Here is a 57,671-nt window from a genome sequence, read left to right as displayed (position 1 = left end):
CAACTTGAGCCCTTCGATGACGTCACCGTGCTCGTCGGTGGCGCTCTTGACGCTGTCGCCCTTGCCGAGAACCGGGATGTCCTCGTCGGCGGAGCGCAGCTTGTAGCCGTCGTCCTCGAGTTCGTGGATCCGATCCCAGGTCTTCTGGGCGTTGGAAACCGTCTCGAACAGCGCAGGCGTCAGAGACTTCGACACCACCACATTTCTGCCATCGTGAGTGGTGAAGCGAATGACATCGTCACGTGCATCTTTTTGCCAACTGAAGTTCTTGAAATCATTGAACTCGGGCACTTCGGTATCGGCGCCGGCAACGGTGGCGCCATCGTCGACCGAACCCTCGATGGCATCCTGGTGCTCGGCGTTGCCGGTCAACGTCGCGTGCTGTTCGCTGAGATAATCGTAGCGTTCCGGATTATCGCTGCGCGCGACGACGAACTTCTCGCCGTCATGCTCGTAGCGAATCACCTCCGGCCCCATTTCACCGGGCGCGCCGACCTCGGTGTTGTAGTAGGGCGGTGGGGTGGCATCGCCACCGACGCGCTGGTAGCCGTCAGCCTCGCTTTCATTGATGCCGATCAGGCTCTGGTAATCCTTCTTGATGGCAGCGTAGAGCTCCGGGGCGGCGCGTTCGGCGACCACGACCCGGGTGCCGTCCTGCATCTCGTAGCGGATGATGCCCTTGGCAACTTCGTCGGGCGGAGCGATGAAGCGATAGTCGCTCAGCTTGCCGGGCGGCTCTGCATCGGGCGGCAACACGCCATAGCCGTCCTCTCCGCTCTGGTTGAGGCCATTGATCTGGTCGAAATCCTGCTTGACCGTCTCGAACAGCGCCGGGGTGGCGTGCCGGTCGACCTCGACGGCCTTGCCGCCCTTGGTCTCGTAGCGAATCAGATCGTCGCCGATCGTCACGATCTGATTGTAATCGTTCAGATTTCTGGGCGCCTCGGTGTCGGCATCGGCGCGCTTTCCGGGCTTGGATTTGTCGTCACCGGGAAGGGTGGATTTCTGGCTCAGGTTCAAGGTATTCGACAGCGCCGATCGCCAGCGACCGGTGCTGCGACTGTCGACACTCGGCTCGCCAGCCTCCGGGGCGGGGGTCGAAGCAATCTCGCGCGTGATTTCCTGAGCCATGGCAAAGGTCTCCCGTTCGGTTTATTAAATACTCGTTCAACATCCACCCGAATTCAGGGCCGAATCGATAAAAGACGTGTCACTCTGTCGTAAAGTCGTCAGTCGTCGTCACGGCTCGTAACATGAGGGTCGGGGATTTGCGCCGACGGCCCGGCGAACCGGTTCATCGATATCGCATCCGATCGCCGATTCGACCTCGACGGATATCAGGCTCCAACAGCAAGCACTTCCTTGTGTGGCGGATACCGCAAAAAAATGTTGGCTTGTGTTGCCGGCACGTTTCTTCTCCGTTGTAAGACGTTACGCAACCCGACGCCGGACATTGCTATAAAGGCGGGGGGTAAAGGGAGTGCCAACGGAGCGAGACACGCGATGCCGGGATTCGTGGATGAGGTCAGCCAGGACATCGTCAGAGGCTGGTATGTCGCCGAAGACCAGTGGGCTCCAGGGCGAGGCGTGGTCATATCGGTCAATGGCGAAGACCGTTACTGCGACCTTTGCCAGCATGCGCGCCGCGATGTGCTTGAAGCCGGTATCACCCCTCGAGCCGAAGTCGGCTTTCTGGCGTTTCTCGAACTTCAGGTCGGGGATCTCGTCCGGGTCAAGGCGGGGGACACCGGGCGACTGCTCGGTGGTGGCGTCAGCGTCGTGATGCCGGCAGACGCGTCGGACGGCTTTCTGAACGCGCAAGCCTGCGCCGATCTTCCCGCCTTTCGAGACATCATCGGGCCGCTGCGGGCGTCTCTGGAGATTCTGGCGTTCCGGCCGCTGTTTGGTCACCGGGGCAAGTTGTCAGCACTCTGTGTCGAAACGCCGGCGGGAAAACGTGTCGTTCATTGTCAGCGGCCACGTCTCAATGCGGCGTGGCTGGAGCGGCTCCACCGCCAGGTGCTGATGCCCGGCGCTATCGATGCGCCGTCGCTGGAAGCCGTCATCGTCCATGGCGAGACCGCCAGTCTGGTGGTCGAGCATATCGATGGTCAGGTACTGGGTTCGTTCCCCGAGACGTCTATCGAGGCGTCAACCAATGATCGCGAGCAGGCGTATCGTGCCACTCTCGCCTCGGTTCTGCGGTTATCGACTGCCAGTTGGCCCGATGACATGCGCAGTAAACTGGGCTTCGATAGCTTCAGCTCTGAGACAGCCAACGCTGACATGCCCGCAGTTGAGGCGGATGGCGTTGAGACGACTGGCGCTGGCAAAAAAGCAGACCGGCGAGGGCGCCACGCACTGAACCGGATGATCAGAGAGGTCTGTCTGTCAGCGTTGCAGCGCGGGCGGTGGCGAGAGCTCGGGCTGTTATTGCGAATGACGCGAACCCTCTATCGCTTGCCACGCGTATTCGCCCACGGTGATCTTCACCCCCACAACGTGTTGATCGAAACGCGCACGGGCAGGCCGGTGTTCATCGACTGGGATCATGCCGGCATGCTGCCGCCGGGCGTCGATCTTTCACGTCTGCTCTTGAGCGTACCGCCGGCCCTGGCGGAGAGCTGGCTCGGTGAGCATCGCGCGCATCGGCTTGGCTGGCTGATTCTGACCTACTTCGCGCAGTCGCAGCGCCAGCCTGACTTCCATGCGACCGAAGCCGGCGCCTATCTGCGTCGGCGCTTTCGCGAGCTCGCCAGGCGTTCGAGGGCCGGGCCCGCGGCGACGTCACCGGTTCGGTAAAACCGTTCTAGAGTGAACATTTTCGATATAAGGTGGCGCAATGTTGCTGCAGTTATAGGCAACATGTCAGCGACGAGAACATGTCCGCGCCCTTTCGCCATGAACAGCGTAATCTGGCCAGGCGCATGACGTTGAAAACGTAAGGTGTTGTGGGCCTGTGGAGGGAGGGGCAGAGGATACCCAAGGCGGCGGCTTAGCATTTGTTGCTAGAATAGCGCAACAGCGTTTGAATTCGGATTTATGAGCAGGTGATAGCCATGCGTGCGATTGAGTTTGAAGTCGATATTCAGGATGGTGTGGTGAGAATCCCGGACGAGTATGCCTACTTGATGAACAAACACGCCAAGATCGTGGTGCTTTATGACGCTTCGGCCGAGGAAGATGTCGTCGCCCGGCAGCGGGAAGGTATCGATTTTTCAGGTGTCATAGCTCCTTCACTGACCGCTCACGACGGGGTCGAGTATCAAAGGAGTCAGAGGGATGAGTGGTAGCTATCTGCTGGATACCAACGTCTTCATCAATGCCATTCGGCATCAGCTTCAGTTACCCGCTGCTCACTACGTTTATTCGGTCATCACGGAGCTCGAGCTCTTGGGTTTCCCAGGTTTGGCTTCTGAAGAAGAACATGCCATCCAAATGGTATTGGGTCAGCTGACGAGAGTTGATCTGGACCCTCAGGTCAGAGCTGAAACGATCAGGGTGCGCCGAAGCTCTCACATGAAGCTTCCGGACAGCATTATCTGTGCCTCTGCCTTGGTAACGGCGGCCACCTTAGTGACTGACGATGCCAGGCTAGCGCAGAAATATGTCGGTGATGTCATTTCACTCGATGCCCTTTTGAATCGTGATTGAAGCCAATATCGGCTTTCTGCGTCCACCCGTCGCTATCGTCCCGCCAGTTCGACCGTCTCATTCGGTCTCGTCATGTCCTTCCTGAAACTAACTGTCGTCTACCTGAGAAAAGCCGCACTGGTAGCCGCTATGGCTGGCGGCTTAAAATGCGACCAACGTGGAAGTCGACGGGGTTGTCGTCGACCGTTTTTCGATTATCGGATTCAGACGCTGTAACTCGGTGCAGCCCAGGCATGGAGTGGGAGGAATATGGGTATCGATGCCTGGCTGAGCGTGGCGACCGTAGTGGCGGTATTGGGTACGCTCGTGGTGACGCGAATTGCGCCGGACGCCATTCTGGTCGGTGCGATGGCGTTTCTGATCTTCACCGATGTGCTCACGCCGCAGGAGGCGCTGGCGGGTTTCGCCAACACCGGCGTGATGACCATTGCGGCGCTCTACGTGGTCGCCGCCGCGCTCAAGGAGACCGGCGCGATCAAGTGGATCGCCGGGCTGCTCCTGGGTCAGCCTTCGACCCTGCGTCGGGCGCAGTGGCGGGTGATGCTGCCAGCGTCCATCTTGAGCGCGTTCATGAACAACACCACCGTCGTGGCGATGTTCATCCCCGCGATTCAGGACTGGTCGAAACGCCTGCGCCTGCCGCCTTCCAAGCTGTTGCTGCCCCTGAGCTACATCTCCATTCTCGGCGGCACCTGCACCTTGATCGGCACCAGTACCAACCTGGTCGTCGACGGCCTGCTGCAGAGCCGGCTGGGCGTCTCGCTGGGCATGTTCGAGCTGACCTGGATCGGGCTGCCGATTCTGCTCGTCGGCGGCGGATTCATCCTGATCTTCGGGAAATGGCTGCTGCCCCAGCGCGACGGCACCAGCGCCCAGCTGGATCAGATCCGCGAATACAGCGTCGAAGTGACCGTCGACCCCAAAGGGCCGCTGGCCGGCAAATCCATCGCCGATGCCGGGCTGCGAAATCTGCAGTTCGGCTACCTGACCGATATCGAGCGGGACGATCGGTTGATGGCGGCGGTACCGCCTGACACCAGACTGATGGGGAACGATACGCTGGTGTTCATCGGAACGCCGGAGTGCGCCCGGGAACTTCGCGAAATTCGCGGGCTGAGCCCCACCAGCGGCAACGTGCAGAAACTCGAGGTGGCGCAGCATCGGCGCTGCCTGGTCGAAGCGGTGGTCAGCCCGGATTTCGTGGGGATCGGGCAGACGGTAAGGGAATCGCGATTTCGTTCGCACTTTCAAGCCGTGATCCTGTCGATCTCCCGTCACGGGCTTCGTCTGAACGACAAGGTCGGCGATGTCGAGTTTCAGGTCGGCGATACCCTGCTGCTGGAAACCGGAGAGGCGTTCGTCGAGCAGTACCGCTACCGCAAGGATTTCCTGCTGGTCAGCCAGTTGAACGACTCCACGCCGCCCAACTTCCAGAAGGCGCCGCTCTCGCTGGGGATCCTCGGGCTCATGGTCGTGCTCAGCGCGACCAACCTGATCTCGATTCTGGAAGCCGCCTTTCTGGCCGCCGGCGCGTTACTGATGACCGGCTGCCTGACCATGGGCAAGGCGCGGCGTTATATCGATCTTTCCGTACTGATCGTGATCGCCGCGTCGTTCTCCCTCGGCGCCGCGATGACCCAATCCGGCGCCGCGCAGACCATCGCCGAAATGGTCGTGGGGCATATCGATTCGCCATGGCTGGCGCTGGCGTTCGTCTACCTGATGACCGTACTGTTCACCGAGATGATCACCAACAATGCCGCGGCGGTGTTGATGTTTCCCATCGCGCTGGCGGTCTCGCAGCAGTTGGGGGTGGATTTCATGCCGTTCGTGATCGCCATCACCATCGCTGCCTCGGCCAGCTTCATGACCGCGCTGGGCTACCAGACCAACCTGATGGTGATGGGGCCGGGCGGCTATCGAATGCACGACTACCTCAGGCTGGGCTTTCCCGTCAGTGTCTTGGTAGGCGCGACCGCGATACTGCTCATACCTCTCGTCTGGCCGTTCTAGTCTCTGGTCGTTTAAGTCTCTGGTCGTTCAGTCTCTGGTCGTTCAGTCCGTGGCGGTTCGAGTCGCTGGCCATTCTCGCTGTACGCTTATCACCCGGGCAGCCTGGCGCTGCCGCCGATCCCGCCCTATCGACGGAGACCCAAGCATGAAGATCGACGAAACCCTCAGGCAGGCGTTGCTGGCCGGCGTGGTCGATGCAGGGGAAAGGGTGCTGGAGATCTACGCCCAGGACTTCAGCGTCGAAACCAAGGCCGACGACAGCCCGCTGACCCAGGCGGACCTCGCCGCCCATCGCTCGCTGAGCGATCTACTGGAACGCCTGACGCCGGAGATACCGATGCTCTCCGAAGAAAGTGAAGAGATCGCCTTCGAGACCCGCCGGCAGTGGTCGCGCTACTGGCTCGTCGATCCGTTGGATGGCACCAAGGAGTTCATCAGGAAAAGCGGTGAATTCACCGTCAACGTGGCGCTGATCGAGGACGGCGTGCCGGTCTTCGGGATCGTCCATGCGCCGGTCCTGGGCGCGACCTGGTGGGGCGATGTCGAGCGGGGCGCGTTCAAGATTACCGCAGAAGGCGAACGCGCGATCCACGTGCGGGAGTTGCCGGCAGCGGGTGAACGACCCTGGCTGATCGTCGCCAGCCGCGCTCACGGGGCGGAACCGGTCGACGTCTTCTGCACCCAACTGCCTGCCCATGAACGCGTCTCCATGGGCAGCTCGCTCAAGCTGTGCCTCGTCGCCGAAGGCGCTGCCGATCTCTACCCGCGCCTGGCGCCGACCTGTGAATGGGACACCGCCGCCGCCCAGGCCGTCGTCACCGCCGCCGGGGGCGAAGTGCTCGACGCCGATACACTCGAGCCGCTGCGCTGCAATCAGCAGCCGAGCACGCTCAATCCATCTTTCATCGTCTGCGGCCAGCGCAGCGTAAAGTGGGAGAGAGCGCTACGCCATAGCCTAGCGCGCCGCACTTGACCTTGGGCCTCCCCGGCATCCCTCCGAAGCGCCTCTGATCCATTGATTTGTAAGCCATTTGCCATGGATGGATGAATAACCCCATGTTTTAATGGTTACGTAAAGTAACGTTCAGGATACGGCCCATCCTAGAGATCCACACTTTTGGTTGTAGGCAAGCTCTTGCTGGCACCCTACAATCACACGGTTATCAGGCCACGGATTGAGCCTACTGATAGCTCGGCATGACCAGCTTGCCGCAAGACCGCATCAGGGACGGTGCCGCAGGTAAAACGCCTGGAACCGCTCTGCTGATCCGCGTGTCGTGCGATGGTAGATCGATCCACCGGCTGCGGCTTCCGAGGAGATGTCCGCATCGCCGGTCTTTCACTGTTTTCGTCCATCAGGTTGAACAGACAACATGCCAAACGTTTTCAACGGGGTTTCTTCTGGCTGTAGCCGAATCGGAAAGTGGTTGGCAGTGGGGGCGCTGTCTATCTCTTTCGCCGGCTGTGCGTCGCAAGGCCATTACGGCGGCGACAATATCGGCACCATGCAGGGTGCCGCCGCTCTCGGCCCCGAGATTTCCAGCTTTCTCGACAATGCCACGCCCGGCAGTATCTCCGCCTTTCCCAAGAGCCCCTGGGGCTCGAACGTTTCCGTCATCGTCCAGGAACGCTACTTCGCCGCGAGTGGCCGGCTCTGTGCCCATCTGGATGTCGCGAGACAAGGTGCGCCCGCGACCGCCGATCGCGCGCAGGTGGCCTGTCTCGTAAAAGACAGTGGCTGGTATACCCAGCGCCTGGTCACGCAGGTGTTGGTCAATCCCAGCACTCCGTAACAAAAATCCCCTGCTTGGGCGTCTGCCTCCGCGTGTATCGTTTTCGAACAGCCAGATCGTTTGTCGAACCGCTGGAAAGCAGGCCTCGAGCCGCGTGAACACAACAGGAAGTTTTGCATGAAACATGCAGCGTCGTTTTTCCGGGCCGGGTGCCTGGTGGCGGTAGCGTGCCTGAACGTGGGTTTGGCTAACGCGCAAACCTTCGGCTCCGGCAGCATCGTGCCGCAGGATCAGCAAGCCCAATCGATGAGCTCCCAGGTACAAGGGTCCGACGGGCAACAGTCCCAGCAACAGTCAGGGCAGCAGGCGGTCGATGACCAGCCTCGGGCCAACTGGAGCAGCGCAAATTATGGCCCGGTCGACCCGAACCAGGGCCCTGTCGATCCGGACATGCTCCCGCCGTTCGGTGCCAACCTGTTTACCGGCGGCTTCCGTGGCGTGATGGCCGACGGCCTCAACCCCGGCTACACCATCAAGCCCGGCGACCAGATCAATCTGCGTGTCTGGGGCGGCACCGAGATGCAGAGCGTGCTGACGGTGGATTCCCAGGGCAACATCTTCCTGCCGGGCATCGGGCCGCTCAACGTGCAGGGCACGACCAACAGCGGGCTCAATTCCCGCGTGACCGCCGCGATCAAGTCGGTCTACCCGGAAAACGTCGAGGTCTACACCAATCTCCAAGGCGTCCAGCCGGTAGGCGTGTTCGTGACCGGTTACGTCAAGAATCCCGGCCGCTACTCCGGTACGCCCAGCGACTCGATGCTCTACTTCCTCGATCAGGCAGGCGGCATCGACCAGGCGCTGGGCAGCTACCGTCAGATCGTGATCAAGCGGGGCGGAAGCACGGTCGACACGATCGATCTCTATGACTTCCTGATCAACGGCAACATGCCGCATCCGCAGTTCCGCGACGGCGACACCATCGTGGTCGAAGAGCGCGGGCCGGCCGTGGCCGTGGTGGGTGACGTCGAACGCCCGTTCCGCTACGAACTGGCGGGGGAAACCCTCACCGGCGGCGACGTGACCAACCTGGCGCGACTGCGTGCCGGCGTCTCTCATGTATTACTGCGCGGCGACCGCCCGGACGGGCCGATGGCGCGTTACCTGACGCTCAACGAATTCCGCACGGCGAACGTCCAGCGCGGCGACGAAGTGCTGTTCAGCGCCGACAAGCGCAGCGAAAGCATCGTGGTGCAGGTCGAAGGCAGCTACTACGGGCCTTCACGCTACGTGTTGCCGCGTAACGCCCATCTGGGCGAGTTCCTGAACGCGATCAGCGTGCCCAGGAACATGACCAGCTACCAGGATGTCTCGATCCGTCGCGAAAGCGTCGCCGAGCAGCAGAAGGAGTCGCTCAACGAGAGCCTGGACCGGCTGGAGCAGACCTACCTGGGCTATCCGGCGCGGACCACCGGAGAAGGCGAGATTCAGGTTCGTCAGGCCGAGCTGATCGCGAAGTTCGTGCAGAAGGCCCGCCAGACCGAGCCCACCGGCCGGCTGGTCGTCGCTCGCGGCGACAACATCGCCGATATCCGGCTGCAGGATGGCGACGTGGTCACCATTCCGGAAAGCTCGGATTCCGTGCTGCTGAGTGGCGAAGTGACGATCCCACAGGCGATGGTCTACACGCCGGGCATGAGCGCCGAAGACTATATCCACCAAGCGGGTGGCATGACGCCGCGTGCGGATGACGACCAGATACTGGTGGTCCATCGTAACGGCGCCGTCATCCATGCCGGCGATACCGACGTTCGCGCCGGCGACGAGATCATGGTGCTGCCGGCCGCGCCGACCAGCAACATCGAACTGGCCACCAGCATCACGCAGATTCTTTACCAGGTGGCTGTCGCGACCAAAGTCGCGCTGGATCTGTAAGCCTCTCTTCAAGTCAAGCATTGCATGAGCGCCTGTCCGGCTGAGTGTCGGCAGGCGCGGGAACGTTAAATGGCGACAAATACGGAACACATTCCGGATTCCACCCGTCATCCCATGCGGGTCACCTGGGATGTCTGGTCGGCGATGTACCTGCGGGAGATGATCGCCAGAACCATGGCGGATCGCATGGCCTGGTTCTGGATGATCTTCGAACCGATCGCGACGATCGGCGTGATGATCTTCATTCGAACCTACATTCGCGGTGGTAGAAATATTACCGGGGCGGAATTCGTCCCCTGGATGATCGTCGGGCTGATGGGCTTCTATCTCTTCAGAGAGGCCATGCTGCGGCCCATGGGGGCCGTCGAGGCCAACCGAGGGCTTTTTACCTATCGTCAGATATTGCCGATAGACCCGGTGCTGATCCGGTGTTTCGTCGAGGGCATGATCCGCAGCTTCATCTTCCTGCTGTTCGTCGTCGTCGGCTCATTATTGAAGATCAACCTGATCCCGGACCACGCGTTCGGCGTGATGATGGATTGGCTCTCGCTCTGGATGCTGGGTGTCGGACTTGGGGTTCTGCTCTCGGTAGCTTCAGGCCTGGTGCCGGAAGTCGGGCGCGTCGTCAGAATCGTCACGCTGCCGCTGTTGCTGATATCCGGTGTCATCTTTCCGGTGACCTACGTGCCCGCGCAGTACCAGCAATATCTGCTGTGGAACCCGATCGTCCATGGTATCGAAAGCATGCGTCTCAGCTTTTTCGACAGCTACCATTCGATCCCCGGTATCGACATGACCTATCTCTGGTTCTGGGCACTTGCCTCTCTCACCCTGGGGCTGGTCATGCACGTCCGCTTCGCGTCGCGCTTGAAGGCAAGGTGATCCGATGATCGAAATCCAGAACCTATACAAGCGTTACCACGGGCCGCACGGCGGTGGCTGGGTGCTGAAAGACATCAACCTCACCATCCCCGATGGCGTCAGTGTCGGGGTGGTGGGGCGCAATGGCGCGGGCAAGTCGACATTGCTGCGCCTGATCGGCGGCATGGATGCGCCAGACCGCGGCAGGGTGATCCGCAAGGGACGCGTCTCCTGGCCGATCGGCCTGGCCGGCGGGTTCAAGGGATCCATGACCGGGCGACAGAACGTCAAGTTCGTCGCTCGGGTTCACGGCATCAAGAAGAGCCTCCACAAGCTGATCCAGGAGGTCCAGGACTTCGCTGAAATCGGCAAGGCCTTCGACGACCCGGTCAATACCTACTCCTCGGGCATGCGGGCGCGCCTCGCGTTCGGTCTTTCGCTGGCGTTCGACTTCGATATCTATATCTCGGATGAAGCCACAGCCGTCGGCGACCGTGCGTTCAAGGCCAAGGCCAGGGAGGCATTCCAGCAGCGGGTGGATCACGCCAGCCTGATCATGGTCTCTCACGGTGAGGGCACGCTGAAGCAAATGTGTCAGGCGGGCATTTTCATCGACCAGGGGCAGGCGCACTGGTTCGATCGTATCGATGACGCCATCGAGGCGTATCATCGGGCGACCGGGCTAATCACCGACGTGGCCGATGAGGATGACGACGACTATGAGGCTCCACTGCCAACCGACCCGAGTTCCATTGACGAGCAGATGAAAGCCCTGCGCCGCGAGAGTGCACAGATCCACAAGCAGCAGATCATCGCGGAATATCGTCAGGAATCGGCAACGGATGAGGCCGTTATCGCCGAGATACAGCGGGAGCGCAAAGAGTTGCGTGACAAACGCCTCAGCGTAAGGCACCGCTTTCGGTCGCTGAAACAGCATAAGCGCGAGATCGAGCAGAAAACGTCCTCGCAATGAGCTAACGAGGCCCGATTTAGCGGGCTTCAACCGAATCAAAGAAGCGAATTTGATGAACTCTTCAGTCAAACAGAAATTATCGCGGCATCTTCATTGGGTCATCTGTGTAGTGGCCATCGTACTTGTCGGTTTTTACTGGGCGGTGTGGGCCAGCGACCGCTACGTATCCCACGCGCATGTGGTGTTGGAAAGCCCACAGCTCTCATCCCCGGAGCTGAGTTTCAGTAGCCTGCTTTCCGGTGGCGGCGGGGCGAACAATGCCGACATGCTGCTGCTGAGAGACTATCTCCGTTCAGTCGACATGCTGCAGTACCTGGTGGAGAACGCCAACTTCCGCGAGCATTACGCGCACGGTGGCGGCGACTTCTTCAGCCGCCTGAGCGACGAGAATGCGCCACTGGAAGAGCTTCACGATTACTATCTCAAGCGCGTCTCGGTGGAGCTCGACGAGTACGCTGGCGTGCTACGCATCGATGTGGAAGCGTTCGACCCCAAGGAAGCACACCTGATCGCCAATCTGCTGCTCGAGCGTGGTGAGCAGCACATGAACGATATGGGACGGCGCCTGGCGGAAGAGCAGGTCAAGTTCCTTCAGCAGCAGGTCGATCAGCTTCAGGCGACGTTCGAACAAACGCGTCAGGCGCTGGTTGACTACCAGAACGAGAATGGGCTGGTTTCGCCGACGGGTACGGTCGAAAGCCTGAGCGGTGTCGTCTCGACGCTGGAAGGCCAGCTGGCCAGTCTCAAGGCGCAGAAAACCGCGCTTAGCAGTTTCCAGAGCGCGAGCTCTCCGGAAGTCGTACGGGTGAAGAGCCAGATCAACGCGCTGGAAGATCAAATCGAGAAAGAAAAGCAGCGGTTGGCGGCCCAATCCGGCAACGCGCTGAACTCGCTCTCCTCGGAATATCAACGTCTTCAGCTGCAGGCAAAATTTGCCCAGGAAAGCTATTCCGGCGCGCTGGCTGCATTGCAAAGCACGCAGGTCGAAGCGGCGCGTAAACTCAAGCAGCTCTCCACGCTGCAGTCCCCGACCATGCCGCAGTATCCGGAACAGCCGGAACGGCTATACAACATCGTCGTGTTTGCCGTCATCGCGCTATTCATCGCCTTGATCGTCAACATGCTGATTCTGATCGTCAAGGATCACCGGGACTGAGACGACCGTCGCTAGTGGCAGGACGGTAGCGTTATGAAACATGGATGAATGGTGAGTCAGCTTGAACAGTACCGTGAAGCAGGACCCTGTCGATGTGGTGATCACGTGGGTGGATGGATCCGACCCCGTGATGCAGGAAAAGCGTAACCGCTATTTAGAGCAGGCCGGGCGAGTACCGACGATCGCCAGCAAGGCGCGCCGGTTCAGCGACAACGGCGAGATCCGGTTTTGCCTGCAGTCTATCGCCACGCACATGCCCTGGGTGAACCGGGTCTATGTCGTCACGGACGGGCAAACCCCGGCGTGCGTGAAAGACATGCCGGCACCCATCGAACCTTTGAAAGACAAGATACGCATCGTCGACCATAGCGAAATTTTTCGTGGGCATGAGGATCTACTGCCAACGTTCAATTCCCTGGCGATCGAGACGTTTCTGTGGCGTATCGAAGGTCTGGCCGAAAAGTTCATCTACATGAACGACGATATCTTTCTGTGCGGCAGCGTCTCTCCAGATGATTTTTTCCGAAGGAAAAAGGCGCTGTTGAGAGGACGTTGGTTGGGTTGGAACGAGGTTGAAAAACTCTCCTTCCACTCACTGAACAACCGCCAGGGTGCGGAGTTCAGCCCATTCAAGGATGACAAGTTCTTCAAGGCGATTCACGTTGCACACCCGATGCGAAAAAGCATCATGGCCAACGCCTATGAAGCCAATCGGGAAGCCTTCATCAAGAACGCTTCCCACCGCTTCCGCAACCGCAGGCAGTTCTGGCCAATTTCTGTCCATAACCATTTGGCTTTCGCCCAAAAACTCGCCAAACGCAAACGCGACGGCAACGATTGGGTGCATTTCTCCGTCGCCTTTTGTCGCGATGCAGAGCCCGAAGCCATACGCCACAAGCTCAACGTGTTGAGCCGGAAGGATAAAAAACTGGGTTGCCTCAACTACTCGGAAGCCGTCGTCGAGAAAGTGCCGGACGCCTTGAAGAAGTTGCAGAAGGTCACGGCGCCCTCACTGTTCCAGAGAATCAAATCAATGACTCACAAGGCAAGTTAAATGGCTAAGACGATTATTACGTATGGCACCTTCGATATGTTTCACGTCGGCCACCTTAACTTGCTCCGCCGGCTCAATGAGATGGCGGATCGAGTGATCGTCGGTGTTTCTACCGACGAGTTCAATATCGGCAAGGGTAAGAAGGTCTTGATCCCCTATGAACAGCGGGCCGATATCGTCAGTGCCATTCAATACGTCGATCTCGTCATCCCGGAAAAAAGCTGGGAGCAGAAGTTATCCGACGTGAAGGAATATCAGGTCGACACCTTCGCCATCGGTAAGGACTGGGAAGGGAAGTTCGACTTCCTGAGCGATCTTTGCGAAGTCGTCTATCTTGATCGAACCGATAGTATCTCGACGACGGATCTCAAACGGTCATTGAAGCGGTTCTTGTCGATTTCGCAGAAAGACCTATCCCAAGCTTTTGAAGTGCTGGAAATGCTGCGCCGGGATCTGTCGTAACTCGCCTGCACAAATCAGGCTCGTGAGGCGTTTTCCATGATCAATACCGCATTTCGAACCAGAGCCGATCAATTGAAATTGATCGACGAGCCCGTGCGCTTGATCGACAAGTGGCGACCGCCCAGTCGCGCGCTGTTGCTGCGCCAGGGAAATCACGACCAACTGAGTGAGCTGTGTCACCAGCAGTTGAACCGTCGTGGACGCGTGAACCTGTGGAACGGCAGGCAGGAAAAAGCGCTGTTTTATCTCGCGTTAAGCCATTACTACCGTGGAGACTACTCAGAGAGCCGCCGCTGGCTGGCGCAGATACAGGAGATTCGCCCCTACGATACCAATGCCCGTTATCTTGCGGCGGATATCGCCCGCGTTCAGGGGCAGCTGGCTGAAGCCTGGGCGCAGCTCGAAATCCTGGTGCCCCGAACCCGACGGCCCAAGACCTGGCTCTACATGGCGCAACTGGTGGATTCCAGCGAAGCGTTGGCGCGCTTGCGCGACAATTACCGCCGTGCTTCGGCTTCCGACTCAGTACCACCATTTCATCCGGCCATCGCGCAGTATCTGGCCGCCGGTTATCAGCGCGCCAGCGAGTACGCCAAGGCCTTCGAGCTTTGGCGAGAGGTGATAGCACACACATCCAGGCGGCCTACGCCCAGTCGTACCAACACCACGGTTGCCAATGCGTTTCGCACCGGCGGTGCCGCCGTGGCGTTGAAGGATATCAATCGTGTGCTTCGCGCCAATGGCATGAAGCCGTTTCTCGTCAGTGGTACGCTGCTGGGCTGCGTGCGGGAAGGCAAGCTGCTGGCGCATGACAACGACATCGATATCGGGTTGATGAGCGATACGGACGAGCAGATCGTGTCCAAGGTATTGGCGGCTTCCGGGCATTTTCATCTGTTGCCTCGTCGCGCTGGCGATTGCCTGCGGGTGAAGCATCTGAACGGAATCGCCATCGATGTCTTTCTCCATTACTCGGAAAACGATGCCGTCTGGCACGGTGGTACCAAGGCGCGATGGTACAACTCCCCGTTTGGGCTAACCGAGACGCTGTTCCTGGGTGAACGTTTCTGGATACCGGAAGCACCGGAAAGATACCTGGAAGAGAACTACGGCGATTGGCGCACGCCGATCGTGAACTTCGATTCCACCCTGGATACGCCCAACGCCGAAATCCGCTCGCAGGACGAGCTAGTCGTTCACGCCTACAAGAAGCTTAACGGCGCTTTGTTGCAGGGCGATGACGAATCGATGACTCGATACCGTAAGTTGCTGGTGACGTTGAACGAGCCGGACCCGCTGCCGACGTCTCGCCAAAGTTCGCGCTAAGGAAATTCATGGATTCCAAGACTTACCGAAAACTGAGAAAGCTGGTTACCAAACCGCGACTCTACTTCGAGGATGCAAGACTCAAGCGACAACACCCCGATCTCGAGAAGTACAATGCGAGACTGAAAGATGCGAAGACGCATTTCAAACGGGCGGAAATAGAAGCAACGGAAGAATGTCTCGCCACTATTCCAGATACGCTGCCCAATAAGTCCGTTTTCTCCGCGACATTGGCGCTATTCACGAAGCGATATGCAGATGCGGAACGCTACGCGCTTAATGTCATGCAGGGGGCTGGACCCAATACCAGTACGTTTCGTGAGGCGTTTTATCTTCATCAGGAATCGCTCCGCTTCCAGGGCCGCTTCGAATCTGCCCTGATCATGCTCAAGGCGATACCTTTCAATGATAATTCCGCACGCTATTTCCGCGCCTGGCGCCTGGCTTCTCTCGGCGCCAAATGCCCGGAAGCCTATGAGAGCGTGATGATTCGCTTTTCGCCCGGCGACCCAGGATGGCTGCGCTCACGGAACCATTACATTCTGCTGCTGAGGGACCTGCAGCTCGGTGAGCGCGCCATCGCCGAAGCGAAACTTCTGATGCACCAGGTCGAGCTGGTGCCCGCTGGGCAACCCAAGACGCCGCCAACGCGAAGTGACGCACAGAAAAGTCGCTGGCAAGAGAAGGCCGGTCTGGCTTTGGCTCAGCTCAAGGAAGATCTAGCGAAGTACGATATCGACTTTTTCCTGGTCAGCGGCACGCTACTAGGTTGCGTTCGTGAAGGTACGATCCTCGGGCACGACACGGATATCGACGTCGGCCTGATGCCGGAAGTCACCATGAAGTCGCTCCGTCAGGCGATCAAGCACTCCAGCCGCTTCAAACTGCAGGAAATCGTCAGCGAGAACACGCTATACGTCATGCACCCCAACGGCGTGAAGATCGATCTGTTTCGGCATTATGAAGAGAATGGAAAACTCTATCATGGTGGTATCAAGTGCCGATGGTGGAACACCCCCTTCGAGCTACAGACGACCCAGTTTCTCGGCAGCGAATATTGGGTGCCACAAAACCACGACCTTTACTTGACCGAAAATTACGGTGATTGGCGTACTCCCGTTATTGAGTTCGAAACATTTTTAGACACGCCAAATATAGAAGTAACGGATGATGTGAATATGTCGCTCTTTTATACATCCCAGTGTATCTCGTCACATCGTGCAGGCCACGAAATCCGTGCAGCAAGATATCGCCAGCTTTTGAACTATTGATTTTATTTCCTCGAATTCAACTGGTATAGAACAGGGATGTTCAGGTGAGAGAAGTGATTGCTAAAGTTTTCAGTGCCCTCAATATCATGCGCAGTAGAAATCCGAGCGCATATAACTCGGGTTTAGTCCAGTTTCGTAATAAAAAATGGCTCGCAGCGGAAAAGCTCTTTCTTGTGGCTATTGATGAAAAGCCAGACCATGCCCCATCATACTTCAAACTGGGTATGAGTGAGTTTCGGCAAAAAAAATATGATCTGGCTTATAACCACATTGCCCTGGCGCTGGAAAAAAATCCCACACAGTCTCAGTGGAGCGTCCAACTATCACAGGCGTTGAATAACGCTGTAAGCAGCTCAAAAAAGCCAAGCTGGGAAAAAGAAAAGCTACTCCGGTCTCATCTGGCTGAGTACCCGGAAAATGATATTGAACTTCGTAAACAGTTGGTCAACTTGCTGAAGAAGCAAGGGAAGTGGTGGCAGGAACAGGAACAGTTGGAAGTTCTTGTGTCTCGAGATGATAGTTCGGCGGATTTATATTTTCGATTGGGTGAGATAAGCGAAGTAAAAGATGCACGGGAAGCTGCATTTAGATATTTCGAAAAAGCTATCCATATCAATGACTCGCAAGGGATAACATCATCAGCCGATTGGTATTATCGAGCTGGGTACTTATTGCAATGCACTGGCGTAAAGTCGCAAGATGACAATGGCCAAAATTTTTATTACGATAAAGCAATCGCTCTGGATGATGCATTAGATGCGAAGCGATACGGGGTTGGTGTATTTCATCAGCAGCGCGCGCTATGGAAAGCGGCTAGGGACGCTTATCTCGATCAGCTTCTAAATCATCCTACGGACGGAGAGCTACATTATTGTGCTGGTCTGGCTTACGATCACTGTAATCAGTGGGAAGAAGCTGCTCGTCATTATCAAATTGGATTAGCCATTTCTGGTGGGCTGCCAAAATGGCATTATAAGCTAGCTTACGTACTCGAAATGCAAGAGAAGTGGGACTCTGCAATCGACGCTTATCGCTATGCCATTTTGATGCACTCAAAACCGCCAGCGCAATGGCGCCACAGGTTAGGTAGTGTTTTAAAGAAAGTCGGTAGATATCAAGAAGCCATCGAAACGCATATTTCGACCCAGGAAAAGCCGGGTATCGATCTTCACGGTGAGTTGGTTGATGGCTCACTGAGGGCTTATAAAAAGTCCGTGAGTGCTTCCGCTGTGCATTTGCTTGAGGAGGAATCACGTAAGCATCCCGATGAAGCATCTTCTTGGTATTCCCTCGGAAAAATATATGAAAAGGCAGAGCAATGGGGTGCAGCGGTTGATGTCTATCAGAAAGCGATTGATAGAAAATCCACCAAATCAGCTGGTTGGTATCAAAGACTAGCCTACTCACTATATTCGAGTGGCCAAACGGAAAAGGCTCTATCAGTTTTTGACACGATTAATGATGATTTGCTTTTATCGACAATACACAAAAAAGAAGTTAATGTGGTGTTGTCGGATTTAGCTTACGCGCAGGGTGTCTATCGGTTCTGGTTCAAGCTGTCTTTTAAACATCCGGTCTTAGCGGTAGATGTCCATTCACTAGTCATCGATCAGCGGGAAGCTTATGCTGAAGCGGCTACTAATTTTAATTTTTTACCAACCATACATTATCAGTCTAAAAATGAAGTCTATTATAGCTTTGATGTTGACTTGCGTGATATAGAATTGGCGTTTCTCTATCACGACTATAGTATATCAATGACGCTATTCGCCGAAAATGGGTGCCGATACGATGTCAAGAGAAAGACCAATACAGTCATCGAAGACGTCAAGGACAAGTTAAGAGAGTACCCGTTGACGTTCTCTTTTTCGCAAGATCAGTACATTGTATATCCTTACCTGACGGCTAGCCAAAAAAGTGTTTCGTTTATCAAACGTCACTATAACCAATTTGATGATGCAAGGTATAGAGAATTAGAGTTGCAAGCTATAGAAGAATATAAAGATAATATGGAGAGCCTGAAAGCTAAGAAAGTATGGCTGATATTTGAAAAGTTTTCTAATACTGCCCAAGATAATGCTTATTACTTTTTCCTCGATATAGTCAAGAAGCGAGACAATGTCTATTATATAATTGATAAGGATTCGCCGGATCGAAAAAATCTTTCCGAATATAAAGACCGCGTTGTCAATTTCATGTCTAAAGAGCACATGCTCTTGCTATTATCCTGTGAGCTCATGATTTCATCGGAGACTCGAGGGCACGCATATGCGTGGCGGCGGGTATTTGGTCCATTCCGCGAAGCGGTCTTTAACAAGCCCTATGTTTTCCTTCAACATGGGGTTACTGCTATGAAGAAAAACGATATCAATCTCGCTAAAACTAGCCATATCTGCGCGGCGGATCGATTTGTCGTTACTTGTGAATTTGAAAGGAACGTTATACTCAGAGATAATTTCGGTTACTTGGCTAGTGAGTTGATTGTAGCACCATTCCCGCGTTGGCATACATTTGTTGATCAATCTGAAAAATTTGATGAAATTTTCCTTATGCCAACCTGGAGAAACTGGCTGGAAGGCCTTGAGGATGAAGAGTTTAGAGCTACCGAGTACTTTAAAGAATACACGAGCCTTCTCTCCTCATTGAAGCTGGCAGAAGTCCTTGATAGGTACAAAGTAAAGTTAAACTTTTATCTGCATCCTAAAATCATAGAGCAGCTAAAACATTTCGAAGTGGTGAGTGATCACGTTAATTTAATTCAATTTGGACAAGCGTCGGTGAGAGATTTGCTGATGCGTGCAAAGCTGTTGATAACAGATTATTCTAGCGTAGCGTGGGATTTTTATTATCTCAAAAAGCCTGTATTGTTTTTCCAGTTTGATGTGGAGAAGTATTTAACTTTTCATGGCTCACATATAGACTTTGATACCGAATTACCCGGTCCTCGCGTTTTTGGGGGCCAATCTCTTATCGCTAGTGTAGACGCAGCTTTGAAAGATTATAGAAGTGAAAAGCATCACGCGGGAGAAATTGGCCAGCGCCTTTTTGGTGCGATGTCTGAAGAAAATGGGTCGGAAATAATATTTAGAAATTTAGAAATTTTTACAAAATCGCTTCACTAATCTCTTTTCTAGTTTCTGTAAGATTTGGCAAATAAAAGGGGGGGGTATGATTGGTTTGGTAGAATCAATGACGGAAAATGAAGCTGCTGGGTGGGTAGCTCTGCCATTTGCTGAAAGTTATGCATATATAAAATTATGTTTCAATGGAAGAGAAATTTTGAGTTTCAGAACTACCCAAGTGATTAATCGGTCGGGGGTTGACGACAAAATTGCATCTTTTTCATTACGTTTTAAAAGCGTTTGGCGATATATGTCGCCAGAGGATGAGTTGTCATTTGAATATTGTGGAGAAAAAATTTTCATTGTAGGGCATGGTTACACTTATAGTCACAGTTTTGATAGGATTACTGACTCAAAGGTCTTGTTTAAAAAGCTTAAGAATGGCTACATTTTTAATCAAAAAGGCTATTTAAGGTTATCTAAAACGTTAGACTACCAATGGCAAAAAAATGTAGTAAGCCTTTACCATAGCGTTAGAAAATTTTTGAAAGAAAGATATGATCTTGATGTTTTTGTCATGTCAGGGACGCTGCTGGGCACCGTGCGGGAAGGAGAGTTTATTGGGCACGATCATGACTTCGATATTGGGCTCATATCAAAAGCAAATTCTGGTTTGGGGGCCAAAGAAGAATCTAAAGTTTTTACTAAAGACTTATGGGATCATGGGTACAAGCTCCAGTTGAAACCTTCTTGCACCTACATAAGCCATCCTGACTATGGCGATGCGCAAGTTGACCTAGTTCGCATGTACTTCGATGAAGATGGTGTGTTGAGATCGGCGTTTGGTTTCGCTACAGAGAAGAATTTGAAAAACGATTGTTATGGTGGGACAGTCAAAGCTATAATTAGCGGTCACGAAGTAGATGTTCCTAAATCCCCCGAGGATTATTTGCAAGTTATATATGGAGATGATTGGCGCGTACCTAATCCCACTTTTAATTGGAGCCGAGAGCTAAAGGTTAGGGATAAATCATCTCGTTTGTCTAGAGCCGAGATTGAAGAACTTGAAAATTATATGAATAATGGCTAATATAAAGTACTAGATTTGATTGTTGAGGTGTTAGTCGATGATAAACTCAAGGCTTCTTTTTCAGGGGTAGTGATGTATTCAATTATTGAAAATCCGTTGTTTGAAAGCTCAGTGGTTTCGAATGGTTCTATTCCCTTTGAAAGAATTGAGATGGAAAAAACCATAGTGGGAATAGTTAGATTTTCTGTGCTTTCAAACTTTAAAAATTATTTTAAAAAAGCCGATGAAATCTCTTTCGAAGACTATGCGGAGATGATATTAGCGGATAAACGTTTGGAGCATCGCTTTAATCTCTTTGAAAATATAACTCTTCCATCGCTGCACGCGCAAGAATACCAGAATTTTCTGATTTACGTAGTATGCTCTTCTCGTCTGCCTGATATCTACCGTAGAAGGCTGCAGGCACTTGGAGAGAAATTTAGTTTTTTGCGTCCAGTTTACTACCCTGAACATGACTTTCGAATGAAGCAGGCATCTGCTGATATATTGTCTGAAATAAACACTAATCAGGCATTCGCTACTTTTAGGCTAGATGACGACGATGCCTTGAGATACGATTTCACACGTCGGTTGTCAAGATTTGTCAAACCAAGAAATCGAAAACTAGCTGTTAGTTTTTGTAAGGGATATATTGTAGATATCATTAACCGAAATGAATGCAAAGTCGAAGAAGTGCTGTATCCAAATACTGGTGCTGGTATAGCAGTTATCGGTTCTGAAAGCTATAAAAAAACTATTTTTGATGTTAGCGAAAAGCATAAAAGAATGCATATAAGACTACCGGTTATAACTGATGGTCGGCAACCAGCCTATGCAATAACGACACATGGTGAGAATGATACTGGTGAAGGAAGAACAGCGCAGTCTGAGTCGGTCACGATGGCTCAAATGCAAGATGTGTTAAGGCAGGCTGGTTTTTTCACAACAATGTCTAATCTATCGTCCATTAATAATGACGAGGAGTCGCTTTAGATTGCAGTGCCCTTGTGCAACAAGATCTATTTTTTATCGCTTTCTCTTTTCTATTCGTTTCCATGTTTACCGGCACGTTGTCTAATGCCTTTCCCAGTCGTAAATAGTGGGTTCGAAAAAAGATATTTTTCCAACGTTAGCATGCGTAAATGGGGGTGGTATGTGTGGCGTAGTCGGTGCGGTCAGCGATAATGATAGTATTCCCTTTCTACTGGAGGGGCTCGCAACACTGGAGTACCGTGGCTATGACTCCGCCGGGCTTGCGATTTTGAATAACGGGCTACATCGCGCCCGTGCCATGGGCCGTGTAGCTGAGTTGGTCGACAAAGTCGCAGCAGAGGGGCTGCGGGGGCGTGTAGGAATTGCCCATACGCGATGGGCGACCCATGGCGTTCCCGCTGAGCGTAATGCACACCCCCATGTCTCCGGTGGGTTGGCAGTGGTGCACAATGGCATTATCGAAAACTATGAAGCCTTGCGTGACCAACTGCGGGAATTGGGCTACACCTTCAGCTCGGACACCGATACAGAAACTATCGCTCACCTTATTCAGGCTTGCTTGAAGGGACAGATTGGCGATCCCGCAGAGGATCTCTTCTCTGCCGTTCAGCGCGCCGTAGGATATTTGGACGGCGCTTTCGCCCTGGCTGTCATTAGCGAAGATGAGTCGGAGTGTTTGGTGATCGCACGTGAAGGCTCTCCGTTGATGCTGGGCATCGCGGATGAAGGGTATTACGCCGCCTCGGATGCTTCTGCGCTGCTTTCCGTCACCAAGCGCATGGTGTATCTGGAAAACGGCGATGTGGCTCAGCTAACCCCTGATGGGGTAACGATTGCAGACCTTTCCGGCCGACTGGTAGAGCGAGATATCGTGATTTCGAATCTCAGCGCTAATGCGGTCGAGCTGGGTGAGTTCGATCACTACATGCAGAAAGAAATTTTCGAGCAGCCTCAAGCCCTCAGTAATACCTTGGAAATGCTTAGTGGAGCGGGGCAGCTTCAACCAGGTATCTTCGGAGCTGAAGCTGAAACAATCTTTCAGCATGTGGATTCAGTATTGATCATCGCCTGCGGCACTTCCAGTTATGCAGGGATGACCGCTAAATATTGGATTGAGCAGGTCGCCGGAATTCCATGTAACGTTGAGATTGCTAGTGAGTATCGGTATCGTCAAAGTGTCGCTAACCCTAGGCAGTTGGTCGTCGTTATTTCCCAGTCCGGCGAGACAGCAGATACTCTCGCTGCCTTACACTATGCCAAGGAAAAGGGTCATACATATACCTTGGCAATCTGCAACGTGCCGGAATCTGCTATCGTTCGCGAAACTGCGCTCCGATTTATTACTCGCGCCGGACCGGAAATTGGCGTGGCTTCGACCAAGGCATTCACGACTCAGCTTAGCGCGCTTTTCTTGCTTACCTTATTGTTAGCGAAGATCAAATCGAATCTTCCTCAGGAAGATGAGAAGGCATACTTGGATGAGTTGCGGCATCTGCCGGTAGCCGTCGAGAAGGTGTTGGCATTGGAGCCAAACATCAAAATTTGGGCGCAATATTTCGCAAACAAACAACACGCGCTATTCCTTGGTCGTGGTCGGCATTACCCCATTGCTCAAGAGGGCGCCCTGAAGCTCAAGGAAATTTCCTACATCCATGCCGAAGCCTATCCCGCAGGCGAGCTCAAGCATGGCCCGTTGGCATTGGTGGATCAGGAAATGCCGGTAGTCGTGATCGCGCCCAATGACGAATTGTTGGAAAAGCTCAAATCCAATATGCAGGAAGTGAGCGCTCGTGGTGGTCAGCTTTATGTGTTCGCTGACGGTGATAGCTCCGTTAAGAACTCTGCGGGAATGCAGGTAATGCAGATGCCTGAGCATTACGGCCTACTTTCTCCGGTACTACACGTCGTGGCTTTGCAACTCCTTGCTTATCATGTGGCTTTGGTAAAAGGTACCGATGTCGATAAGCCTCGTAATCTCGCAAAGAGTGTGACGGTAGAATAGTTTATGTCCAAACTGTTAGTAATAGGCGGCGCTGGATACATTGGTTGCCATATGGTAAATCAGCTGCTGAAAGCAGGTCATGATTTAGTAGTGCTGGATGATCTTTCGACAGGCTTTGAAAATGCCATTGTCGAGGATGATATACGATTGGTTATTGGCGACGTCGGTGATCGTAGATTATTGGATTCTCTGTTCAGCGATGAAAAGTTTGACGGTGTGCTGCACTTTGCATCTCTGATCCAGGTTGGCGAATCGGTAGTCGAGCCGGCTCGGTACTACCGCTCCAATGTCGCCAAGACCTTGACGTTGCTGGAAGCGATGGTTGAGCATGATGTCGGGCCTTTGATCTTCTCTTCGACGGCGGCGGTTTTCGGAGAGCCTGAATACAGCCCGATCGATGAAGCGCACCCCCAGGTGCCTATCAATCCTTATGGCGCCAGCAAGTACATGGTTGAACGGATGCTGGAGGACTTCGATCGCGCATACGGATTGAAGTCAGTGGCGTTGCGCTACTTCAATGCGGCGGGCGCCGACCCAGAGGGCCATATCGGCGAGCGGCACGATCCCGAAACTCACTTGATTCCCCTGGCGCTGCATGCGGTACTCGGTGCGAGGCCTCCCTTGAAGGTCTTTGGCAGGGATTATCCGACGAAGGATGGAACCTGCATTCGCGACTACATTCATGTCACGGATCTCGCTGAGGCGCATTTACGCGCCCTTGAGTATCTATGGGCAGGTAACCCGACGACGCGATTCAACCTGGGTAATGGTAATGGCTTCAGTGTTCAGGCAGTGCTGGATGCCGTTGAGCGCGTTACCGGCCAGCCGGTGCCTTACGAAGATGCGCCCCGGCGAGCAGGGGACCCCGCCAATCTGGTAGCGGATTCCCGCGCTGCCAAATCAATTCTGGGTTGGAACCCACGATATGCGGATATCGATACAATCGTCGCGCATGCCTGGGCTTGGGAACAAAAGCGCGTCAAACTCACGTAATCCCCGCCTCTGCCATTGAGGAATCCGTAATGAAATCCTGGACTCGATATCCGATCTGGTTTGGTGAGCTTTTCACTGGCGCCAAGTCATTCGCCGCTAATCCGTTGCTGGGGAGCGAGCGCCTGAATCGTTATGGTCTGCACGCTGCTCGGGTATGGTCTGCCTATTGGATGTCTCGACTGCGGATGGCGATGCTGTCAGGCGGTGTGCCAAAGACGGATCGGGAGCAGTTCCAACGCTACGGGTACGTGCTGAAAGAGAATTACCTGTCGGAGGAGACGTTCCAGGCGTTGCTGACCGAAGTGCGTCAGTATTCGGGCGAGATTCGCGAGTGTTGCCAGGGCGATACCAACACGCATCGGATTCTGCTCGCGCCGGAAGTGGTCGAGCAGTTGCCGACGCTGCGGTCGGTTCTGGACGAAGCCAGCCTGAAGCGGCTGTTCCGTTACTGCGCAGGGCACGCGCGCTTGCCGATCTGCCATATCGAGAACGTGCATAACGGTAGTCTCCAAAGCGAGAAAGACCGTGATCCGCAGAAGAACCTTCACGTCGATACGTTCCAGCCCACCATGAAGTTCTGGCTGTACCTGGAAGACGTGACGGACGAAAACGGCCCCTTCGTGTTCGTGCCCGGTTCCAACCACCCGCACCGCGAGCGCCTGAAGTGGGAATACCAAATGAGCCAGCGGGCCAAGTCGCATGCGGATCGCTATACGGCTCGCGGGTCCTTCCGGGTCAGCGCGGAGGAAGCGCCAAGGCTTGGCGTTTCCGGCCCGAAAGCGTTCCAGGTCAAGGGCAACACGCTGTTGATTGCCAATACCTTCGGCGTCCACGCGCGGGGCAATGCGGAACCGGGCAGTTCGCGTTTGGCGTTATGGGGCATGAGCCGCACCAATCCATTCCTGCCGCTGCCAGGCTTGGGGTTCGATTACTTCAATCGGCTTCAGTATCGCGTCCTTCAGCGCATGCGGGCCCAGGAAGACAGGAAAGCCGCGGCCAAGGGCGGTCAATCTTCCTGGCATGTCATCGACCGGCGTCAGATATGAAATAGATCCATTGCGCCGGCGGTGAAAGCACACCGTTGAGCCAGTCTTGTTCCTTTAAAAGCAACCTTGATGGTTGCTTTTTTTGTGCCTGAAATTCACCGCCTGGCCAGACCGAATGAGAGATTTCGTTGGCAACGAGTCACATCGCTGACATGTAACGGCAATAGAACCGTCATCTTTCTCTGTCATCGTTTCTTCACGCTAATGCCATAAGGCGCTCTGGGTGAGTGCCTGGCGAAAGCCATTTGGCACGGCAGATTACGAGAGGAGAACGATATGGAGATCGTCACCCCACTGAGAGGGGCGCATTCATCGGCCAGCAGCGAGTCTCTGACGCTGGCGCGGCGTGTGTTCGAAGATCAGGCCCGCGCGTTGGACGCGATCGGTGAGTCACTCAACGAGGCGTTTCTCGAAGCTGTAGAGCTGATCTTGTCCTGCACGGGCAAGGTCATCGTCTGTGGGATGGGCAAGTCGGGGATCATCGGGCGGAAAATCGCGGCGACACTGGCTTCTACGGGTACCCCTAGCTTCTTCGTCCATCCGGGCGAGGCCTATCACGGTGATCTGGGGATGATTGGCGGTGTCGATCTGGTGATCCTGATCTCCTACAGCGGCGAGACGGACGAGGTCATCAAGCTCATCCCCTATCTACGCCACATAGAGGCCAGAACGATAGCGATCACGGGCCGCACCGACTCGACCCTGGCACGGAGCGCGAACGTTCATCTCGATGTTTCCATCGAACGGGAAACCTGCCCGAACAATCTCGCACCGACGACGTCGACCACCGCGACACTGGTGATGGGGGATGCCCTGGCCGTGGCCTTGATGAATCGTCGGGCCTTCATGCCCGTCGATTTCGCGCGTTTTCATCCGGGTGGTTCCTTGGGGAGAAGGCTTCTGACCTTGGCCAGGGACGTCATGCACGATGTGCCATGTCTCCCGGCCGAGGCATCGTTTGACCATATAGTGAATAAAATCAGCCAGGGCGAAAGGGGGATCGTTTGTATAGTGTCCCCTCGGGCTGAACTGTTGGGGGTCATTACCGATGGTGATCTTCGGCGTGCCATCGAGAAGTTTTCGGTAACCGACGCTCTGACCGCGCGAGACATCATGGGGAGAATGCCCGTCACGGTGGCTGGCGATGTCAATCTCCACGACTGCGAACTTCTGATGCGCGAACGCAAACTGACCTCGTTGATCGTCGCCGAGTCGGGTAGGCCGCTAGGCGTTATCAAGAGTTTTGATGCCTGAATCACTCCGAGTCCATTCCCATGAGTAAAACGACCAAGTTCTTCAAGCATCCGGTTCTATTTTGGCAAGACGCTTACCGCAAGAAGCAGGCTGGAGAGAAAGCCCGAAAGAGTGCGCTCACGACATTGCCTAAAGGCGATGCGACTGCGGTAATTAGTCATGGCAACAAGAGCGAACGATTCATACCTGACTGGTACCGGCCCGAGGCGGGATACGAGCTGAAGCTGGCCATGGAATCCTCCAAGCCGATATTCCTCTACATACCCTGGATCGCCGAGCATACCAACACGCTGATCGACAATATCCAATCCGAAGAGGACTATACGCTCGCGCCGTTGGATTTTGTTGCGGACCTGAATACTCATCGAAGAGAGGTGTTGAGATTCGCACGGGAAAACCCGGACACTTATCGGAAAATGATCGTTCGGCGACTGATCCCGCTTCGCCCAAAGCTCGCGGGCATCATCTTCACGTTTGACTGGGCACCCGTCATGCGGGTCATTGCCCATGTCTGTGAAGAGCTTTCCATACCGAGAATTTTGATTCCTCATGAATCGGTATTCGTGGATAAGACCAAATACTATTGGGATCCCAAATCCTATGCCTCACAGCCGTTGGCCGATGTGATCCTGGGTTGGGGGGATTTGCAGAAGTCGATATTCGTGGAGCGGGGATATCCGGCCTCTCGGTTCTTCAGCGTCGGGGCGCCCAAATTCGACAAGTACACCGAGTACCTGCCCAATCTCAGCCGGCCTCAGTATTTTCGGCTCTTTGGGCTGTCACCAGCGCAAAAGACCGTCCTGTTTGCCTCTCAGCCGCTCGATTCCCAGTTGAACATGAGAGTCGCGCGCGAGTCGCAACGCAAGGCCATTGGCGATCTTTTGACTGCCTGTGAGTCGCTGGAGTATCAATTGATCGTGCGGCTGCCACCCTCCAAAGACAACATCCTGGGGGCCGGGCTGGAGAAACGGCTCGTGCTTTCTAGCTATGCCGCTATCGATGATGCACTTTGCTATCTGGTCCCCCCCGAGGAAGCGATCTACCATAGTGATGTCGTGGCGTCGGTGAACAGCACGATGATGTTCGAAGGCTTTCTGATGGGTAAGATGCCGCTGTCCACCAAGTATGTCGATTTCGATCAGATCTGGGCGCCTTGCCGCTTTCCTTTGGCCACCAACCTCGTCGAGATCAAACGCCATCTCGAGACTTATATGGCAGAAGGCTTCGTCGCTGATCAGGCGGGTATGGAATGGGCGGCCTCCCAGTTCTCCAACGGCAGTTTCGACGGCCGCTCTACGACGCGGATACGGGACTATCTTATCGAGGCCGCCAGGCCAGGCGTCTTGACACCCCAGCTCTCGCCACTGAACAAGGTGTTCAATCGGGAACGCGTCGATATCATCGCCATCCCCTCTAGCGATGCGACCTGGCATGGCGTTCAACGCTATTTGCTGCCGATGTTGAACGCCAATCAACGCATTCAGAGCAATCAGGGAAAGGATTCCATCATCGAGCTGGCTTCTGTCGATCTGTTCGTTCAGTGGGGCATTACGGAGAAGCTCGAGAAGAAGAAACAGATGGAGGCGAGAAACGCGCTCGGCCGTGAACTAGTGATCCTTGAGGACGGCTTCATTCGCTCGGTAGGTATCGGGCTTTCCGGGGAACCGGGATTGTCCATCATTCTGGACGATACGACGTCCTACTACGATGCGACCAAGCCTTCTCGGCTGGAAAGGTTGCTGCAATCGGGCCCCGAGCTTACGGAACAGGAGATGGTCAGAGCGGAAGCGCTGATTGCCAAGATCGTCGAAGGCCGTGTTTCCAAGTACAACCACGCTCCCGATGCGCCGCTGTCGATAGGCAATCCGCAGAAGCTGAAAATCCTGCTCCTGGATCAGCGTCGTGGTGATCAGTCGGTGGTGTCGGGAATGGCCGATGAAGCCACATTCCGCAAGATGTTGCAGGATGCTATTCATCATTATCCAAATCACGATATCCTCATCAAACAGCATCCCGATGCGATTACTGGCGGCAAGGGCAGTTACTTCGATAATCAATCGCTCGCTTTCATCAAGAATGTCGATAATGTTTTTTTGATCGATTTCGATATCAATCCCCATGCGTTGTTCGATGTCGTTGAAGAAGTCCATGTCGTGACTTCCGGAATGGGGTTCGAAGCGTTGATGGCCGGTAAAAAAGTGCACTGCTATGGCATGCCATTCTACGCTGGTTGGGAGCTGACCGAAGATCGGCTCCAAATTTCTAGGCGTTCGAGACAGAGACGATTAACCGACGTCTTCCATTTTGCCTATGTCGATCTATCCCGATATTACAATCCCGATCTTGGGAGAGCTTGTGATCTGGAAGAAGCCATCGATTATATTGTGCTACATCGGTAGCCATGGCCCGATACGCTTTTTTTCATGACAGTGTAAGCCGTGCAGCTTACGAGGGGGAAAGTTGGTCGAAAACGAGACGCTCGTCGAAGAAGTGAAGCCCGCTGAAAAAAAGGAGAAGTCTCTTGTCGTTCGCGGGCGAGGAACGACGAACATCATTAAAGGGCGTAACAATCCTCGGGTAGTCAAGAGAGCCAGCGTGAGATTTCTTGGCGTCAACAATACCCTGATCATCGGTGCCGGCGTAAACATGGTAGATGTCAGGATATTGTTCAACGGCAACGATTCCGTTATCGAAATTGGCCCCAGGTGCAAGATTAATGGCAGCCTGATCGTGAAGTCCGGATCCCGTATTTCGATCGGCGCAGGAACCAAATTCAACAGCCAGGAAGCCAGAGTTCATTGTGGAGAACCTGGGACCAGCATCGTTATCGGTAAGAAATGTCTTCTGGCCTCTGTGAGATTCAGGACATCCGATCAACACGCTATTTATGATGTCGCTTCCGATGAAAGAATTAACCCGGCAAAGGACATTGTTGTCGAAGACGACGTATGGATAGCGGAGAACGTCTATGTCTATAAAGGCGTTACGATCGGAGCTGGCAGTGTGGTTGGCGCGAGATCTACGGTATTGAAGTCGTTGCCGGGTGGATGCCTTTGTGTGGGAACACCGGCGCAGTCTGTGAGAGAAGGCATTTATTGGAAAGACAAGTTTGAGTGAAGAATACCCTGCGATAACCAACGCCCAAGTACTGGCGAAGGGGTACGTCTTCAGCGACTTGGCCCTGCGATCTGATCTGGAAGGAAAGCGCAAAGGCTTAGGCTCATAAGAACGCCTAATTCCGGTCTCGGACGAGTCTGCTAGAATGGCGCATCGTTTCAGGGGCGCTCGTTTGAGCAGGCGCTGGATCATGAATGAGGTCGCGAGGCGGGTAAGTGTCGGCCCGCTTCAATCGCAGGGAGAGGCGTGAGTATGAAAATAGCGGTAGCCGGAACCGGCTATGTGGGGCTTTCCAACGCGATGCTGCTGGCGCAGAACCACGAGGTCGTCGCCGTCGATATCGTCCCCGCGAAGGTCGAGATGTTGAACAACCGGGTTTCGCCTATCGAGGATACCGAGATATCCGCCTTTCTTGCGCGGGGAGATCTCCAGTTCTCGGCCACGCTGGATGCGGAAAAGGCATATGCCGACGCGGCGTTCGTGATCATCGCCACGCCGACGGACTACGATCCGATCACCAACTATTTCAATACCTCGAGTGTCGAGTCGGTCATCGAGAAGGTCATGGCGGTGAACCCGCAGGCGACCATGGTGATCAAGTCGACCGTTCCGGTGGGCTACACGAGCGAGGCCTCGACCCGCTTCGGAACCGACAACCTGATTTTCTCTCCGGAATTCCTGCGTGAGGGCAAGGCGCTTTACGACAACCTGCACCCCTCCAGGATCATCGTGGGCGAGCGTTCGGCGCGTGCCGAGACCTTTGCCGAGCTGCTCAGGGAAGGGGCGGTCAAGCAGGACATCGATGTGCTGTTGACCAACAGTACGGAAGCCGAGGCGATCAAGCTGTTCGCCAATACCTACCTCGCCATGCGCGTGGCCTATTTCAACGAACTCGACACTTACGCCGAGACGCTCGGCCTGGATGCGAAGCAGATCATCCAGGGCGTCGGTCTCGATCCGCGTATCGGGCACCACTACAACAATCCGAGTTTCGGTTACGGCGGGTACTGTCTTCCCAAGGATACCAAGCAGCTGCTGGCGAACTACGAAAACGTGCCCAACAACCTCATCGCGGCGATCGTCGATGCCAACCGTACGCGTAAGGACTTCATCGCCAAGTCGGTGATGGAACGACATCCCAAGGTGGTCGGCGTGTATCGCCTGATCATGAAGTCGGGGTCGGACAACTTCCGTGCCAGCGCCATGCAGGGCGTCATGAAGCGGTTGAAAGCGAAAGGGATCGAGGTCGTCGTCTACGAACCCGTACTCGAAGAACCGACGTTCTTCAATTCCGAGGTGATCGCCGATCTGGCGGCGTTCAAGTCCCGTTGCGACGTAATCCTGGCCAACCGGCTGACCGACGAGCTGAGCGACGTCATCGACAAGGTCTATACGCGCGATCTCTTCGGTGGTGACTGATCGAAGCCCGCCGGAAGCTCGAATGACTCTGTGAAACGCTCGGCTGACGCGCGTTCTTGAAAAGCCATCTTCGGGTGGCTTTTTGGGTTTTCAGGCCTGGCTTGGGGGCAAACGCCAACCTGGAAACTGTCGGGCGGGTTCAGGCGCGCGAAGAATATTCCAAAGTGATTATTCAGCGAGCTTATCTTGAGCCGCAACATAAGTGCTAGAGAAACCATCTTGCTGGTTATTGGGCGTTACGCGATGCTGCTAGGCGCTTTTTCACCTCCCAGGCCGTTTTTCGGGTCTCCCGAATCTGGCGCGTTCTAGCCGCTGATATCCACCATGATTTTAATAACAGTCAAGCGCCATTGTGCTTGAGGGATTCCATTCATGAAACCGCTTTTTAAAGTCTGTGCCGTTGCCAAGGATGAGGGCCCTTACCTGGCGGAGTGGGTCTTTCACCATCTCCATTTTGGTTTCGATCTGATTCATGTCTACATCAATCGCACCTCGGACGCCTCGTCAGCCGTACTGGAGCGAATCAATCGTTCTCACCCCCAGGTGACGTTCGAATTCATCGATTGGGTCGATCTTTGCGATCCCGCCGTCAGCGCCAAATTACAGACCATCGCCTACGCCAGGGAGCTCGACCGCTCTCGCCAGCAGCACGTGGATTGGCTGCTGTTTCTGGATATCGATGAATTCTGGACGCCCAATGATTTTTCCACCACCGTTGACCGCTTCGTGGCGACAACGTGTCGTGACCGGAAGCCGGCCCCTATCTGCCACTTGTGGCATTGCGAACTGGGGCAGCACGCGCCGTTTACGCCCCTGCAGCGGGGCGCGGGCTACGAAATGTCTTCGCATTTAAAGACGCTGATTCCGCTCGAGGGCGTCGAGATAAAGCACGTGCGGGTTCATCATCCGATTTTCGGAAAATCGGTGGTGCCAATGGGTGCGGATGGCACGCCGATGGTTTTCAACGAGAAGCAGCCGGAGCTGGCGGATAGCACCGCCATTCGCCCCATGAGTGCTTACGTCATTCATCGAATGTATCGTTCCGAGCAGGAATACATGGCGATGATGCTGCGCGGCCGTCCCTCCCAGAGAAAGCAGTTGAAGTTGAATCGGCCGGGCTATCGATCGCACCGGAACGTCTCCGTGCGCCACCGTTTCTTCTGGCCTGAAGAGCCATTCCGGGACTACGATCTGGCACGCCGTCGCTTCCTGGAAGCGAACGATATCGACAGCATTATCAGCCAGGACCGGCGCGCGATTCTCAAGAGGGCGGGTCTCGCTGTCTCGATGATCAAGGAGCTGCTCGAAACGCCGGATCGCGACCGTGCCATCGCGTTTCTGAGAGGCACGCGCCATGCCGTGGTGGCAAGCGGCGAGGCACCGGCCCCAGCACCGGTGGCGATTCCGCCCGTCGCTTCCGAAGGGCAACTCCCGACCCAGTCAGCTCAAACCGAACCCGTTCAACCCGAAACGGTTCAATCCGAACTGGCTCAACCGGAACCGGTTGAGATAGAGGCCATGCGGCCCGAGCCGGCCCAGCCAGAAGCGTCCCAACCAGACTCGGCACTGTCAGAGCCGGCCCAGCCGGAGCCGATTCAGGCCGAGCGCGATGCCGAGAGGTTACCCCCCGTCGAAACGAGGAGACGGCGTTCCTGGTTTGCAGCGCTGGTAGGGAGGTCTTAAATGAGCGGATATCAAGAAGAACGATTGCAGGACAAGCGGTAGCTGGCGCGTCGACTTTTCAGGCGCGACTTCAGCAACAAAGCGGCCTTGTCATCCAGTCGGATGACAAGGCCGTTTTCGTTCTGGCTCTGCCGGCCGCTTGGCGCCAGCGGGTGCGTGCCTTCCACTCCGTTTTCAGTGTATCGAGAGTCTGGTCGATCTGTTCGCAGTTGAGGAAGAAGCGCAGGTGAGCGCTCTTCGATTCCGGAGCGCTGAAAGCCGGTGGCCCCGAGTTCATTCCCTGACGGGAGAGCGGTTGCCGTGAATGCCCTTTCATTACGTGTTGATCCCTGACCGCCTTTCGGAATCATATAAGCTGCTTTTTTTGTTAAAAGCATCTTATATGATGCATTTATTGTGAAGAGTGGGAGCACGCATGCAACGAAAACCTGTGCTGGACCAGATCCTTCAAAGACGGCGCCAGCTTCAGTTGACCCAGCAGGACATGCAGTCGCGTATTGGCATGACGCGTCAGCAGTACCAGCGCCTGGAGCGCGAAGGCAACCCACGGTTGGACACGCTCTCGCTGGTCGTGGAAGGGCTCAATGCCGAACTGATGTTGATCCCCCGGGAAAAGCGCCTGGCCGTGCAGCATCTATTGAGCCAGGCCGACCGTGAGGCTAGCCCGCCGGCGGATGAGAATCCTTGGCACGGATTGCTGGACGAAGAATCATGATGACGTCCGAATCGGTTTCGGTGCTGCGGCTCGAAAGGCGTATGGAAGGGTAAACAGGGTTGCAACGCTCACGGTCGTAAAGAAATATCGGTGCCTGCCGTCATCGACAGTCAGATTTGGCCAGTTTATAGTAGTGATAGGTATTACCTCTGACTATGGAGGCCACTATGGCGAAGCCGACGTCCATCAAGCTCGACGACGATCTGAGAGATCGAATCCAGCATTTAGCTAACGCTCGCAGGCGCTCGGCACATTGGCTAATGCGCGAGGCCATCGAACAATATGTGGGCCGCGAAGAAAAGCAGGAAGCGTTCAGACGGGATACGCTCAAGGCTTGGGAACATTACCAGGCCACCGGTATGCATGTGACCGCTGACGAAGTAGAAGAGTGGTTGACCAGTTGGGGCACGGATAACGAGGTGCCAGGCCCAACATGGCACGAGTAATTTTTGCCTCCGCAGCGATTCGGGATCTGGAGCGATTGCGTGATTTTCTGCGACCGAAGAACCCGGCAGCGGCTGAAAGGGCTGCGAAAGCCATCATCCAAAGCGTTCAGGCACTCGGGGAGTTGCCCCATATCGGGCGCCTTGTCGAGGATCTGCCAGCAGACTATCGGGACTGGATGATCGATCATGGCGATAGCGGCTATGTCGCCCGCTACCGTATCGATGGTGATGTTGTCGTGGTGCTAGCCATTCGACACCAGAAGGAAGCTGGCTTCTAGATATTGCGAGTCTGGTGCGTGCCGTCTGTCGGAAAGGCGATAGTCAACACAGGTTCCTCTGCGACCTTCATTGTTAGGCAGCAAAACGGCCTTGTCACCCGTCAAGTCGTCAGGTGACAAGGCCGTGTCTTATCACCCTCGAGAAGGGGGGACGCTAGCCGGTCCGCGCCTTCCACTCCGTTTCCAGTGTATCGAGGGTCTGGTCGATCTGCTCGCGGGTATGGTCGCAGTTGAGGAAGAAGCGCAGGCGTGCGCTTTTCTCGGGTACGGCCGGGTGCAGGATCGGCTGGACGTTGATGTCGTGCTTGAACAGGGCATCGGAGAGCCCGGCGGCCAGCACGGAGCTGCCGACGATGACCGGCACCACCGCAACGCCAATGCTTTCGCCGATATCGAACCCTTTGAGCCTGGCCTGCTGCAGGAAGAAGCGGGAGATGTCGTGCAGGCGCTCGAGGCGCTCGGGTTCATCCTTCATGACCTGAAGCGCGGCCAGCGACGGCCCGGCGACCTGGGCGGGCATCCCGACGCTGTACAGGAACCCCGGCGCGAAGTAGCGCAACATCTGCACCAGCTCCCGACAGCCGGCGATATAGCCGCCGCAGCCGGAAAGCGTCTTGGATAGCGTGCCCATCCAGATATCGACGTCCGTCGCCGGCACGTCACAGTATTCCCGCAGGCCCAGCCCCCGATCGCCCATCACGGCGAAGGAGTGGGCTTCGTCCACCATCAGCCACACCTGATGGCGCTTCTTGATCTCGACGAAGCGCTTCAGGTCCGGGGCATCCCCGTCCATGCTGTAGAGTCCTTCGATCACCACCACCACGCGCTCGAACTGACGACGATGCCGTGTCAGCAATGTTTCGAGCGCCGCCGGGTCGTTGTGCGCGAAGCTCATGCGGCGGGCGCCGGAGAGCTGGGCGCCGACCACGGTGCTGTTGTGGATGTACTCGTCGTGAAGGAGCAGATCCTTGGGGCCGAGCAGGTAACCCAGCGTCGAGACGTTGGTGGCGTGGCCGCTGACGAAGACCACCGCCTCTTCGACCTCGTAGGTCTCGGCGATCGCCCGTTCCAGCTCGTGGTGGATCGGGCGTTCCCCGGAGACCGGGCGACTGGCCGATACCGAGCTGCCGTAGCGTTCCAGCGCATCGACGCCGGCCTGGATCACCTGGGGATGATGCGCCAACCCCAGGTAGTTGTAGCTGGCGAAATTGATGCACTCGCGGCCGCCGATCACCGTGGTGGCGCCGGCGGTGCTCTCGTGGACCTTGAAGAACGGGTCGGGAATGCCGAGACGCTTGCCGCCTTCGCGCATCATCTTGAGCTGTTGATAGCCGGGATGACGGTCGAAGCGGGTGAAGCGCTCGTCGACACTGGTAGCGGCCGGTCTGGGGGCCGTGTCGCCCTCCGGGCGCTGCTGGCGGCGCTGGCGCGCTTCCTGCAGCAGGCGTTGTTTCAGCACATCGCGGGACTGGCTCATGACTTGGCCTCCCCGGCGTCGTGCGATCCGTCACCGTTCTGCAGTTCGTTGCCGTTTTGAAGCGCCTCGACACCGTGCTGGGCGGCCAGCCCGCTGAGTGCGTCTTCGTCGCTGTCGGACGCCGTTTCGCCGCCACGCAGCTTGAGCATCAGGTAGTCGCACAGCTTGGCCAGCGTGCCGGCTTCGCTGAGCACCATCACCGGCACCTGAATGCCTAGCCGGGCTTCCAGCGCGGTCACCAGCTCGACGCCCATCAGCGAGTCGAAGCCCATGTCGTAGACGGATTTGTGGATATCGATCTTCTCCTCGTCGATCAGCAGGATCTTGGCGAGCTCCTTGCTGAGGACTTCGATCAGGGTGGTATAGAGCGCTTCCGGCGCCAGACTTGCGAGCAGCTGCTGCAGGTCGTCGTCGCCTTCCTGGCTGCCGTCGTCCTCGGCGGTGCGCGCGATCTCCCGATAGCGCGGCGCTTCCGCCGTGGGCAGGAAGCGCGCCAGCGCCCGCCAGTCGAGTTCGAGTACGCCGAGCGAGGCGACATCCGCCACCAGCATGCGTTCGAGCACGGCGAGCGCGTCGGTGGAGGTCAACGCCTGGCCGCCGAGACGCTCCTGCAGGCTGTCGCGGGTCTGGGTGTTGCGGGCCAGGAAGCCCACATCCTCGATCGCGCCCCAGCGGACCACCGTCCCCGGGCGCCCGTTGGCGCGACGGTTGGCGGTGAACGCTTCCAGCCAATGGTTGGCGGCCACGTAGCTCGCCTGGCCGGGGTTGCCGAACAGGGTGGTGGCCGAGGAGTAGACCACGAAGAACTCGAGCGCGTCGTCGGCCGTGAGCGAATCCAGATGTCGCGCGCCTTCGAGCTTCGGCGCCATGGCCTGGCGGATGCGCGATTCATCGAGATTGCGGATCAGGCCATCGTCGATGACCGTGGCGGCGTGGACGATGCCGCGAATCGGGCCGAGCGTCTGGCGTGCGTCATCGAGCACGCGCCCCAGCGCCTTGGCGTCGGTCACGTCACAGGCACGCGCCGCCACCGTCACCCCGAGCGCCTCCAGCCGTTCGATACCGGCCTCGGCTTCCTCGGTGGTCGCGCCCCGGCGGCTCAGCAACAGCAGCTGGCGCGCGCCCTTGGCGGCCAGCCATTCGGCGGTGGCCAGGCCGAAGCCGCCGAGTCCGCCGGTGACCACGTAGGTGCCTGCGGCGTCCAGCGTCAGCGGAATGTCCCTGGCCGGCGCGGGCGCCATCTTCGGCGGGCGTTCGTAGGTGACGACGACCTTGCCGATCTGGCGCGCCTGCTGCATGTAGCGGAAAGCCTCGACCACGCGATCGCTGCCGAAGGCGATGTACGGCAGCGGCGCCAGCGTGCCATCGGCGAACAGCGCCATCATTTCGCTGAACAGCTCGCCGGTGAGCTCGGGCAGCTCGCTCATCAACTGGTCGGAGTCGACGCCGAAGTAGCTGAGGTTGTTGCGGAACGGGCGCAGGCCGACCTTGGTGTTTTCATAGAAGTCGCGCTTGCCGAGTTCGATGAAACGACCGAAGGGCTTCAGCACCCGCAGGTTCTGGTTGATGGCTTCGCCGGCCAGTGAGTTCAGCACCACGTCGACGCCATCGGTGCCGGTGCCGCGGCCGTTGCTGCCGTCTTCCCGCGCCTGACGTTCCATCGCGTTGTCGTGGAGAATCTCTTCGGCGAAGGTCAGGCTGCGTGAGTCGTAGATGCGCTCGACGCCCATCAGGCGCAGGAAGTCCTGCTTTTCCGGCGAGCCGACGGTGGCGACGATTTCGGCGCCCAGCCAGCGGCCGACCTGGATCGCGGCGAGGCCGACACCGCCGGCGGCACCGTGGATCAGCAGCCGTTCGCCGGGCTGCAGGCGCGCCAGGTGCTTGAGCGAGTAGTAGACGGTGAAGAAGGTCGTCGGGATCGTGGCGGCGGCCGCATAGCCGATCTCGGCGGGGATCGGCGCTACCGCGTTGACGTCGGCGATCAGCCGGTCGCTGAAGCTGGCGGGGCCGAAGCCGACCACCGCATCACCGGGGCGCAGCGAGCCGTTCGGATCGCCCACGCTGATGACTTCACCGGCGAACTCCAGACCCAGCGTGGGGCCGGCGAAGCCGTTCTCGATCGCTTCGTCCGACAGCAGACCGAGCGCGTACATGACGTCGCGGAAGTTGAGCCCGGTCGCCTTGACCGCGATCTCGACCTGACCGGCCTGAGGTGCGGGCAGATCATGCGGCTGCCAGCGCAGATGACGCAGCTGACCCGGCAGCTCGAAGCCCAGGCTGACGGCGCGATCGCTGGCGGCTTCTTCCTCGCTGACCTGCGTACCCGGCGCGGGCGCCAATCCCAGCCGGGGCACCCAGCGCTGGCCGTCGGCATCCAGCACGACCTCGGTTTCCGCATCCGGCACGCTGAGCTCGAACAGCAGCGCGTCCAGCAGCTCGCTCGACAGCGACTCGCGGCTCGACAGCGGCAGGTCCAGCAGCCGAACCTGCCGGCTACCGGCTTCGTTCTGTAGCGAACGGCCGAAGCCCCAAAGCGCTGCGTCTTCGGGCAGCTTGGAATGCTCGGGCAGTGAAAACGATTTGACTGCGGCCTCGGGCAGGGTAGAAAAATGCGCCCCCACGCCCAGCGTGAGCCACCACAGCGCCGCAGGGCACTCCAGCGACTCCAGCGTCTGCAGCCACTGGGCAGCGATTACGCAGCGGTCCTCGGCGGTGCTGGCCAAGCCGCGCAGATCGACGATCTGGCTCGGGTCGAAGGATTCCAGTGCCAGCGGAAGCAGATCCTGGGGCGCCAATTCGCTGCCGGCCAGATGATGCACGTTCTGTCCCAGCGTCTCGAAGCGCGCGATCAGTTTCGAGGCCAGCCATTGAGCGTTGTCGTCGCTGATGATCAGCCACTGTTCGGCCGGATGGGCCGCATCGCCACGCACGGTCTCGGATTCGGTTTCCGTCGAGGGTGCCGTCAACGGCGCCTGGGCGGTCAGCAGTTGCAGTCCGCCTTGCTCGCTTTCCAGCGTATGGCGTTCGAGCTGGCGATAACCCAGGCCTTCCAGCTGCTGGCGGGTCGTCTCGAGGTCGGCGGAACGTGAATCCGGTTCCATCGCCAGGGAAAGAAACGACTGCCAGTCGGTGTCGCCCAGCGCCAGGAACGCGATCTGGGCATCGTCCGCCAACTGTGTGGGCAGCCAACGCAGCAGCGTATCGATCTCGCCCTGGGTGCCATCCAGCGTCACCAGCGCGACGTTGGCACCGATCGCAGGGATGGCGGCGTCGGTCGTCAGCAGGTCGACCCTGGCGTCATGCTCGGCAAGCGATTCCGCTTCGTTCAGCGCGCTATCTCTCAGCGCGGCGAAGCGATACTGGGCGCGATCTCCGCTCAGCCCGCCCATCAGCCGTTCGCCGAGCTGCGGGCGCAGCGCCGAGGCTTCGAGCATGACCAGCCGCTGATGCGGCGGCAACAGCTCGAGCGTCATGGCGTATTGCGCCAGCCAGGTATCGGCCAGCGCATGCCAGCCGCGCTCGCCGACGGCAGCCTGCACCAGCCGCGTCAGACGCGTGGCATCCAGGCCCAGCGTGGCGACGTCGAGCCGATCTTCGAGCCAGTCCGTCAGGTGCAGGCCGAAACGACCGATGCTGTGGGTCAGTGCGGCATAGTCCGGATAGTCCCGAATCAGCAGATTCCATACCATGGCCGCATCGATATCCGGCGTTTCCTGCAGCTGCCATCCGGCCGGCGTTTCCGCGACGATACCGGTGGCCAGCGCCAGTTCGATCAGTGCCTGACGACGCTGGCGGGTTTCGATCGCTCCGGCGTCGAATTGGCCGGCGAGCAGTTGCCCGTCGCTGTCCGCATAGCCGCGCAGGGCTTCATCCAGAAACGCGGAGACCAGCGTCTCCAGCAGCGGTTCGACCTCTTCGCCGTAGCGACTGTCGGTCACGCTGCGGTAGTTGTCGACCAGTTGTGCCAGTGCCAGTTCGGCGGTGGCGTCGTCCAGCGGCAGGGCAGCGGCTTCACGCGGTGCCGGCACCAGGCGATGATCGAGATAGCTCAAGCGATGAGTCACGGCGTGACGCAGGCGGGCGGCCTTGAACCGGGCACCCTCGACCACCGCCACGGCGTTGCCGTTGGCATCGAACAGCGCCACGTCGGCACACAGCGAGTGCGGTGCGCGACTGGTCAGGCGGACTTCCATCCACGCCGGCGGCGCGGCGTCGACCTGGAGCTGGATCCGTTCCAGGCGCACGGGCACGAAGGCCAGTCCGCCCGCCTTGGCGAGCTCATCGGCCAGCAGCGGAATGAACAGCTGGAAGGCGCTGTCGAGAATGCCGGGTGCCAGCAGGCAGTCGCGCTGGTCCTCGGCAATCGCGGCGGGCAGCTCGATGCGACCCATGGCGCGGTCATCCTCGACCCAAACGTCGCTGATCGCCTGGAAACCGGGGCCGTACTCCAGCCCGACATGAGCGGCCATCGCCAGATGTTGTTCGCGGGTGTAATCCGCCGGGCGGTTCGGCAGCGGCGTGCCGCGACGTGTCAGCAGCAGGCCTCGCGTCTGCGCCGCGATGCGGGCACGGGCGTTGAGCGTCCAGGCGTCGTCGCTGGCCGGCTCGCGAGTCTTGATGGTCAGGGAGCCGTCGGCATCCTGGATTTCCAGCTGCAGCTTCTTGCCGTGGGCGGCATCCAGCAGCAGCGGGCTGAGAATCTCCAGCGCTTCGATATCCAGCACCGGCGATGCCTTGGCGGCCGCGGCGGCGGCGAGCGCCAGTTCCGCGAAACCGGCACCGGGGAACACGGTGGCGTCACCGACGCGATGGTCGGCGAGCCAGGGCAGGCGGCGAGTATCCAGCTGGCTTTCCCACGCCATGCCCTGACGCGCCAGGCGGTAGCCCAGCAGCGGATGTTCGTAGTGGCGCCCCATCAGCCCCTGGGAGTCGCCGGTGGTCTTGACCCAGTAGCGCTCGCGCTGCCAGGGATAGTGCGGCAGCTCGACGAAGCGGCCGGCCACCGGGAACCACGCCTCGGGGGAGACGGCACCGCTGACCAGCAACGCTGCCACGCTCGCTTCCATGGCGGCAGCGCCATCATGATCGCGGCTCAGCGTGCCGATGGCGCTGCCACTGACCGACTGCGCCGAGAGGGCGTCGGTGAGGTAGCGGCGCAGGATCGGCTGCGCGCCGATCTCGACGAACGTGCGCGCACCCGATTCGATCAACGAGTCGACTGCCGGCCCGAACTGCACCGGCTCGCGGATGTTGAGCCACCAGTATTCGGCGCCCAGCTCGCTGCCTGCCAGTGGCTTGCCGGCCACGGTCGAGAGGAACGGGATCCGGGCGTCGCGGGGTGACAGATGCGCCAGCGCGGCGATGACGTCCTCGCGGATGGGATCCATCGCGGCGCTGTGGAAGGCGTAATCCAGCGTCAGGCGTTTGGCGAAGATCCGCTCCGCGGACAACGCTGTTTCCAGACGTTCGAGCGCCTCCGCCGGGCCTGCCAGGGTCACGCCCTTGGGGCCGTTGATGCCGGCGATCACGACCGCCGAGTGAGCGGGGTCCTCCAGCCAGCGCTGCATGGCTTCTGCACCGAGGCCGACAGCGGTCATTTCGCCGCTGCCGCGGGTACGACCCTGACAGGCGCTGCGGTGATAGATGACGCTGACCGCATCGGCCAGGCTTAGCGCGCCGCAGGCCCAGGCCGCGGCGACCTCGCCGACGCTATGGCCGGTAACGGCGGCGGGGCGCACGCCTTCGGCCTCGAGCAGCCGGGTCACGCCGACCTGCAGCGCGAACAGCGCAGGCTGGGCGATTTCGGTGCGGGCCAGACGATCGTCATCGTTGCTGCGCTGTCTATTGGCGCCATGCTGGTCGTCGGTGCGCTGATTGGTGCCATCGAGCTCGGCGCGCAGGGAGAAGTCAGCGTGATGCGCGAACAGCGCATCGACTTCATCCACGGCCGCGGCGAAGACCGGGGATTCGTTCAGCAGCGTGCGGCCCATCGAGGCCCACTGGCAGCCGTTGCCGTCATAGACGAACACCGGGCCGTAGCCTGCGTCGACGCGCTCGCCGACGGCGGCACCGGGGACGCTCTCGGCAGCGGCCAGCGCGTCCAGCCGGGTGATCGCATCGGCGGCATTGTCGCTGAGCAGCACCGCGGCGTGGGGATGGCTTTCGCGACGGAAAGCGAGGCTGTAAGCGGTGTCGTAAAGTGACACCTTGCCGGCGGTCAGATTGTCGCTCAGGCGTGCGGCGAACTCGCGCAGCGCTTCCGGGCTGCGGGCGCTGAGACACAGCGGCAGCCGGCGTACGGGCGTATCGATAGCCTCGGAGACCGGCGTTTCGAGCGGAGACTGCAGGATCACGTGCGCGTTGGCGCCGCCGAAACCGAACGAGTTGATGCCGACGGTCAACTGGCCTTCGGCTTTCAGCTTGCGTGGCTTGTCGACGATGTCGAGATTCCAGCCCTTCACGTCGATCCGCGGATTGACCTTGCGAATGCCGATGGTGGCGGGCACTTCGCGTTCACGCAGCGCGTAGAGCGCCTTGGCCAGCCCTGCCACGCCGGAGGCGGTTTCCAGGTGGCCGAGATTGCTCTTGACCGAGCCGATCGGCAGTGGCGTCTTGCGCTTCTGGCCGATCGCCGCGCCGATGGCGCGGGTTTCCAGCGGGTCGCCGACAGCGGTACCGGTGCCGTGCGCTTCCAGATAGTCGATATCGTCCGGTGCCAGGCCGGCGCGCGCCAGGGTCTGGCTCATCAGCGCGACCTGGGCGTCGGGATTGGGAACCGTCAGGCCTTTCTTGTAACCGTCGGTATTGACGCCACTGCCGGCAACGATGGCCAGAATCCGGTCGCCATCGGCAACGGCCTTGTCGTAATCCTTGAGCAGGAAAATACCGCCGCCCTCGGAGCGGACGTAGCCATCTCCGGACTCATCGAAGACCTGGCAGCGTCCGGTGGGCGAAAGCATGCTCGCCTTGGAGAAGATGATGAAGCCGAACGGGTGCAGGTGCAGGCTGATGCCACCGGCCAGCGCCATTTCCGTTTCGCCACAGCGGATCGACTGGCACGCCTGGTGAAAGGCGACCAGCGACGAGGAGCAGGCGGTATCCATCGACATGCTCGGACCGTGCAGGTCGAACACGTAGGAGATCCGGTTCGAGGCGATGCTCGAGGTGTTGCCGGTCGCCGTCGAAGGTTCGATCGCCGACATGTCGTCGGCCATGCGATACGAGTAGTCGAGACTGGCGATACCCAGGAACACGCCGCACTGGCTTCCGCGCAGTGTCTGCGGCGGAATACCGGCGTCCTCCATGGCTTCCCAGGTCATCTCCAGCAGGATTCGCTGCTGCGGATCCATCTGGGCGGCCTCGCGCGGCGAGATGCCGAAGAAGCCGGCGTCGAAGCCGGAGATGTCGCCGAGACTGCCGGCGGCAAAAGTGTAGCTCGTGCCAGGGTGCTGCTTGTCAGGATGGCGATAGGCTTCCAGGCCCCAACGGTCGTCTGCGACCGAGGTGACGAGGTCTTCGCCGGTCTTGAGCGCTTGCCAGAAACGTTGTGATGTCGGGGCGCTCGGGAACCGGTGAGCCGCGCCGATGATGGCAACGCGTTTGGTCATTGGGACTCCTTGCTTCGTAGCGCGGGCTACGCCTTTCTCAATTCGCACCAAGCTTGCCAGCGTGGTCGATAATTCTTTCGTAGATCGTTGTTCCCAGCTTATCGGCTGGAAGCGTCATCCGCACGTTATCGCCCGAATGAGGCCTGGTCTGCCAGATGAAATAGTTCGTGAAACCATCCGGCTCGCCGTGGCGTGCGTAGACTTTCGGCATGATCGGCACATGGTCCCCGTAGAAACCCAGAATGCCGGGCCGGTCATTGTTATCAAGAGAGTCCCTGAGTCGCTCCAGCATACTATCGGTATTGCGCAGATGCCTCAGATAAACCGTCAGCTCTTCGCAATCATCGGTAACGCCGCCTTCGATCCACCGCTCTGCCACGGCCGGATCGGCAGTCTCCAGATGAAGCGGGCCGTGATTCTCCATGCTGATCACGAAAATGAACAGCGGTTTTTCATCGGCCGCCGCCAGCTGTTTCTGAACCCGATCCGCCAGCGCGAGATCGCCGGTGTACTGGCCGTCGCGCTCGCTGAGTTCGAAGTCGGCGATATCCAGGAATGTGTCGAAGCCCAGATTGGGATAGACCTTGTCGCGCAGATAGAAGCTGGCGGGGTACGGATGAATGCAGACGGTCCGATAACCCAGTCGTTTGAGCGCGCCTGCCAGGTTGTTGACCGCCAGCTTCGACAGCTGGTGGTAGGGGTTGAAGCGATGCACGCCGAGCCGCGACGGCGTGAAGCCGGTCAATACCGCACACTCGGTGCGCACGGTATTGGCGCCCCAGGCGGGAACGTCGAAACGTCCGCTCTGCAGCGCTTCTGCCATCAGCGCGTCGTATTGGCCGAGCAGCTCACGCCGTATGGCGGGATGCCAGTCGCGCGGATCGAAGAAGGATTCGCTCTGGACCAGCACCACGTTGGGCAGCGTGGCGGGATCCACGCTGTCCCTATCCAGATCCACCGGCAGGGCGAAGGCGTTGTCGTTGTCCTGACGGTCGATCGGGTCACGAGTCAGGCGACCATAGGCCCAGAGGTAGGGATAGAGGCCGAGCCTGACCAGGTCGTCGTTGGGTTCGAGCGTACAACCGGTCAACCGGGGCAGTTGCCAGATCAGCACGGCGATACTGGCCGCCACCAGCACCAGGGTGCCCAGCAGCGACCAGGGCGCGTCGGCGTGACCGAAGAGCGAGGGTTCGAGCCAGAAGCCGATACCGATCGCGATGGCGCCGGCCAGGCTGGCGGCGATGGTCAGACCGATACCGAAAAAAGGGATGTAGAGGCGGGGGTGGCGAACCGCATCGACGAAGTACTCGAAGTCCTGGCACAGGAAGGGTTCCCGCAGCGAGCTCGACTTGGTGTTGTTGACCTGGATCACCACCATCTGCAGCGAAGCGGCGATCACCAGCGCAAACCAGGGGCGCTGTACGATCAACAGCCACAAGGCGAAGTGCAGCACGGTGGTGGCCAGGTGAACGGCAACTGCTGCCGGCGCGCGCTGCCACAGCGGCTGGGGGCGCGGCTTGAGCAGCAGTTCGAACAGGCTGGTGACGACCAGCGTGGCCACCGTGGCCCAGAACCCGTTCCAGAATCCATCCATCATCGATGCGCTCCGTCGCCTTGGTCGTGGTCGTAGCCGAACAGCGTCAGCAGGCGCTGCGAGATCGCCGCCGGCAGCACGGCCAGCCACCAGCAGCCGAAATTGAGCGGGAACGGGAAGCTGATCCGGGCGCGATTCCTTTCGACGCCCTTGGCGATGAACCTGGCAGCGCGCTCGGGTTGCCACAGGAACGGCTTTGGCCCAGGCATCTCGTGGCACATCTTCGAGCTGACATAGCCCGGCATGACCACGCTGACCCCGACGCCGTGCGGCGCCAGCCAGCCGCGAAGCGCTTCGCCGTAGGCCTTTACGCCGGCCTTGCTGGCGCTGTAGCTGGGCGTCACCGGCAGGCCGTGATACGCCGCGAGCGAACTCATCAGCACCAGTTGACCATGACCGGCGGCGCGCATGCGCTTGCCGAGGAAGTTGCCCATCGCCATCGGTACCCGCAGGTTGATCTCGAGCAGGCGGCTGGCCGCTTCCCACGCTTCGCCCCGGCCGTCTTCGCCGATGTCGATGTTGATGCCGGCGTTGACGATCACGATATCAGGCACGGCAGGCGTACACAGCGATTCCAGCCACGTCAATAGCGCGCTGTCATCGTCGAGCCGAGTCTGGCCCAGCTCGACGTGACTGAGCTCGACCTCGGCTCCCGCGGTGCGGCAGGAGGCGGCGAGCGCATCGAGCACGTCGCGCTGACGACCATGCAGGACCAACTGATTGCCGGGCCTGGCGTAGACGGCGGCCAGTGCCTGGCCGATGGCTCCGGTGGCCCCGGTAATGACGATTCGGGTCATGACGCGATCTCATCCATGAGTTGTTTTAGCGGGGAGCGCTCCCGTTGCAGCGCCTGGAGAGCGTTTTCCGAGGCTAGATCGATCCCGGGGCGACAGTAGAATCCGCCATTGATCTGGACTGTCTGCGCGACGGTGCGGCGATAGGCCCGAAACAGTTCCGCGTCCGGGGCGGAAGTATTGTGCCAGAAATCATCCAGCGTGCCCTGATGGGTCAGTCCCGCCATATCGTAGATCGGAGAAGCCAGGGTATGGGTCGGGCAGCCGAAGCCCAGCGATACGTTGCCGGCGGTACTGTTGACCGTGACCAGCCCGCTGGCCTGCTTGAGCAGGGGTTCGAGGTTGCCGCCCTCGAGATAGACCAGGCGGTCGCCCAGGTCATATTCGTGGGTCAACACCTTGATCAGTCGCGCGTACTGGGCCAGGCCCATGTCGAGCGGGTGATTCTTGATCACCAGAAACGCATCGCGCGGCGCATGGTAGGCGAACGAGGCGGCCACCTTGCCGATCACTTCCTGCATGCTCTTGTAGTCGGAATGATAGCGGATCTGAGCGTCGCTCTTCAGCTGCAGCGGCAACAGATAGAACGGCCGCCGGGACGCGTGTAGCGCCTGCAGTCGATCGGCATCACGGCGTTTCCAGTGCGGCTCGCGGGCTTTGCGCAACAGGAAGCCTGCGTACTCCGCCGGTGCCGTGACCAGGGCGTGATTGCGATAGTGGGGATAGAGAAACGGGTTGGCGACCCCGGCCAGGTGATAGAGCACGTCGTGGCGCGCACGCGTGTGAAACTGGTTGGGAAACGCCAGCGGCCGACCGGCGCTGGGCAGGCGCTTGCCCGCTTCGCGATACCACTCCGGATCGCGCGGCAACAGCGAATGGGCATTGACCCCCTCGCGCTCCAGCGTCACCCAGAAAGGGCGAAAATAGCCCTCCTCGAAGACGTGGTTGCGAATGCCACGGCGACGGGCGGCGAGAATGGCCCGCCGATGCACCGGGCGACGATCGCCGAACACCACCTGATCGGTGATCTCGTGGCGATCCCAGATGTCGCAGAGATACTCGGGAATGTCCTTGGCCTGACCGCGGTAGGCGTAGGTGTTCCCCTGACGCCAGTAGACGCTGTCACCGACGGTGAAGTTGATCTTGGTCACCGAGTGACCCGCCGCCAGCAACCGTTCGCCCAGCCGGTCGAAAAAAGGTGAGCAGACACCTTGTAGCAACAGAAAGTGTTTGCGCGTCGTGCTCAAATCATTGCCTTCTGGAAAACAGGTTGCGGTATAGCCGGTAGAAGCGAACGCGCAGGGGCAGGCCGGTGCGCTGGTCGCGCTGCTGCTGCATCAACTCGACGGCAGTATCGGCGTTGCAGAACTCGCCGCTGACAGGATCGACATAGGTCGGATACATCAACAGCGCGCCGGCGATCAGCGCATCCAGTGTCAATCTTCGCTGGCGGCGCGGGGAGGATAACCGATCGTGGGTCAACCCCCAACCGGCGTAGAACGGCAGACCGTAGGTATGCACTTCCACATCGCGCATCAGACCCTCGAACCCCGTCAATGAGCACATGGTGTGAATCTCGTCGGCGAGTTCGATCAGATCGATGATGTCGCAGTCGACCAGCTCCAGGTCGTAGAGCTGGCGGGCGGTCCTGTCGAGCAGACCCACCCGCGCCCCCGAGACCACGTCCGGGTGCGGCTTGTAGATGACGAACGCCTCGGGGCGATTCTGTCGGACCGCCTCGAGCAGCGCCTGGTTGGTCTTGATCTCGGGCGAACCATGGGCGATCGACGCGTCGCTCTCGACCTGGCCGGGCACCAGCACGATCGGGCGCGAACCGATCGCATCCGATGGCAGCGCGGGTAGTGTCTTGCCCCGCACGTTGTACTTCGACAGCTTCAGTTCAGTCAGACGCTGACGCAGACGATGGGCGCGAGTCAGCAGCGCCGGCTCGAAATCCGTCTCCGCCAGCAGGCGTTCGAGGTCGCTTTCGTTGCCGGCGTCGTAGTAGAGCCCGCGCGAGTCGAAGGCCAACGACAGTGGCCGGGTCAGATCGACGCCGAGCCCGACCGAGCGCACGAAACCATCCTCCATCCGCCACAGCTTGAGTCCGTGCCGGCGGCACAGCGCCTTGATCTCGTCGGTGGCTTTCTGACCCCACACCACCAGGCTGTCGCGGCCCTCCAGTTCGCGGGGCTGCGGATGGTCGCCCTGGATGAAGCGGACGTTCGAGGCGGGTCCCAGGAAGTCGCTGATGAAGGCCCGTTTCCAGCTGGAAAATCCCACGGCCAGCCAACGGCCTGCCAGCCGATCCCGCTGGCGTTTCTGATCGGCGATCAGATCGATCGTCGCCTCGAGCGTCGAGGCCTGCCCGGTGTAGGGGTTGGCATAACGACAGTAGCGCAGATAGGCCGCGGCGAAGAGCTCCGACAGCGTGCGGGAACGCTGACGGCGTTCGCAGCGCAGCGCATCCCGGGTCAGTCCCCAGCCGGCGTAGAACGGCATGCCGAAGCAGTGAACCGGCTTTTCGGCCATCAGCGCTTCGAATCCCAGTTGACTGGTCACGACGTAGACCGCGTCGACGGCGTCGATCAGCGCCCACGGATTGAGGTCGTCACCGATCAGACGGCAGCGGGGGTCGGACGAGGCCTGGGTCAGATACCCCTGCTTGCGCCCGGCGATGACGTCCGGATGGGTCTTGATCAGGATCTCGGCGTCAGGATGGTCGGCGAGCGCGCTCTTTAGCATGCGCTGGAACGAGCTGGCATCGGCCATGCCGTGAGTGATGGAGGCATCGTCGCGGGTCTGGTCGATGACCAGCACGCGCGGGCGCTCGGCCGCGGGTAGCGGAAGGTCCGGGGCATGGTTGTACTTCGATAGCCGCAGTCGACGCAGGCGCTGCATGGCGTGGTCGGCGCGCGCGAGCTCGTCGGCCTCGAAATCGGCGTCGGCGAGCAGCCGTTCCAGGTCGGACGGCCGGGTCGCGTCGTAGTAGATGCCGGTGTAGTCCACGACCAGGCTGTGGGGTTGGGAGTAATTGACGCCCAGCCCCAGCGAACGCAGAAAGCCGTCCTCGATGGCGACATAGGGCAGGCCGCGGCGCTCGGCCAGGCGTCTGGCCGGCGTCGAGGTGGGCTTCAGGCCCCAGCCGAGAATCGCATCGACGGGCTGATGGCTACCTGGCTTCAGGCGGACCTGTCGCGAGTACTCCGGTAGCAGGCAGCGAATGATGTTCCAGCGCGCCAGGCCTTTGGAGAGATAGCCGGCCACGCGAGCGGAGGACGGTCGCAAAACTGTCGAATCGTTAGGCATGGGTCACTAAAGCGGGTGCGGTCCGTCGTCAATGAGCGCGTCAAGTCGCAGCACGTAGAACTCGAGCACGTAAAAAAGCCGTCATTGCGCCGGGGCACCCAAGCCTGCGTGTCTGAGCGCAGGAACTTCTTGGGTGAGACCGGCGCGAGAGGCCGTCAGACGCACATTGTAACGCAAAGTCGGGATTCGACGCGCGGTTGCGATGTGTCGAATTGCTAAGCCCCCGGAATTTTCGTAATCGTTAATGCGTTAACGAAAGCGGTAAATGTAAGCAAACTTTTCTGCGGAAAAACCGATGGCATCAGTATGAAGAAACTCAGCCTTGGAGGTCTGTCTTCGAGGTATTTAATTCGTGGGTTTGAAATGAGTTGTGGGGAAAATATCGCTGTTGCGTGGCTGGATGATTTACGACCGGGGCACATTGAATCATAAATTGCATCTTGTTTTTGGCGTCATTTGAACCGCTTATAATTTAAAAAAGGTATCAATATCAATATCTTGAATGGTTAATTACGGACTCGCTTTTTTGCATTAGGCGAGTCTGTGTACTGTTTTTTACATTGCGCGTCGAAATCCGGTTTTGGGTTTTACATGAGCTTACTTGAAGGCGTTTTAGTGTTTGACTCTGACGGGATAATTGATCGAAATAGGGCCTCGAAAACAACAAATGGCAGCGATCTCCGAGCCTTGTCGAGTCGGTCTCGACCGTTGGCAACTTTCGTTTCGTTACTCTCGATCGGATGCATGGAAACATGATGCGCGAACTCACAGTCAGGGCTAACACTCACCTTCGCCAGCTCGAAGCCGAGTCGATTCAGATCATCCGAGAGGTGGCTGCGGAGTTTCGCAATCCGGTAATGCTGTATTCGATCGGCAAGGACTCCTCGGTGATGCTGCATCTGGCGCGCAAGGCGTTCTATCCGGGCACGCCGCCGTTTCCGTTACTGCACGTCAATACCACCTGGAAGTTCCGCGAGATGATCGCGTTCCGCGATCGCATCGCGTCCCAGGTCGGCATGGAGCTGATCGAACACGTCAATGACGAGGGGCGGGACGCCCGCATCAATCCGTTCGATCACGGCAGCGCCAAGTACACCGACGTCATGAAGACACAGGCGCTCAAGCAGGCGCTGGAAAAACATGGCTTCGATGCGGCCTTCGGAGGCGCACGCCGGGACGAGGAAGCCTCTCGCGCCAAGGAGCGCGTCTACTCCTTCCGTGACAGGCATCACCGCTGGGATCCCAAACAGCAGCGACCCGAGCTATGGCGTCTCTACAACGGCAAGGTCAATCAGGGCGAATCGATTCGTGTCTTTCCGCTCTCCAACTGGACCGAACTGGATATCTGGCAGTACATCCATCTCGAGTCGATCGCCATCGTGCCGCTCTACTACGCGGCCCCGCGGCCGGTAGTGGCCCGTGATGGCATGCTGCTGATGGTCGATGATGCGCGGTTCCCGCTCGCCGCCGGGGAAGTGCCGCAGGAGCGCTGGATTCGGTTCCGCACGCTGGGCTGCTATCCGCTGACCGGTGCCATCGAGTCTCGCGCGACCACCTTGCCCGCCATCATCCAGGAGATGCTGCTCACTCGTACCAGCGAGCGCTTCGGTCGTGCCATCGATCATGACGGTGTCGGCTCGATGGAGAAGAAAAAGCGGGAGGGTTATTTCTGATGACCCATCAATCCGCGCTGATCGCCGACAACATAGAGCGATATCTCAAGGAGCACGAGAGCAAGGGGCTTTTGCGTTTCATCACCTGCGGCAGCGTCGACGACGGCAAGTCCACGCTGATCGGCCGGCTGCTGCATGACGCCAAGCTGATTTTCGACGATCAACTCGCCGCGGTGACGCGTGACTCCAGATCGCGGGGCAGTCTGGGCGGGCAGGTCGATCTGGCACTGCTGGTGGACGGCCTGCAGTCGGAAAGGGAGCAGGGCATCACCATCGATGTCGCCTATCGGTTTTTCTCCACCGACAAGCGCAAATTCATCATCGCCGACACCCCGGGACACGAGCAGTACACCCGCAACATGGCCACCGGCGCGTCCACGGCCAGCCTGGCGATAATCCTGATCGATGCGCGTTACGGGGTGCAATTGCAGACTCGGCGCCACAGCTTCATCTGCGATCTGCTCGGCATTCGCCACTTCGTGATCGCGATCAACAAGATGGACCTCGTCAATCACTCCGAGGCCAGGTTCCAGGAGATCGTCGCCGATTACACCGACTTTGCCGGCAAGCTGAGCGTCACGGACATTCGTTTCCTGCCCATCTCGGCGTTGAACGGGGACAACGTCGTCAATCCCAGTGACGCCATGCCCTGGTTCAGCGGCGCGCCGCTGCTCGCTCAGCTGGAGCAGATCGAGATTCTGTCGGCGCAGAGCCTGCATGAGCTGCGCTTTCCGGTGCAGTACGTCAACCGGCCCAATCACAATTTTCGCGGCTACTGCGGCACGCTGGCGGCAGGGGCGGTCGAGGTCGGGACCGAGATTCGGGTCGAGCCTTCCGGCAAGCGCTCGACCGTGGCACGCATCGTCACCAACGACGGCGATCTGAGCGTGGCGTATCCGGGGCAATCGGTGACGCTCACGCTGCACGACGAGATCGATATCTCCCGCGGTGACACCCTCGTCGCGGCCAACAGCGAGGTCGAGCCCTGCACCGCGTTTACCGCCGACGTCGTGTGGATGCACGAGACGCCGCTGATGGTGGGCCATGAGTACGAATTCAAGGCTGCCACGCGTGTCGTCTCGGGACGCGTCGTGCGCATCGTCTATCAGGTCGATGTCAACACCATGGCGCGAAGTGCCACCGATACGCTGGCGCTCAATGGCATCGCCCGCTGTCAGATCGAGGTCACCCAGCCGCTGGTGCTGGACAGTTACCAGCGTTCCCCCGACACCGGCAATTTCATCTTCATCGACAAGCTCAACAACCTGACGGTGGGCGCCGGCATGGTGGTGGATGCGCTGAGCGCCGGCCATGTCGTGTGGCACGACATGATGGTCACCAAGCGTCGCCGCGCCGAACGCAATCGCCAGAAGCCGAGCATCATCTGGTTCACGGGGCTCTCCGGCGCGGGCAAGTCCACCGTGGCCGATGCACTGGAAAGACAGCTCTTCGGCATGGGCTACAACACCTACCTGCTGGATGGCGACAACGTTCGCCATGGCCTGTGCCGAGATCTCGGCTTCAGCAACGAGGGTCGTCACGAAAACATCCGCCGGATCGGCGAGGTCGCCAAGCTGATGGTCGATGCCGGCATGGTCGTCCTGGTCTCGTTCATCTCACCGTTTCGCGACGATCGCCGCATGATCCGCAGCCTGGTGGACAGCGGGGAGTTCATCGAAGTCTTCGTCAATACCCCGCTCGCGGTCTGCGAACAACGGGATCCCAAAGGCCTTTATCGCAAGGCCCGCCGTGGCGAGATCACGCAGTTTACCGGGATCAGTTCCCCTTATGAGGCGCCGGAATCACCGGAAGTCGAAATCGATACCTCCGCTCATGACCTCGAGGAAACCGTGGGCCGACTCATCGCGGCGCTACGTCGGTATCAGATCATATAACGACGATATCAACCCGGTTATCGAGCCGTAAATGACGATAGCGGGCAGGCAGGAAAAAGAAGTCATCTACAGCGTCATGGAAGTCATTTACAGCGTCATAACAGCCAGGTTCCCGGCGATAACGCGCGGGAAATCGAGGGGGAGGTGATCATCATGAAAAAAGAAATCTGCAAGTTCAGAGGGGGCAGTCGCGCTTCGCGATGGCTGGCGGTAGCGCTGATGCTGACCGCTGCATCGGGCTGCGCGACCTCGTCTCAACAGCGTCTCGATACCGCCGTGGCTCCGATGAACGAGGCCACACCGGTGAACGGGCCACTGTCCACTTTTCTCGACAGCGCTGCGACAGGCAGCGTTGCCACGCTCGCTACCTCGCCTTGGGGAGCCAACGTCTCGGTTCATGCGCGGGAGCGCTACTTCTCGGCCAGCGGACGACGTTGCGTTCGGCTGGATGTGACGCGTAACGCCGCGCCGGCCGGTCTGCCGGTGGGGGAAGTCACTTGTCTGGTACCGGGGAAAGGCTGGTATGCACAGCGTCTGGTGACGGAAATCATTCGCTAGTGAGCCTCCGAAAAACATTCGGATGCTCTCTCGGCGAAGCCGTCGAAATCCGTCGTTCCTGATGCCGGAACGACCTGGTTGCCACCGAATTGAAAAGTGCCTCAAACGGCATTTAACCGGATCTCCTATTCACGGGATTCGGTACTCGATGGCCTGAAACAACGTGAGGGAAGGGAACCATCATGAAGCGGTTAGCAATGATTTTCCGGGCCATGTGCCTGGTGGCGGTAGCGTGTTTGAGCGCCAACCTTGCTCACGGGCAGGCCATTGGAGTGAACAGCAGTACGTTGCTGGGTAGCGATCAGCAGGCGCAAGCGATGACGTCGCAGGCGTCGGATGACGATGCAACAGAGACATCGCCGCGAGCCAATTGGGATAGTGGCACCTATGGACCGGTCGACCCTCGGGCGCAGGCCATGGTCGATCCCGATACGCTGCCGCCGTTCGGCGAAAACCTGTTCAGCGGCGGTTTCCGCGGAATGATGGCGGACGGGCTCAATCCCGAGTATCTGATCAAGCCGGGTGACCAGATCACGATTCGGGTCTGGGGCGGGGTCGAGATGGACCGGGTGCTGGCGGTGGATGCCCAGGGCAATATCTTCCTGCCGGGAATCGGACCGCTGCAGGTCCAGGGGATCTCCAACGCTCAGCTCAACGCCAAGGTGCGCGGCGCGATTCAGTCGGTCTATCCGGAGAACGTCAGCGTCTATACCAATCTCCAGGGCGTGCAGCCGGTGGGCGTGTTCGTCACGGGCTACGTGATGAATCCGGGACGCTACTCCGGAACGCCGAATGACTCGGTGCTCTACTTCCTCGATCAGGCAGGCGGCATCGATCAGGCGCTCGGCAGCTATCGACAGGTCCTGATCAAGCGCGGTAACCAGGTCATCAACGTCGTCGATCTCTACAACTTCCTGATCAACGGCGATATCGCCCGTCCCCAGTTTCGGGATGGCGACACCATCGTGGTCGAGGAGCGCGGACCTGCGATCAGCGTCGTCGGCGACGTGCAGAAGAACTACCGCTACGAACTGGTCGGGGATGCGTTGACCGGTCAGGACGTGATCAATCTGGCGCGACTGAAATCCGGTGTGTCCCATGTGCTGCTGCGTGGCAGCCGACCGTCGGGACCGGTCTCGCGCTATCTGCCGCTGGCGGAATTTCGCAGCGCCGAGGTGCGTCGTGGCGATGAAGTGCTGTTCAGTGCCGACCTGCGCGACGAGACCATCGTGGTTCAGATCGAGGGCAGTTACTACGGGCCATCGCGATACGCGTTGCCGCGGGATGCCAAGCTGGGCGAGTTCCTCAATGCGATCAGCGTGCCTCAGGGCATGACCAGCTATCAGGATGTTTCGATCCGTCGGATCAGCGTGGCGGATCAGCAGGCACAGTCGCTGAAGGACAGCCTGCGGCGACTCGAGACCACCTATCTGGGCTACCCGTCCCGCACGGCCAAGGAAGGCGAGATCCAGGTTCGCCAAGCCGAGCTGATCCAGCGATTCGTGGAGAAGGCCTCCCAGGTCAAGCCGACCGGCCGGCTGGTCGTCGCCCGGGACGGCAATGTCGCGGACATCCGGCTGCAGGATGGGGACATCGTCACGATCCCCGAGAACACCGATTCGATCCTGCTGAGCGGCGAAATCATCATTCCTCAGGCAATGGTCTTTACCCCGGGCATGAGCGCCCAGGATTACATCCGGCAGGCCGGCGGATTCACGCCACGGGCCGACGAAGACCAGGTGCTGGTGGTTCATCGCAATGGTGCCGTTCTTCAGGCAGGGCAGACCCAAATGCGTGCCGGCGACGAGATTATCGTCCTTCCGGCAGCGCCGACGAGCAACATCGAACTGGCCTCCGCGATTACCCAGATCCTGTTCCAGGTTGCCGTGGCCACTCGCGTGGCGCTGGACCTGTGAGCGCGTTCGATCGCTGGTCTTTCCGCCTGACGCGCAAGTTGCGCACGGCCCATCGGGGGTAATCCGTCATGGCTATGGATGTTTCAAGACCGGACTCACCGCCGGGCTTTTCCCAACCTGATTTCGCAAGACCGCCCGGCGCGCCTTCGCGCTCGCCGTGGCGGGTGGCCAGAAGCGTCTGGTTCGCCATGTTCATGCGCGAGGCGATCTCTCGCACCATGGCCGATCGCATGGGCTGGTTCTGGATGATCTTCGAACCGCTGGCGATCATCGGGGTGATGGTGTCGGTGCGCGGGTTGTTCATGTCCGGCCGGCATATCGCCGGGGCCGATTACGTGGCCTGGATGGTGGTCGGGCTGATGGGGTTCATGCTGTTCCGCGAGAACATGATGCGTTCGATCGGCGCGGTCGAGGCCAATCGCGGGCTGTTCGCCTATCGCCAGGTCAAGCCGATCGATCCGGTGCTGGTCCGCTGTTTCCTCGAAGGCATGCTCAAGTCGCTGATCTTCATCCTGTTCATCACGATCGGCAGCCTGCTCAAGTTCGAGCTGATGCCGGACTACCCGGTCGGCGCGATGATGGACTGGCTGTCGCTGTGGGCGCTGGGCTGGGGATTCGGGCTGACGCTGTCGGTGCTGGGCGATCTGGTGCCGGAAATCGGCAAGGTGGCACGGATCCTCAACCTGCCGCTGCTGCTGCTTTCCGGCGTCATCTTCCCGGTGCTCTACGTGCCGCATCAATACCGGGAATATCTGCTGCTGAATCCGATCGTGCACGGCCTGGAGAGCATGCGACTCAACTTCTTCGCCGGCTACCACACGATCGATGGCATCGATATGACTTACCTGTGGCTCTGGGCGCTGGCGTCGATTTCGCTGGGGCTGGTCCTCCACCTGCGTTTTCGCGATCAGCTGAAAGCGCACTAGGAGATCTGCCCACATGATCGAGATCCGCAATCTTTACAAGCGCTATCACAACCATCACGGCAGTCAATGGGTGCTCAAGGACATCAGCCTGACCATTCCCTCCGGGGTCAGCGTGGGGCTTCTGGGCCGCAACGGTGCGGGCAAGTCGACCCTGCTGCGACTGATCGGCGGCATGGATTCGCCGGACCGGGGCGAGATCATTCGCAACAGCCGAGTCTCCTGGCCGATCGGTCTGGCCGGCGGTTTTCAGGGCTCGATGACCGGCCGCCAGAACGTCAAGTTCGTGGCTCGCATCCACGGAGCCGAGGAGGAGATCGAACGCGTCGTCCAGGAGGTCGAAGCCTTCGCCGAGATCGGCAACGCCTTCGACGAGCCGGTCAAGACCTACTCCTCGGGAATGCGTTCACGCCTGGCATTCGGGCTGTCGCTGGCCTTCGACTTCGACGTCTATCTCTCCGATGAAGCGACCGCGGTCGGCGATCGGGCTTTCAAGGCCAAGGCCAAGGAGGCGTTCAAGGATCGCATCGGCCGGGCCAGCCTGATCATGGTGTCGCACGGGGAGGGCGTGCTGAGGGAGTTCTGCGAGGCAGGCATCGTGCTGGAGCAAGGGCAGGCGAAGTGGTTCGACGATATCGAGGAGGCCATCAGCGCCTACCACGAGGCGACCGACGGCAAGAAGACCACGCCACCCAAAGTGCCTGCATCGCTATCCGAGGCGAAGCAGCAATTGATGCAGGCCAATCTCGAGTTCGAGCAGGCGCGGCTCGACTACCAGATATCCAGTGACGATCCCGCTCGGAACGATCCCGACGATGCGCTGCGATGGCGCATGGAGGAGTCCCGGGAGCGGATGCACGAGGCGCGCCGTTACGTGCAGCAGTTCCAGGCTCAGGCGAAATCCAAGCCTCGGAACCGCCCGGCCAAGGCGTCGAACAAGCCGACGACTCCGAACAAGCCTGCGGCCTCGAACCAGACTACGACTTCGAGCCAGGCTACGACTTCGAACAAGACTACGAAAAAGACAGGTCGCCCATGAACAAGCCATCTCAAGCCAAAAGATCATCGCGGTTTCGCAAGTCGTTTCACTGGGTCGTGTGCCTGATCGCGATCATCGTCGTGTCGCTCTACTGGGCGCTATGGGCCAGCGACCGCTATGTCTCCCATGCCAACGTGGTGCTCGAGAGCCCTCAGCTCGCGTCGCCGACCTTGAGCGTGAGTTCGCTGCTGAGCGGCGGAGCGACCAGCAATCTCGCGGACATGCTGCTGCTGCGCGATTACATGCGCTCCGTGGACATGCTGAAGCTGCTCATCGATGAGGCGGATTTCCGCAATCACTATGCCAATTCGGGCGCCGACTTCTTCAGCGCGCTGAGCGACGAGAACGCGCCGCTGGAGGAGCTGCATGAC

General features: G+C 58.5%; 42 protein-coding genes (2 of these 42 cut by a window edge). 35 read left to right on the top strand and 7 right to left on the bottom strand.

Annotated features, from left to right (window positions below):
* Nucleotides 1-1,131 carry the 5' end (the start) of a spectrin repeat-containing protein gene (locus BTW07_RS13845; protein ID WP_075570764.1) on the bottom strand. Its footprint begins 3,414 nt before the window's first position, so 1,131 of the gene's 4,545 nt are visible here — the first part of the coding sequence; it begins with the start codon at nt 1,129-1,131; its stop codon lies beyond the left edge, outside the window.
* 372 nt (nt 1,132-1,503) lie between these two features.
* Here BTW07_RS13845 and BTW07_RS13840 point away from each other — a divergent pair, with 372 nt between their 5' ends.
* From BTW07_RS13840 to BTW07_RS13705, 28 genes are all read left to right on the top strand, one after another.
* Nucleotides 1,504-2,802, top strand: a complete 1,299-nt coding sequence (locus tag BTW07_RS13840) for an aminoglycoside phosphotransferase family protein (protein ID WP_075570763.1) — start codon at nt 1,504-1,506, stop codon at nt 2,800-2,802.
* 257 nt (nt 2,803-3,059) lie between these two features.
* The gene (locus tag BTW07_RS13835) at nt 3,060-3,293 is read left to right on the top strand and encodes a hypothetical protein (protein WP_075570762.1); all 234 of its coding nucleotides are present in this window, start codon (nt 3,060-3,062) and stop codon (nt 3,291-3,293) included.
* Nucleotides 3,283-3,654, top strand: a complete 372-nt coding sequence (locus tag BTW07_RS13830; protein ID WP_075570761.1) for a type II toxin-antitoxin system VapC family toxin — start codon at nt 3,283-3,285, stop codon at nt 3,652-3,654. The genes BTW07_RS13835 and BTW07_RS13830 overlap by 11 nt, the downstream gene beginning before the upstream one ends.
* 249 nt (nt 3,655-3,903) lie before the next feature.
* On the top strand, nt 3,904-5,667 hold the full coding sequence (locus BTW07_RS13825) for an SLC13 family permease (protein ID WP_075570760.1): 1,764 nt from the start codon (nt 3,904-3,906) through the stop codon (nt 5,665-5,667).
* A gap of 145 nt (nt 5,668-5,812) precedes the next feature.
* On the top strand, nt 5,813-6,640 hold the full coding sequence (gene cysQ, locus BTW07_RS13820) for a 3'(2'),5'-bisphosphate nucleotidase CysQ (RefSeq protein ID WP_075570759.1): 828 nt from the start codon (nt 5,813-5,815) through the stop codon (nt 6,638-6,640).
* Between the two features lie 460 nt (nt 6,641-7,100).
* Nucleotides 7,101-7,460, top strand: a complete 360-nt coding sequence (locus BTW07_RS13815; protein ID WP_075570758.1) for a DVU3141 family protein — start codon at nt 7,101-7,103, stop codon at nt 7,458-7,460.
* 117 nt (nt 7,461-7,577) lie between these two features.
* Nucleotides 7,578-9,335 (top strand): polysaccharide biosynthesis/export family protein, encoded by a 1,758-nt coding sequence (locus BTW07_RS13810; RefSeq protein ID WP_075570757.1) that lies wholly within the window; start codon nt 7,578-7,580, stop codon nt 9,333-9,335.
* Nucleotides 9,336-9,404: 69 nt separating this feature from the next.
* A complete protein-coding gene (locus BTW07_RS13805; protein ID WP_075570756.1) occupies nt 9,405-10,217 on the top strand; it encodes an ABC transporter permease in 813 nt (270 codons plus the stop codon).
* A 4-nt stretch (nt 10,218-10,221) separates the two neighbouring features.
* Complete coding sequence (locus tag BTW07_RS13800) at nt 10,222-11,169, top strand: ABC transporter ATP-binding protein (protein WP_075570755.1); 948 nt, start codon at nt 10,222-10,224, stop codon at nt 11,167-11,169.
* 52 nt (nt 11,170-11,221) lie between these two features.
* Entirely contained in the window at nt 11,222-12,325 is a 1,104-nt protein-coding gene (locus tag BTW07_RS13795; protein ID WP_075570754.1) for a KpsE/RkpR family capsule polysaccharide export protein, read from the top strand.
* A 61-nt stretch (nt 12,326-12,386) separates the two neighbouring features.
* Nucleotides 12,387-13,379, top strand: a complete 993-nt coding sequence (locus tag BTW07_RS13790) for a Stealth CR1 domain-containing protein (RefSeq protein WP_075570753.1) — start codon at nt 12,387-12,389, stop codon at nt 13,377-13,379.
* Complete coding sequence (locus tag BTW07_RS13785) at nt 13,380-13,841, top strand: adenylyltransferase/cytidyltransferase family protein (RefSeq protein ID WP_075570752.1); 462 nt, start codon at nt 13,380-13,382, stop codon at nt 13,839-13,841.
* Between the two features lie 36 nt (nt 13,842-13,877).
* Nucleotides 13,878-15,167: a tetratricopeptide repeat protein gene (locus BTW07_RS13780; protein ID WP_075570751.1), complete on the top strand. Its 1,290-nt coding sequence runs from the start codon at nt 13,878-13,880 to the stop codon at nt 15,165-15,167.
* 8 nt (nt 15,168-15,175) lie between these two features.
* Nucleotides 15,176-16,438, top strand: coding sequence for a LicD family protein (locus tag BTW07_RS13775; RefSeq protein ID WP_075570750.1), 1,263 nt, complete (start codon nt 15,176-15,178; stop codon nt 16,436-16,438).
* A 44-nt stretch (nt 16,439-16,482) separates the two neighbouring features.
* Complete coding sequence (locus BTW07_RS13770; RefSeq protein WP_075570749.1) at nt 16,483-19,560, top strand: CDP-glycerol glycerophosphotransferase family protein; 3,078 nt, start codon at nt 16,483-16,485, stop codon at nt 19,558-19,560.
* A 46-nt stretch (nt 19,561-19,606) separates the two neighbouring features.
* Complete coding sequence (locus BTW07_RS19435) at nt 19,607-20,590, top strand: LicD family protein (protein WP_083941875.1); 984 nt, start codon at nt 19,607-19,609, stop codon at nt 20,588-20,590.
* Between the two features lie 15 nt (nt 20,591-20,605).
* Entirely contained in the window at nt 20,606-21,562 is a 957-nt protein-coding gene (locus BTW07_RS13760; RefSeq protein ID WP_144076910.1) for a glycosyltransferase, read from the top strand.
* A 160-nt stretch (nt 21,563-21,722) separates the two neighbouring features.
* A complete protein-coding gene (gene glmS, locus BTW07_RS13755; protein ID WP_075570746.1) occupies nt 21,723-23,564 on the top strand; it encodes a glutamine--fructose-6-phosphate transaminase (isomerizing) in 1,842 nt (613 codons plus the stop codon).
* Between the two features lie 3 nt (nt 23,565-23,567).
* A complete protein-coding gene (gene galE / locus BTW07_RS13750) occupies nt 23,568-24,557 on the top strand; it encodes a UDP-glucose 4-epimerase GalE (protein WP_075570745.1) in 990 nt (329 codons plus the stop codon).
* A gap of 29 nt (nt 24,558-24,586) precedes the next feature.
* A complete protein-coding gene (locus tag BTW07_RS13745) occupies nt 24,587-25,603 on the top strand; it encodes a phytanoyl-CoA dioxygenase family protein (RefSeq protein WP_075570744.1) in 1,017 nt (338 codons plus the stop codon).
* 276 nt (nt 25,604-25,879) lie between these two features.
* Complete coding sequence (locus BTW07_RS13740; protein ID WP_075570743.1) at nt 25,880-26,857, top strand: KpsF/GutQ family sugar-phosphate isomerase; 978 nt, start codon at nt 25,880-25,882, stop codon at nt 26,855-26,857.
* Between the two features lie 20 nt (nt 26,858-26,877).
* Complete coding sequence (locus tag BTW07_RS13735) at nt 26,878-29,256, top strand: capsular polysaccharide export protein, LipB/KpsS family (protein WP_083941872.1); 2,379 nt, start codon at nt 26,878-26,880, stop codon at nt 29,254-29,256.
* A 61-nt stretch (nt 29,257-29,317) separates the two neighbouring features.
* Complete coding sequence (locus BTW07_RS13730; protein ID WP_075570741.1) at nt 29,318-29,974, top strand: acyltransferase; 657 nt, start codon at nt 29,318-29,320, stop codon at nt 29,972-29,974.
* 252 nt (nt 29,975-30,226) lie between these two features.
* Nucleotides 30,227-31,393 (top strand): nucleotide sugar dehydrogenase, encoded by a 1,167-nt coding sequence (locus BTW07_RS13725; RefSeq protein WP_075570740.1) that lies wholly within the window; start codon nt 30,227-30,229, stop codon nt 31,391-31,393.
* 372 nt (nt 31,394-31,765) lie between these two features.
* The gene (locus BTW07_RS13720) at nt 31,766-33,076 is read left to right on the top strand and encodes a glycosyltransferase family 2 protein (RefSeq protein WP_075570739.1); all 1,311 of its coding nucleotides are present in this window, start codon (nt 31,766-31,768) and stop codon (nt 33,074-33,076) included.
* A 415-nt stretch (nt 33,077-33,491) separates the two neighbouring features.
* Nucleotides 33,492-33,791 (top strand): helix-turn-helix domain-containing protein, encoded by a 300-nt coding sequence (locus BTW07_RS13715; protein WP_075570738.1) that lies wholly within the window; start codon nt 33,492-33,494, stop codon nt 33,789-33,791.
* 167 nt (nt 33,792-33,958) lie between these two features.
* Nucleotides 33,959-34,237, top strand: a complete 279-nt coding sequence (locus tag BTW07_RS13710) for a CopG family ribbon-helix-helix protein (RefSeq protein ID WP_075570737.1) — start codon at nt 33,959-33,961, stop codon at nt 34,235-34,237.
* Nucleotides 34,225-34,515 (top strand): type II toxin-antitoxin system RelE/ParE family toxin, encoded by a 291-nt coding sequence (locus BTW07_RS13705; RefSeq protein WP_075570736.1) that lies wholly within the window; start codon nt 34,225-34,227, stop codon nt 34,513-34,515. The genes BTW07_RS13710 and BTW07_RS13705 overlap by 13 nt, the downstream gene beginning before the upstream one ends.
* 154 nt (nt 34,516-34,669) lie before the next feature.
* Here the strand turns inward: BTW07_RS13705 and BTW07_RS13700 are convergent, their stop codons facing one another.
* From BTW07_RS13700 to BTW07_RS13675, 6 genes are read right to left on the bottom strand one after another with little or no spacing between them, the layout of a single operon-like run.
* Nucleotides 34,670-35,992: an aminotransferase class I/II-fold pyridoxal phosphate-dependent enzyme gene (locus BTW07_RS13700; RefSeq protein ID WP_075570735.1), complete on the bottom strand. Its 1,323-nt coding sequence runs from the start codon at nt 35,990-35,992 to the stop codon at nt 34,670-34,672.
* Nucleotides 35,989-43,599 carry a type I polyketide synthase gene (locus BTW07_RS13695; protein ID WP_075570734.1) on the bottom strand — a complete coding sequence of 2,537 codons (7,611 nt, stop codon included), beginning with the start codon at nt 43,597-43,599 and terminating at the stop codon, nt 35,989-35,991. Before BTW07_RS13695 ends, BTW07_RS13700 begins: the two co-directional genes overlap by 4 nt.
* A gap of 37 nt (nt 43,600-43,636) precedes the next feature.
* Nucleotides 43,637-45,196: an LTA synthase family protein gene (locus tag BTW07_RS13690; RefSeq protein ID WP_110661522.1), complete on the bottom strand. Its 1,560-nt coding sequence runs from the start codon at nt 45,194-45,196 to the stop codon at nt 43,637-43,639.
* Complete coding sequence (locus tag BTW07_RS13685) at nt 45,193-45,990, bottom strand: SDR family NAD(P)-dependent oxidoreductase (protein ID WP_075570733.1); 798 nt, start codon at nt 45,988-45,990, stop codon at nt 45,193-45,195. Before BTW07_RS13685 ends, BTW07_RS13690 begins: the two co-directional genes overlap by 4 nt.
* A complete protein-coding gene (locus BTW07_RS13680) occupies nt 45,987-47,234 on the bottom strand; it encodes a capsule biosynthesis protein (protein ID WP_075570732.1) in 1,248 nt (415 codons plus the stop codon). The genes BTW07_RS13685 and BTW07_RS13680 overlap by 4 nt, the downstream gene beginning before the upstream one ends.
* A 1-nt stretch (nt 47,235) precedes the next feature.
* Nucleotides 47,236-49,275, bottom strand: a complete 2,040-nt coding sequence (locus BTW07_RS13675) for a capsular polysaccharide biosynthesis protein (RefSeq protein WP_244158368.1) — start codon at nt 49,273-49,275, stop codon at nt 47,236-47,238.
* A gap of 776 nt (nt 49,276-50,051) precedes the next feature.
* Here BTW07_RS13675 and cysD point away from each other — a divergent pair.
* From cysD to BTW07_RS13640, 7 genes are all read left to right on the top strand, one after another.
* Nucleotides 50,052-50,969 (top strand): sulfate adenylyltransferase subunit CysD, encoded by a 918-nt coding sequence (gene cysD, locus BTW07_RS13670; protein WP_075570730.1) that lies wholly within the window; start codon nt 50,052-50,054, stop codon nt 50,967-50,969.
* Complete coding sequence (gene cysN / locus BTW07_RS13665; protein ID WP_075570729.1) at nt 50,969-52,864, top strand: sulfate adenylyltransferase subunit CysN; 1,896 nt, start codon at nt 50,969-50,971, stop codon at nt 52,862-52,864. The genes cysD and cysN overlap by 1 nt, the downstream gene beginning before the upstream one ends.
* 153 nt (nt 52,865-53,017) lie before the next feature.
* The gene (locus tag BTW07_RS13660) at nt 53,018-53,422 is read left to right on the top strand and encodes a DVU3141 family protein (RefSeq protein ID WP_144076908.1); all 405 of its coding nucleotides are present in this window, start codon (nt 53,018-53,020) and stop codon (nt 53,420-53,422) included.
* Between the two features lie 182 nt (nt 53,423-53,604).
* The gene (locus tag BTW07_RS13655) at nt 53,605-55,338 is read left to right on the top strand and encodes a polysaccharide biosynthesis/export family protein (protein ID WP_232823711.1); all 1,734 of its coding nucleotides are present in this window, start codon (nt 53,605-53,607) and stop codon (nt 55,336-55,338) included.
* Between the two features lie 68 nt (nt 55,339-55,406).
* Nucleotides 55,407-56,264 carry an ABC transporter permease gene (locus BTW07_RS13650; RefSeq protein WP_244158367.1) on the top strand — a complete coding sequence of 286 codons (858 nt, stop codon included), beginning with the start codon at nt 55,407-55,409 and terminating at the stop codon, nt 56,262-56,264.
* Between the two features lie 13 nt (nt 56,265-56,277).
* Nucleotides 56,278-57,300: an ABC transporter ATP-binding protein gene (locus BTW07_RS19430; RefSeq protein WP_083941870.1), complete on the top strand. Its 1,023-nt coding sequence runs from the start codon at nt 56,278-56,280 to the stop codon at nt 57,298-57,300.
* Nucleotides 57,297-57,671, top strand: partial view of a KpsE/RkpR family capsule polysaccharide export protein gene (locus tag BTW07_RS13640; protein WP_075570725.1) — the start only. The gene runs 741 nt beyond the window's last position; only the first 375 of its 1,116 coding nucleotides appear in the window; the start codon lies at nt 57,297-57,299; the stop codon falls past the right edge of the window. Before BTW07_RS19430 ends, BTW07_RS13640 begins: the two co-directional genes overlap by 4 nt.

Source organism: Salinicola socius, from assembly GCF_001937195.1.
Taxonomy (GTDB): domain Bacteria; phylum Pseudomonadota; class Gammaproteobacteria; order Pseudomonadales; family Halomonadaceae; genus Salinicola; species Salinicola socius.
Note: the sequence above shows the minus strand (reverse complement) of the source record. Positions and strands in the feature narration are given on the sequence as shown.

Coding starts and splice junctions, on each gene's coding strand:
- BTW07_RS13800 (WP_075570755.1), top strand. CDS start 10,222: ATGATCGAAATCCAGAACCTATACAAGCGTTACCACGGGCCGCACGGC.
- BTW07_RS13685 (WP_075570733.1), bottom strand. CDS start 45,990: ATGACCCGAATCGTCATTACCGGGGCCACCGGAGCCATCGGCCAGGCA.
- BTW07_RS13835 (WP_075570762.1), top strand. CDS start 3,060: ATGCGTGCGATTGAGTTTGAAGTCGATATTCAGGATGGTGTGGTGAGA.
- galE (WP_075570745.1), top strand. CDS start 23,568: ATGTCCAAACTGTTAGTAATAGGCGGCGCTGGATACATTGGTTGCCAT.
- BTW07_RS13650 (WP_244158367.1), top strand. CDS start 55,407: ATGGCTATGGATGTTTCAAGACCGGACTCACCGCCGGGCTTTTCCCAA.
- BTW07_RS13705 (WP_075570736.1), top strand. CDS start 34,225: ATGGCACGAGTAATTTTTGCCTCCGCAGCGATTCGGGATCTGGAGCGA.
- BTW07_RS13840 (WP_075570763.1), top strand. CDS start 1,504: ATGCCGGGATTCGTGGATGAGGTCAGCCAGGACATCGTCAGAGGCTGG.
- BTW07_RS13715 (WP_075570738.1), top strand. CDS start 33,492: ATGCAACGAAAACCTGTGCTGGACCAGATCCTTCAAAGACGGCGCCAG.
- BTW07_RS13720 (WP_075570739.1), top strand. CDS start 31,766: ATGAAACCGCTTTTTAAAGTCTGTGCCGTTGCCAAGGATGAGGGCCCT.
- BTW07_RS13775 (WP_075570750.1), top strand. CDS start 15,176: ATGGATTCCAAGACTTACCGAAAACTGAGAAAGCTGGTTACCAAACCG.
- BTW07_RS13830 (WP_075570761.1), top strand. CDS start 3,283: ATGAGTGGTAGCTATCTGCTGGATACCAACGTCTTCATCAATGCCATT.
- BTW07_RS19435 (WP_083941875.1), top strand. CDS start 19,607: ATGATTGGTTTGGTAGAATCAATGACGGAAAATGAAGCTGCTGGGTGG.
- glmS (WP_075570746.1), top strand. CDS start 21,723: ATGTGTGGCGTAGTCGGTGCGGTCAGCGATAATGATAGTATTCCCTTT.
- BTW07_RS13655 (WP_232823711.1), top strand. CDS start 53,605: ATGAAGCGGTTAGCAATGATTTTCCGGGCCATGTGCCTGGTGGCGGTA.
- cysN (WP_075570729.1), top strand. CDS start 50,969: ATGACCCATCAATCCGCGCTGATCGCCGACAACATAGAGCGATATCTC.
- BTW07_RS13785 (WP_075570752.1), top strand. CDS start 13,380: ATGGCTAAGACGATTATTACGTATGGCACCTTCGATATGTTTCACGTC.
- BTW07_RS13795 (WP_075570754.1), top strand. CDS start 11,222: ATGAACTCTTCAGTCAAACAGAAATTATCGCGGCATCTTCATTGGGTC.
- BTW07_RS13710 (WP_075570737.1), top strand. CDS start 33,959: ATGGCGAAGCCGACGTCCATCAAGCTCGACGACGATCTGAGAGATCGA.
- BTW07_RS13725 (WP_075570740.1), top strand. CDS start 30,227: ATGAAAATAGCGGTAGCCGGAACCGGCTATGTGGGGCTTTCCAACGCG.
- BTW07_RS13735 (WP_083941872.1), top strand. CDS start 26,878: ATGAGTAAAACGACCAAGTTCTTCAAGCATCCGGTTCTATTTTGGCAA.
- BTW07_RS13740 (WP_075570743.1), top strand. CDS start 25,880: ATGGAGATCGTCACCCCACTGAGAGGGGCGCATTCATCGGCCAGCAGC.
- BTW07_RS19430 (WP_083941870.1), top strand. CDS start 56,278: ATGATCGAGATCCGCAATCTTTACAAGCGCTATCACAACCATCACGGC.
- cysD (WP_075570730.1), top strand. CDS start 50,052: ATGCGCGAACTCACAGTCAGGGCTAACACTCACCTTCGCCAGCTCGAA.
- BTW07_RS13690 (WP_110661522.1), bottom strand. CDS start 45,196: ATGATGGATGGATTCTGGAACGGGTTCTGGGCCACGGTGGCCACGCTG.
- BTW07_RS13805 (WP_075570756.1), top strand. CDS start 9,405: ATGGCGACAAATACGGAACACATTCCGGATTCCACCCGTCATCCCATG.
- cysQ (WP_075570759.1), top strand. CDS start 5,813: ATGAAGATCGACGAAACCCTCAGGCAGGCGTTGCTGGCCGGCGTGGTC.
- BTW07_RS13695 (WP_075570734.1), bottom strand. CDS start 43,599: ATGACCAAACGCGTTGCCATCATCGGCGCGGCTCACCGGTTCCCGAGC.
- BTW07_RS13780 (WP_075570751.1), top strand. CDS start 13,878: ATGATCAATACCGCATTTCGAACCAGAGCCGATCAATTGAAATTGATC.
- BTW07_RS13745 (WP_075570744.1), top strand. CDS start 24,587: ATGAAATCCTGGACTCGATATCCGATCTGGTTTGGTGAGCTTTTCACT.
- BTW07_RS13700 (WP_075570735.1), bottom strand. CDS start 35,992: ATGAGCCAGTCCCGCGATGTGCTGAAACAACGCCTGCTGCAGGAAGCG.
- BTW07_RS13825 (WP_075570760.1), top strand. CDS start 3,904: ATGGGTATCGATGCCTGGCTGAGCGTGGCGACCGTAGTGGCGGTATTG.
- BTW07_RS13660 (WP_144076908.1), top strand. CDS start 53,018: ATGAAAAAAGAAATCTGCAAGTTCAGAGGGGGCAGTCGCGCTTCGCGA.
- BTW07_RS13810 (WP_075570757.1), top strand. CDS start 7,578: ATGAAACATGCAGCGTCGTTTTTCCGGGCCGGGTGCCTGGTGGCGGTA.